Origin of the sequence: Pseudomonas putida (assembly GCA_041879295.1) — a bacterium.
In the GTDB taxonomy this organism is placed as follows: Bacteria; Pseudomonadota; Gammaproteobacteria; order Pseudomonadales; family Pseudomonadaceae; genus Aquipseudomonas; species Aquipseudomonas putida_Y.
Map to the genome: position 1 here is coordinate 1,198,581 of CP047152.1, position 57,671 is coordinate 1,256,251.

45 protein-coding genes (1 of these 45 only partly in view) are annotated in these 57,671 nt (G+C 63.2%); 22 read left to right on the forward strand and 23 right to left on the reverse strand.

The window, feature by feature from the left end; all coding sequences use genetic code 11:
* Positions 1 to 138: 138 nt before the first annotated feature.
* Positions 139 to 1,518, forward strand: coding sequence for a multicopper oxidase domain-containing protein (locus tag GST84_05595; protein ID XGB11861.1), 1,380 nt, complete (start codon positions 139 to 141; stop codon positions 1,516 to 1,518).
* Positions 1,518 to 1,997, forward strand: coding sequence for a tRNA adenosine(34) deaminase TadA (gene tadA / locus GST84_05600; GenBank protein XGB11862.1), 480 nt, complete (start codon positions 1,518 to 1,520; stop codon positions 1,995 to 1,997). The genes GST84_05595 and tadA overlap by 1 nt, the downstream gene beginning before the upstream one ends.
* A gap of 92 nt (positions 1,998 to 2,089) precedes the next feature.
* On the opposite strand, the gene mltF is transcribed toward tadA, so the two are convergent.
* A complete protein-coding gene (mltF, locus tag GST84_05605) occupies positions 2,090 to 3,547 on the reverse strand; it encodes a membrane-bound lytic murein transglycosylase MltF (GenBank protein XGB11863.1) in 1,458 nt (485 codons plus the stop codon).
* Positions 3,548 to 4,041: 494 nt separating this feature from the next.
* Here mltF and purL point away from each other — a divergent pair, with 494 nt between their 5' ends.
* Together purL and GST84_05615 are read left to right on the forward strand one after the other, a co-directional pair.
* Positions 4,042 to 7,941 (forward strand): phosphoribosylformylglycinamidine synthase, encoded by a 3,900-nt coding sequence (purL, locus tag GST84_05610; protein XGB11864.1) that lies wholly within the window; start codon positions 4,042 to 4,044, stop codon positions 7,939 to 7,941.
* Between the two features lie 3 nt (positions 7,942 to 7,944).
* Positions 7,945 to 8,256: an NGG1p interacting factor NIF3 gene (locus GST84_05615; protein ID XGB11865.1), complete on the forward strand. Its 312-nt coding sequence runs from the start codon at positions 7,945 to 7,947 to the stop codon at positions 8,254 to 8,256.
* 103 nt (positions 8,257 to 8,359) lie between these two features.
* On the opposite strand, the gene tatC is transcribed toward GST84_05615, so the two are convergent.
* From tatC to tatA, 3 genes are read right to left on the reverse strand one after another with little or no spacing between them, the layout of a single operon-like run.
* The gene (gene tatC, locus GST84_05620; protein ID XGB11866.1) at positions 8,360 to 9,121 is read right to left on the reverse strand and encodes a twin-arginine translocase subunit TatC; all 762 of its coding nucleotides are present in this window, start codon (positions 9,119 to 9,121) and stop codon (positions 8,360 to 8,362) included.
* Complete coding sequence (gene tatB / locus GST84_05625; GenBank protein XGB11867.1) at positions 9,118 to 9,408, reverse strand: twin-arginine translocase subunit TatB; 291 nt, start codon at positions 9,406 to 9,408, stop codon at positions 9,118 to 9,120. Before tatB ends, tatC begins: the two co-directional genes overlap by 4 nt.
* Positions 9,408 to 9,641, reverse strand: a complete 234-nt coding sequence (tatA, locus tag GST84_05630; protein ID XGB11868.1) for a twin-arginine translocase TatA/TatE family subunit — start codon at positions 9,639 to 9,641, stop codon at positions 9,408 to 9,410. Before tatA ends, tatB begins: the two co-directional genes overlap by 1 nt.
* A 145-nt stretch (positions 9,642 to 9,786) precedes the next feature.
* Between tatA and gspK the strand changes: the two genes are divergently transcribed.
* Positions 9,787 to 10,752: a type II secretion system minor pseudopilin GspK gene (gspK, locus tag GST84_05635; protein ID XGB11869.1), complete on the forward strand. Its 966-nt coding sequence runs from the start codon at positions 9,787 to 9,789 to the stop codon at positions 10,750 to 10,752.
* Positions 10,753 to 10,882: 130 nt separating this feature from the next.
* On the opposite strand, the gene GST84_05640 is transcribed toward gspK, so the two are convergent.
* On the reverse strand, positions 10,883 to 12,943 hold the full coding sequence (locus GST84_05640) for a DUF839 domain-containing protein (protein XGB11870.1): 2,061 nt from the start codon (positions 12,941 to 12,943) through the stop codon (positions 10,883 to 10,885).
* Positions 12,944 to 13,166: 223 nt separating this feature from the next.
* Between GST84_05640 and GST84_05645 the strand changes: the two genes are divergently transcribed.
* From GST84_05645 to GST84_05700, 12 genes are read left to right on the forward strand one after another with little or no spacing between them, the layout of a single operon-like run.
* A complete protein-coding gene (locus GST84_05645; protein XGB15711.1) occupies positions 13,167 to 14,807 on the forward strand; it encodes a lipoprotein UxpA in 1,641 nt (546 codons plus the stop codon).
* The gene (locus GST84_05650; GenBank protein ID XGB11871.1) at positions 14,807 to 15,229 is read left to right on the forward strand and encodes a pilus assembly protein PilZ; all 423 of its coding nucleotides are present in this window, start codon (positions 14,807 to 14,809) and stop codon (positions 15,227 to 15,229) included. The genes GST84_05645 and GST84_05650 overlap by 1 nt, the downstream gene beginning before the upstream one ends.
* Positions 15,230 to 15,250: 21 nt before the next feature.
* Positions 15,251 to 16,987 carry a type II secretion system secretin GspD gene (gene gspD, locus GST84_05655; GenBank protein XGB15712.1) on the forward strand — a complete coding sequence of 579 codons (1,737 nt, stop codon included), beginning with the start codon at positions 15,251 to 15,253 and terminating at the stop codon, positions 16,985 to 16,987.
* Entirely contained in the window at positions 16,987 to 18,435 is a 1,449-nt protein-coding gene (locus tag GST84_05660; protein XGB15713.1) for a type II secretion system protein GspE, read from the forward strand. The genes gspD and GST84_05660 overlap by 1 nt, the downstream gene beginning before the upstream one ends.
* Before the next feature lie 3 nt (positions 18,436 to 18,438).
* Positions 18,439 to 19,641, forward strand: coding sequence for a type II secretion system inner membrane protein GspF (gspF, locus tag GST84_05665; protein XGB11872.1), 1,203 nt, complete (start codon positions 18,439 to 18,441; stop codon positions 19,639 to 19,641).
* Positions 19,642 to 19,658: 17 nt separating this feature from the next.
* Complete coding sequence (gene gspG, locus GST84_05670; GenBank protein ID XGB11873.1) at positions 19,659 to 20,093, forward strand: type II secretion system major pseudopilin GspG; 435 nt, start codon at positions 19,659 to 19,661, stop codon at positions 20,091 to 20,093.
* Between the two features lie 3 nt (positions 20,094 to 20,096).
* On the forward strand, positions 20,097 to 20,528 hold the full coding sequence (gene gspH, locus GST84_05675) for a type II secretion system minor pseudopilin GspH (protein ID XGB11874.1): 432 nt from the start codon (positions 20,097 to 20,099) through the stop codon (positions 20,526 to 20,528).
* Entirely contained in the window at positions 20,525 to 20,893 is a 369-nt protein-coding gene (locus GST84_05680; protein XGB11875.1) for a prepilin-type N-terminal cleavage/methylation domain-containing protein, read from the forward strand. The genes gspH and GST84_05680 overlap by 4 nt, the downstream gene beginning before the upstream one ends.
* Positions 20,890 to 21,480, forward strand: coding sequence for a prepilin-type N-terminal cleavage/methylation domain-containing protein (locus GST84_05685; GenBank protein ID XGB11876.1), 591 nt, complete (start codon positions 20,890 to 20,892; stop codon positions 21,478 to 21,480). Before GST84_05680 ends, GST84_05685 begins: the two co-directional genes overlap by 4 nt.
* Positions 21,465 to 22,553: a type II secretion system protein GspL gene (gene gspL / locus GST84_05690; GenBank protein ID XGB11877.1), complete on the forward strand. Its 1,089-nt coding sequence runs from the start codon at positions 21,465 to 21,467 to the stop codon at positions 22,551 to 22,553. The genes GST84_05685 and gspL overlap by 16 nt, the downstream gene beginning before the upstream one ends.
* A complete protein-coding gene (gene gspM / locus GST84_05695) occupies positions 22,550 to 22,936 on the forward strand; it encodes a type II secretion system protein GspM (protein XGB11878.1) in 387 nt (128 codons plus the stop codon). The genes gspL and gspM overlap by 4 nt, the downstream gene beginning before the upstream one ends.
* The gene (locus tag GST84_05700) at positions 22,933 to 23,595 is read left to right on the forward strand and encodes a general secretion pathway protein GspN (protein XGB11879.1); all 663 of its coding nucleotides are present in this window, start codon (positions 22,933 to 22,935) and stop codon (positions 23,593 to 23,595) included. The genes gspM and GST84_05700 overlap by 4 nt, the downstream gene beginning before the upstream one ends.
* A 274-nt stretch (positions 23,596 to 23,869) precedes the next feature.
* On the opposite strand, the gene GST84_05705 is transcribed toward GST84_05700, so the two are convergent.
* The 3 genes from GST84_05705 to GST84_05715 form a co-directional block, all read right to left on the reverse strand.
* Positions 23,870 to 24,631 carry an SIP domain-containing protein gene (locus GST84_05705; protein ID XGB11880.1) on the reverse strand — a complete coding sequence of 254 codons (762 nt, stop codon included), beginning with the start codon at positions 24,629 to 24,631 and terminating at the stop codon, positions 23,870 to 23,872.
* Positions 24,624 to 25,169: a PadR family transcriptional regulator gene (locus tag GST84_05710; GenBank protein XGB11881.1), complete on the reverse strand. Its 546-nt coding sequence runs from the start codon at positions 25,167 to 25,169 to the stop codon at positions 24,624 to 24,626. The genes GST84_05705 and GST84_05710 overlap by 8 nt, the downstream gene beginning before the upstream one ends.
* An 89-nt stretch (positions 25,170 to 25,258) precedes the next feature.
* Entirely contained in the window at positions 25,259 to 28,408 is a 3,150-nt protein-coding gene (locus GST84_05715) for a glycosyl transferase family 51 (protein ID XGB11882.1), read from the reverse strand.
* Positions 28,409 to 28,800: 392 nt separating this feature from the next.
* On the opposite strand from GST84_05715, the gene GST84_05720 reads away from it, so the two are divergent.
* Positions 28,801 to 30,219, forward strand: a complete 1,419-nt coding sequence (locus GST84_05720; GenBank protein XGB11883.1) for an amino acid permease — start codon at positions 28,801 to 28,803, stop codon at positions 30,217 to 30,219.
* A 36-nt stretch (positions 30,220 to 30,255) separates the two neighbouring features.
* Here the strand turns inward: GST84_05720 and GST84_05725 are convergent, their stop codons facing one another.
* Together GST84_05725 and GST84_05730 are read right to left on the reverse strand one after the other, a co-directional pair.
* Entirely contained in the window at positions 30,256 to 31,875 is a 1,620-nt protein-coding gene (locus tag GST84_05725; protein ID XGB11884.1) for an FMN-binding glutamate synthase family protein, read from the reverse strand.
* A gap of 247 nt (positions 31,876 to 32,122) precedes the next feature.
* Complete coding sequence (locus GST84_05730; GenBank protein ID XGB11885.1) at positions 32,123 to 36,403, reverse strand: DEAD/DEAH box helicase; 4,281 nt, start codon at positions 36,401 to 36,403, stop codon at positions 32,123 to 32,125.
* A gap of 135 nt (positions 36,404 to 36,538) precedes the next feature.
* On the opposite strand from GST84_05730, the gene GST84_05735 reads away from it, so the two are divergent.
* Positions 36,539 to 36,952, forward strand: coding sequence for an NUDIX domain-containing protein (locus GST84_05735; GenBank protein ID XGB11886.1), 414 nt, complete (start codon positions 36,539 to 36,541; stop codon positions 36,950 to 36,952).
* Here GST84_05735 and GST84_05740 read toward each other — a convergent pair.
* The gene (locus GST84_05740; GenBank protein XGB11887.1) at positions 36,936 to 37,853 is read right to left on the reverse strand and encodes a LysR family transcriptional regulator; all 918 of its coding nucleotides are present in this window, start codon (positions 37,851 to 37,853) and stop codon (positions 36,936 to 36,938) included. The genes GST84_05735 and GST84_05740 overlap by 17 nt on opposite strands.
* Before the next feature lie 195 nt (positions 37,854 to 38,048).
* Between GST84_05740 and GST84_05745 the strand changes: the two genes are divergently transcribed.
* A complete protein-coding gene (locus tag GST84_05745; GenBank protein ID XGB11888.1) occupies positions 38,049 to 39,044 on the forward strand; it encodes an alpha/beta fold hydrolase in 996 nt (331 codons plus the stop codon).
* A 79-nt stretch (positions 39,045 to 39,123) separates the two neighbouring features.
* Here GST84_05745 and GST84_05750 read toward each other — a convergent pair whose 3' ends face one another.
* From GST84_05750 to GST84_05775, 6 genes are all read right to left on the reverse strand, one after another.
* Positions 39,124 to 40,452 carry a response regulator gene (locus tag GST84_05750; protein ID XGB11889.1) on the reverse strand — a complete coding sequence of 443 codons (1,329 nt, stop codon included), beginning with the start codon at positions 40,450 to 40,452 and terminating at the stop codon, positions 39,124 to 39,126.
* Complete coding sequence (locus GST84_05755; protein ID XGB11890.1) at positions 40,449 to 42,353, reverse strand: sensor histidine kinase; 1,905 nt, start codon at positions 42,351 to 42,353, stop codon at positions 40,449 to 40,451. Before GST84_05755 ends, GST84_05750 begins: the two co-directional genes overlap by 4 nt.
* A gap of 68 nt (positions 42,354 to 42,421) precedes the next feature.
* Entirely contained in the window at positions 42,422 to 43,156 is a 735-nt protein-coding gene (locus GST84_05760; protein XGB11891.1) for an ATP-binding cassette domain-containing protein, read from the reverse strand.
* Entirely contained in the window at positions 43,153 to 43,824 is a 672-nt protein-coding gene (locus GST84_05765; protein ID XGB11892.1) for an ABC transporter permease subunit, read from the reverse strand. Before GST84_05765 ends, GST84_05760 begins: the two co-directional genes overlap by 4 nt.
* Positions 43,825 to 44,571, reverse strand: coding sequence for an ABC transporter permease subunit (locus GST84_05770; GenBank protein XGB11893.1), 747 nt, complete (start codon positions 44,569 to 44,571; stop codon positions 43,825 to 43,827).
* 145 nt (positions 44,572 to 44,716) lie between these two features.
* Positions 44,717 to 45,634: a glutamate/aspartate ABC transporter substrate-binding protein gene (locus GST84_05775; GenBank protein ID XGB11894.1), complete on the reverse strand. Its 918-nt coding sequence runs from the start codon at positions 45,632 to 45,634 to the stop codon at positions 44,717 to 44,719.
* A 332-nt stretch (positions 45,635 to 45,966) separates the two neighbouring features.
* On the opposite strand from GST84_05775, the gene GST84_05780 reads away from it, so the two are divergent.
* Positions 45,967 to 50,289 (forward strand): hypothetical protein, encoded by a 4,323-nt coding sequence (locus tag GST84_05780; protein XGB11895.1) that lies wholly within the window; start codon positions 45,967 to 45,969, stop codon positions 50,287 to 50,289.
* Positions 50,290 to 50,316: 27 nt separating this feature from the next.
* Here the strand turns inward: GST84_05780 and GST84_05785 are convergent, their stop codons facing one another.
* The 4 genes from GST84_05785 to GST84_05800 form a co-directional block, all read right to left on the reverse strand.
* Positions 50,317 to 51,855: a glycerol-3-phosphate dehydrogenase gene (locus GST84_05785; protein XGB11896.1), complete on the reverse strand. Its 1,539-nt coding sequence runs from the start codon at positions 51,853 to 51,855 to the stop codon at positions 50,317 to 50,319.
* A 297-nt stretch (positions 51,856 to 52,152) separates the two neighbouring features.
* Positions 52,153 to 52,908, reverse strand: coding sequence for a DeoR/GlpR family transcriptional regulator (locus GST84_05790; GenBank protein ID XGB11897.1), 756 nt, complete (start codon positions 52,906 to 52,908; stop codon positions 52,153 to 52,155).
* Positions 52,909 to 53,009: 101 nt separating this feature from the next.
* Positions 53,010 to 54,509 carry a glycerol kinase GlpK gene (gene glpK, locus GST84_05795; protein ID XGB11898.1) on the reverse strand — a complete coding sequence of 500 codons (1,500 nt, stop codon included), beginning with the start codon at positions 54,507 to 54,509 and terminating at the stop codon, positions 53,010 to 53,012.
* 51 nt (positions 54,510 to 54,560) lie between these two features.
* Positions 54,561 to 55,412 carry an MIP family channel protein gene (locus GST84_05800; protein XGB11899.1) on the reverse strand — a complete coding sequence of 284 codons (852 nt, stop codon included), beginning with the start codon at positions 55,410 to 55,412 and terminating at the stop codon, positions 54,561 to 54,563.
* 301 nt (positions 55,413 to 55,713) lie between these two features.
* On the opposite strand from GST84_05800, the gene ybaK reads away from it, so the two are divergent.
* Complete coding sequence (gene ybaK / locus GST84_05805) at positions 55,714 to 56,184, forward strand: Cys-tRNA(Pro) deacylase (protein ID XGB11900.1); 471 nt, start codon at positions 55,714 to 55,716, stop codon at positions 56,182 to 56,184.
* 37 nt (positions 56,185 to 56,221) lie between these two features.
* Here ybaK and GST84_05810 read toward each other — a convergent pair whose 3' ends face one another.
* Together GST84_05810 and argF are read right to left on the reverse strand one after the other, a co-directional pair.
* The gene (locus GST84_05810; protein ID XGB11901.1) at positions 56,222 to 57,331 is read right to left on the reverse strand and encodes an ATP-binding cassette domain-containing protein; all 1,110 of its coding nucleotides are present in this window, start codon (positions 57,329 to 57,331) and stop codon (positions 56,222 to 56,224) included.
* Positions 57,328 to 57,671, reverse strand: partial view of an ornithine carbamoyltransferase gene (gene argF / locus GST84_05815; GenBank protein ID XGB11902.1) — the end only. Its footprint extends 577 nt past the window's final position; 344 of the gene's 921 nt are visible here — the last part of the coding sequence; its start codon lies off the right edge, out of view; its stop codon occupies positions 57,328 to 57,330. The genes GST84_05810 and argF overlap by 4 nt, the downstream gene beginning before the upstream one ends.

Sequence of the window (57,671 nt, forward strand, 5' to 3'; positions counted from 1 at the left end):
CAGCCAATCCGTAGCTAAAGCGGAAGATGGTTGGATACTTCACTTAATATTTCCCATTTGCAGGTGTATCGTATTCGCCCTTCATCGTCAGCGCCTTGCTGACAGACTGATTGCGCAGAATACGAGGTACCCGCACCGATGTCCTTCACCCGTCGACAAATGCTCAAGGGCCTGACCGGCCTGGTTGTAGTAGGCCTGGGCGCCGGGGGCGCGGCGCGATACTGGTTGGGCAAGGTCGAGGACGAAAACGCCGGGCATGACTACGAGCTGATTGCCGCCCCGCTGGAAGTGGAGCTGGTGCCGGGGTTCAAGACCGAGGCCTGGGCCTTCGGCCCATCGGCCCCGGGCACCGAGCTGCGCGTGCGCCAGGGCACTTGGCTGCGGGTTAGGTTTATCAACCATCTGCCGGTCGAGACCACTATCCACTGGCACGGCATTCGCCTACCGCTGGAAATGGACGGCGTACCTTATGTGTCGCAATTGCCGGTCAAGCCAGGTGAATACTTCGATTACAAGTTCCGCGTGCCGGACGCCGGCAGCTATTGGTATCACCCCCATGTCAGCAGCTCCGAAGAGCTAGGCCGCGGTCTGGTCGGGCCGCTGATCGTCGAGGAGCGTGAACCCACCGGGTTCCAGCATGAGCGTACGCTGAGCCTGAAGAACTGGCATGTGGACGAGCAGGGCGCATGGCTGCCTTTCAGCATCCCGCGCGAGGCCGCGCGCAACGGCACTGCCGGGCGGTTGATCACCATCAACGGCCAGGCCGACTCGATCACCGAGCTGCCGGCCGGCCAGGTGGTGCGGGTGCGCCTGCTGAACCTGGACAACACCTGGACCTATCGCCTCAACCTCAAAGGCAACTGCGAGGCGCGAATCTATGCCCTCGACGGCAACCCGGTCACCCCGCGTGCGTTGGATGAGTACTGGTTAGGCCCGGGCATGCGTATCTGTCTGGCCATTCGCATTCCCGAGGCGGGTGAGGAAATCTCCCTGCGCGATGGTTTCGTGCGCCTGGGCACCCTGCGTTCGGTGGCCAGCAACGACGCGCCGAGTGACTGGCCGCCAGCGCTGCCGCCTAATCCGATCGCCGAGCCGGACCTGGAGAATGCCGAAAAGCTGAACTTCAATTTCGAGTGGGCCGCCAGCGTCTCTGTCACAACTGACGCGGGCAAACCGCCGAGCTTGTGGCAGATCAACGGTCAGGCCTGGGATATCACCGACAAGACCTGCGCCGACCGCCCCATCGCCACGTTGCAAAAGGGCAAGAGCTACATCTTCGAGCTTAAGAACATGACCCAGTACCAGCACCCGATCCACTTGCATGGCATGAGTTTCAAGGTGATCGGCTCCAACCGTCACGACATCAAGGAGCCGTGGTTCACCGACACCTACCTGCTGGGCAAGAACGAGCGTGCCCAGGTAGCGCTGGTGGCGGATAACCCTGGGACCTGGATGTTCCACTGCCACGTCATCGACCATATGGAAACCGGCCTGATGGCCGCGATCGCGGTGGTCTGATGCGTCCGCAGATCATCGATCGCAGTCGCGATCAGGAATTCATGCGGCTGGCACTGGGTTTGGCCGCCGAAGGCGCGGCGCTGGGCGAGGTACCGGTGGGCGCGGTACTGGTGCAGCACGGACAGGTGATCGGCCAGGGGTTCAACCGGCCGATCATCGACAGTGACCCCAGCGCGCATGCCGAGATGGTGGCGATCAGGGCGGCAGCCAGGTCGGCCAGCAACTATCGGCTACCCGGCAGCACCCTGTATGTGACCCTGGAACCGTGCAGCATGTGTGCGGGGCTGATCGTGCATTCGCGGGTGATGCGCGTGGTGTTTGGCGCGCTGGAACCCAAGGCGGGGGTCGTGCAGAGCCAGGGACAGTTCTTTGGCCAAGGCTTTCTCAATCACCGGGTGATGGTGGAGGGCGGGGTGCTGGCCGAGGCGTGCGGGCAGATTCTCAGCGATTTCTTCAGGGCTCGTCGGGCCAAGGCCTGAATTGCATCCGGCTCTTGGCGGGCAGCCCGCTCCTGTAAGTTCTGTGCGAATTATGCAGGGGCGGGTTTACCCGCGAAGAGGCCCTGAAAGGCTTACATCGGTGGCGACTGATCCGCCGGCTTGTTCTTGTTGACCCCGGGCACATGCAGGTTGCCCTCGGCCACCTGGCCTTCGAGTTGCGGCTGGGTCACCCAGGTGAGGATGTCGTAGTAGCGGCGGATGTTGGCCACGAAATGCACCGGTTCGCCACCACGGGCGTAGCCGTACTTGGTCTGCCGGTACCACTGCTTCTGAGCCAGCCGCGGCAGCATCTTCTTCACGTCCAGCCACTTGTTCGGGTTTAGCTTTTCGCGCTTGGCCAGGGTGCGGGCGTCTTCAAGGTGGCCGCCACCAACGTTGTAGGCGGCAAGGGCAAACCAGGTTCGATCCGGCTCCTTGATGCTGTCATCAAGCTCTTCCTTGATCTTCATGAAGTACTTGGCGCCGCCCTGGATGCTCTGCCTCGGGTCCAGCCGGTTGGACACGCCCATGGCCCGGGCGGTGCGTTGGGTCAGCATCATCAGGCCGCGCACGCCGGTCTTGGAGGTGACTTCCGGCTGCCACATCGATTCCTGGTAGCCGATGGCTGCCAGCAGGCGCCAGTCGACCTGCTCGACCTTGGCGTAGCTCTTGAAGTGCTTCTCGTACTTGGGCAGGCGCTGTTGCAGGTGCTGGGCGAAGGTGTAGGCGCCGACGTAGCCGAGTACGTCAACATGGCCGTAGTAGCGGTCCTTCAAACGCTGAAGGGTGCCGTTCTTCTGTGCCTTGTCGAGAAATTCGTTGATTTCGTTGAGCAGGCTGTTGTCTTCGCCTGCTGCCACTGCCCAGCGCTGGTCGCGGGTGTCGCCCAAATCGAAGGCGACCCTCACGTTGGGGAAATACACCTGGTTCATCGCCAGTTCGTTGGAGTCCACCAGGGTCAAGTCGATCTGACCTTCGTCCACCATGCGCAGCAGGTCGACCACTTCGACGGCGTCGGATTCCTCATATTGCAAGGCCGGGTACTGCTTTTTCAGCTCGGCCAACTGGTCAGCATGGCTGCTGCCCTTGAGCACCATGATCTTCTTGCCGACCAAACCCTTGGCGCTGGTGGGGCGTGGGCGGCCGTTGCGGTAGATGACCTGCGGGGTCACCTCCAGATAGGGATGGGAGTATTTCACCTGCGCTTTGCGCCGCTCACTGCTGACCAGGCCGGCAGCAGCCAGTACCGGGCCGGAGGGCTTGCCGAGGGAGTCGTACAGCTCGTCCAGGTTGTCGGCGGTCTCGATCTGCAGCTTTACGCCGAGATCGTCGGCGAAATGCTGGACCAGTTCGTACTCGAAGCCGGTTTCGCCGTTACGGTCCTGGAAGTAGGTTGCCGGGCTGTTGCGTGTGATTACGCGCAGCACGCCATCCTCCTTCACGCGCTCGAGGGTGCTGGGTTTTTCAACGCAGGCACCTAGCAGCAGAAAGAGTCCGGTTGCGAGAAGCCATTTGGCGCAACGCTGGCGCAAAGCAGTGTGGGCGAACATAGGTTGCAGTATACGCAAAGGACTGGCCCAACCATATCTCGACAACTGTTAGCTTGTCTGGTAGCGGGTTCCGTGCTGTGTGGCTTGCCGTTAGAGGTTCGTCGCCTGGTAGATCGAGCGCCGTCCGCACGGCGCATCGCGAGCTGCGCTCGCTCCTACGTTTGTTTGCGGCCAGTTATTTCTGCAGGAGTTACGCGCGAGCGCCTTGGCGCATGACGGAATATCGCGTCGTACGGAGCACACGGTCGCGCGCGCCTGTCACTGACGTTACTGGCCTGAAACAAACGTAGGAGCGAGCGCAGCTCGCGATGCGCCGTGCGGACGGCGCTCGATCTGCCAGGCGACGAACATCTTCAGGCGAACATCCAAAATTCTGACCCAAAAGTCCGGTTCCGCCGCCCGGCAGGCATGGCTTAGAGCAGGTGCCGAAAGCCATCGAATTAGGCTAGAATGCACGGCCTCTAAGCACACCCCTTCCTGAGGCTGTCCCGACGATGTTGATCCTGCGCGGCGCTCCTGCCCTTTCTGCCTTTCGCCACGGTAAATTACTCGAGCAACTGAGCCAGAAAGTCCCCGCTGTTACTGGTTTGTATGCCGAATTTGCCCACTTCGCCGATGTTGACGGCGAGTTGACCGCCGACCAGCAGCAGGTGCTGGGCCGTCTGCTCAAGTACGGCCCGAGCGTGCCGGTACAGGAGCCGACGGGTCGTCTGTTCCTGGTAGTGCCGCGCCTGGGCACCATTTCGCCATGGGCCAGCAAGGCCAGCGACATCGCCCACAACTGCGGCCTGCAGTCGATCCAGCGCTTGGAGCGCGGCATCGCCTACTACGTGGCCGGCACCCTGAGCGACGCTGACGCCGAACTGATCGCCGCCGAATTGCACGACCGCATGACCCAGCGTGTGCTCGGCCAGCTGGAGCAGGCCGCAGACCTGTTCAGCCACGCCCAGCCCAAGCCGATGACCTCCGTGGACATCCTTTCCGGCGGTCGCGACGCCCTGGCCAAGGCCAATATCGACCTGGGCCTGGCCCTGGCCGAAGACGAAATCGACTATCTGGTCAATGCCTTCCAGGGCCTCAAGCGCAACCCGAACGACATCGAACTGATGATGTTCGCCCAGGCCAACTCCGAGCACTGCCGTCACAAGATCTTCAACGCCAGTTGGGATATCGACGGCCAGGCTCAGGATAAGAGCCTGTTCGGCATGATCAAGAACACCTACCAGATGCACAACGAAGGTGTTTTGTCGGCCTACAAGGATAACGCCTCGGTAATCGTCGGCAACGTTGCCGGCCGCTTCTTCCCGAACCCTGAAACCCGCCAGTACGGCGCGGTGCAGGAGCCGGTGCACATCCTGATGAAGGTGGAAACGCACAACCACCCGACCGCCATCGCCCCGTTCTCCGGCGCCTCCACCGGCTCCGGTGGCGAAATCCGCGACGAAGGTGCAACCGGCCGTGGTGCCAAGCCCAAGGCCGGCCTGACCGGCTTCACCGTGTCCAACCTGCGCATTCCGGGCTTCGAACAGCCTTGGGAGCAGGCTTATGGCAAGCCCGAGCGTATCGTCGACGCCCTCGACATCATGATCGAAGGCCCTCTGGGTGGCGCTGCGTTCAACAACGAATTCGGTCGCCCGGCCCTGACCGGCTACTTCCGTACCTTCGAGCAAGCCATCGACACCCCCCACGGTGAAGAAGTGCGCGGCTACCACAAGCCGATCATGCTCGCCGGTGGTATGGGCAACATCCGTGAAGACCATGTGCAGAAGGGCGAAATCACCGTCGGCGCCAAGCTGATCGTGCTTGGCGGCCCGGCCATGCTGATCGGCCTGGGCGGCGGCGCTGCTTCGTCGGTGGCTACCGGTGCCAGCTCGGCTGACCTGGACTTCGCTTCGGTACAGCGCGAAAACCCGGAAATGGAGCGCCGTTGCCAGGAGGTCATCGACCGTTGCTGGCAGTTGGGCGACAGCAACCCGATCGCCTTCATCCACGACGTGGGCGCTGGCGGTATTTCCAACGCCTTCCCTGAATTGGTCAACGATGGCGGCCGCGGTGGTCGCTTCGAACTGCGCAACGTGCCAAATGACGAGCCGGGCATGGCCCCGCACGAAATCTGGAGCAACGAATCGCAAGAGCGTTACGTGCTGGCCGTCAGCGCAGTCGACTTCGAGCGCTTCAAGGCCATCTGCGAGCGCGAGCGTTGCCCGTTTGCCGTGGTTGGTGAAGCGACTGAAGAGCCGCACCTGACCGTAAGCGACAGCCACTTCGGCAATACCCCGGTGGACATGCCGCTGGACGTGCTGCTGGGCAAGCCGCCGCGCATGCACCGTTCGGTTACCCGCGAAGCCGAGCTGGGCGATGACTTCGACCCGAGCGAGCTGGACCTGGACAGCGCCGTCCAGCGCGTGCTGAACCACCCGGCTGTGGCCAGCAAGAGCTTCCTCATCACCATTGGCGACCGCACCATCACCGGCCTGGTTGCCCGCGACCAGATGGTCGGCCCGTGGCAGGTTCCGGTGGCGGACTGCGCCGTTACCGCCACCAGCTTCGACGTCTACACCGGTGAGGCCATGGCCATGGGCGAGCGTACGCCGCTGGCGCTGCTGGATGCCCCGGCGTCCGGCCGCATGGCCATCGGCGAAACCCTGACCAACCTGGCGGCTTCGCGCATCGAAAAGCTGTCCGACATCAAACTGTCGGCCAACTGGATGTCCGCTGCTGGTCACCCGGGTGAAGACGCACGCCTGTACGACACCGTGAAGGCTGTCGGCATGGAGCTGTGCCCGGAGCTGGGCATCACCATTCCGGTCGGCAAAGACTCGATGTCGATGAAGACCAAGTGGAGCGACGAGGGCGTCGAGAAGAGCGTCACCTCGCCGATGTCGCTGATCATCACCGGCTTCGCCCCGGTCACCGACATCCGCAAGACCCTGACCCCGCAACTGCGCATGGACAAGGGCGAGACCGACCTGATCCTGATCGACCTGGGCCGCGGCAAGAACCGCATGGGTGCCTCGATCCTGGCCCAGACCTACGGCAAGATCGCTGCCCAGGCACCGGACGTCGACGACGCCGAAGACCTCAAAGCCTTCTTCGCCGTGATCCAGGGCCTGAACGACGACGGCCACCTGCTGGCCTACCACGACCGTTCCGACGGCGGCCTGGTCACCACCGTGCTGGAAATGGCTTTCGCCGGCCACTGCGGCCTCGACCTGCAACTCGACCCGCTGACCGACAGCAAGGGCGAAGTGCCGGCCATCCTCTTCAACGAAGAGCTGGGCGCGGTGATCCAGGTTCGCCAGGATGCTACCCCGGACGTGCTGGCTCAGTTCAGCGCTGCCGGCCTGGGTGAAGAATGCGTCGCGGTGATCGGCAAGCCGGTCAACAACGCTGAAGTGACCATCAGCCTGAATGGCGAAGTGCTGTTCGACGATGACCGTCGCATGCTGCAGCGCCAGTGGGCTGAAACCAGCTACCAGATCCAGCGCCTGCGCGACAACGCCGACTGCGCTGACCAGGAATTCGACCTGCTGCTCGAGGAAGACAACCCGGGCCTGTCGGTCAAGCTGGGCTTCGACGTCAACGACGACATCGCCGCGCCTTACATCAAGAAAGGCGTGCGCCCGCAAGTGGCCATCCTGCGTGAGCAGGGCGTCAACGGCCAGGTCGAGATGGCAGCCGCCTTCGACCGTGCCGGCTTCGCCGCCATCGACGTGCACATGAGCGATATCCTCGCTGGCCGTGTCGACTTCGAAGCCTTCAAGGGCCTGGTCGCCTGTGGCGGCTTCTCGTACGGTGACGTGCTGGGCGCTGGTGAAGGCTGGGCCAAGTCGGCGCTGTTCAACGCCCGTGCACGTGACGCCTTCCAGGCCTTCTTCGAGCGTACCGACAGCTTCGCCCTGGGCGTGTGCAACGGTTGCCAGATGATGTCCAACCTGCACGAGCTGATCCCGGGCACCGAGTACTGGCCGCACTTCGTGCGCAACCGCTCGGAGCAGTTCGAAGCCCGCGTGGCCATGGTCGAGGTGCAGAAGTCCAACTCGATCTTCCTGCAGGGCATGGCCGGTTCGCGCATGCCGATCGCCATCGCCCACGGTGAAGGCCATGCCGAGTTCGCCAGCGAAGAAGCCTTGCTGGAAGCCGATGTGTCCGGTTGCGTGGCCCTGCGCTACGTCGACAACCATGGCAAGGTCACCGAAGCCTACCCGGCCAACCCGAACGGCTCGCCGCGTGGTATCACCGGCCTGACCAGCCGCGACGGCCGCGTGACCATCATGATGCCGCACCCGGAGCGTGTGTTCCGCGCTGTGCAGAACTCCTGGCGCCCGGACGAGTGGCAGGAAGACGCCGCGCTGATGCGTATGTTCCGCAACGCGCGGGTGTGGGTGAACTAAGGCGTGTACAAGCTCGCCTTCTTCGTCCCCGCCAGCCACGTCGCAGCGGTCAAGGGCGCTGTGTTCGCCGCTGGCGGCGGGCGCATTGGTGATTATGACCACTGCGCCTGGCAAACCTTGGGCCAGGGCCAGTTCCGCCCGTTGGACGGCAGCCAGCCGTTCCTCGGGCAAACCGGCCAGGTCGAGGTGGTGGAGGAGTGGAAGGTGGAGCTGGTGGTGGCTGACGAACTGGTGGCTCAGGTCGTCGCTGCGCTCAAGCAGAGCCACCCGTACGAGACGCCAGCCTATGAAGTCTGGCGCCTCGCCGAGTTCTAGAACCCATCACGGCCATTCGCGGGCTCGCCCGCTCCCACAGGGATATCACAGGTTCTGAGGATTGTGATATCCCTGTGGGAGCGGGCGTGCCCGCGAAAGGGCCCTACAATCCAGCCACAATCTCCTTGCCTGGCTCCGGCCGCTTCAACATTCCACAAGCCAGCAACCCCACCTCGAACAGCACCCACATCGGCACTGCCAGCATCGTCTGCGAAAACACATCCGGCGGTGTCAGAATCATCCCCACCGCAAAGCACCCGACGACCACGTAGGGCCTGCTGCGTCGCAATGCGGCCACATCGGCCAACCCCGCCCAGACCACGATGAACGTCGCCACCGGGATCTCGAACGCCAGCCCGAATGCCAGAAACAGCGCCAGGATAAAGTCCAGGTACTGGCTGATGTCGGTCATCATCGCCACGCCGTCCGGCGTCACGCTGGCAAAGAAACCGAACATCATCGGGAACACCAGGAAGAACGCGAACGCCATGCCGGCATAGAACAGCACGATGCTCGAAACCAGCAGCGGCAGGGCAATGCGCCGTTCACGGCGGTACAACCCCGGCGCCAGAAAGCCCCAGGCCTGATGCAGCAGCAACGGCATGGCCAGGAACAGTGCGCACATCGCGGTCAGCTTGAACGGTGCTAGAAAGGGCGAGGTGACACTGGTGGCGATCATGCTCGCGCCTTCCGGCAAAAAGCGCCGTAGCGGTTCGGATATGAGCGTGTACAGCGTCTGGGCGAAGGGGAACAGGCCGGCAAACACCAATGCCACCAGCGCCAGGCAACGCACCAGGCGTTTGCGCAGGTCGCGCAGGTGTTCGGTCAGCGGCATGCTCGCCGCAGGGTCCATGGCAATACTCATGAAGCTTTTTCCTTGGGCAGCGCGGCCGTGGCCGCATCATTGGCCGGCACCGCGTTCAGGCTGATGCCCTGGCGGATCTCCTGTTCCAGGCGCTGCAAAGGTGCCTTGTCGAGGTTGGGCATTTCGATTTCGCGCTCCACCTGCGTGCGCAAGGCGTGCATGGCCCGGCGCGCCTGGCCCAGGCCGCGCCCGAGGGTACGGGCTGCCACCGGCAGGCGCTCGGGGCCTAGTACCAACAGTGCGACGACGCCGATCAGCAGCAACTCGCTGAAGCCTACCTCGAACATCAGGCCTGGCGGTCCGCTTGAGGTTGCTGAGCAGCCTGGCCGTTCAGCGGGCACTGTTGCTGCACTTGCGCCTGGCCAGCGGCGCTGGCGTCATTGTCGCCGCCCATGGATTTGCGAAAACCCTGGATCGCCTCGCCCACATCGCTACCCAGACCCTTCAGGCGTTTGGTACCAAACAGCAAGAACACGATCAGCAGTACGATCACCAGTTGCCAGATTCCAATGCCACCCATAGCGACCACTCCTGTAAGGTCATGAAAAGGAAGGGCAATCCTGCCTTGCCTAGATGACGTGCGCATGACGAACGGGCATTGCCATCTACCTGAAACACCCCGCGTGTTGACTGGCGTTTTTATTCCGCGAGCGAGGCACACACGGATGGGTGGAAGGCAACAGCAGGGTGCGGCCCTGTTGATGGTGATGGTGGTGCTGGCAATGCTGGCGGCGGGCATGGCCTGGTTGGTGGAGGATGGCCGACGCCAGGTTGACGATGTGCGCCTGCTACACCAGCGGGTGCAGGTGCGGGCCATGGAGCAGGCCGGCCTGGCTTATGCCGGGCAGGCCCTGCGTGACCCCGCCTGGCGGCTCAGCCCGGTGTTCTGGCAAGCCTTGCGCGGGCAGCCGCTGAACTACGATTTTGGCGCTGGCCAGGCGCAGTTGCGGGTACGCGACCAGCACACCTGCTTCAACGTCAATGCGTTGCTGGGTGCCGATGGCGAACGCGCCGAGCGCCAGTTGCGTTACTTGCTGGGCAATGACATGGCGGCCGAACGCCTGGTCGATGCCTTGGCCGACTGGCTCGATGCCGACAGTGATGCCCGCCTGCAGGGCGCCGAGAGCGCCCAGTACCTGCGCCAGCAACCGCCACGGCTGGCGGCTGACCAGCCGATGCTCGACACCAGCGAGCTGAACCTGTTGCTGGAGCCGGACGCCAGCCGCCAGGCGCGTTACCCGATGCTGTGCGCCTTGTCGCAGACTACTGGCTGGCGGCTCAACGCCAATGCGTTGGGGTTGGAGCATCTGCCCCTGCTGGAGGCGCTGTATGAAGGGCGTTACTCGCGTTCGTTGCTCAGCCGCATCATCAGCGGTCGGCCGGCGTCAGGGTACGTGGATGCCGCCGCGCTGCGCCAGGCGCTGGGGGCGGTGGATGATGAAACGTTCGAACGGTTGAGCGAAGGGCTGCTGCTCAATAGCGGGCATTTTCTGTTGCAGCTGTCGTTCGAAGAAGAGGGGCGGGTGATGCGCAGCGAATTCCAGGTGGAGGCGCTGGGGGTGGTGCAGTGGCATGCCCGGGTGCCAGCGCAGCAAGTGCGGGTGCGTAGCCGGGAGCCGATAGCCTGGTAACGTTTACGGGCGCCTTCGCGGCCAAGCCCGCCCCTACGCCGGTTTTGAAACCCGTGGGATCCCTGTAGGAGCGGGCTTGCCCGCGAAGAGGCCGGTACAGCCAGCAAAAGGTTGGCTGACCGGCACTGGATCAAACGGTGCCGATCTCCCCGCCATCAATACGCTGGATCACCACCGTCGAAGCCCGCGGCCGTACGGTAGCCCCAGCCGGCGTCGCATCGGTCGCCTTGTCGGTATACGGCCAGTTCCCCGGGTGCTGAATGTTGACGAACAGCGTCTTGTTGTCCGGGGTAAAGGTAATCCCGGTCACCTCGCAACCGTTTGGCCCGACAAAGAAGCGCCGCAGGTCCACCTGGTTCTGTGCGTTCACCGGCACCTGCTTGCCGCTGGCATCCACCAGGTCGGTAGGGATCACCGCCAGCAACTGGTCGTTGGTGTAGTCGGTCAAGGTGCTTTCGCCGTTGTCGGTCTCGAACCACAGCACGCCGCGGCTATCGAAGCTCATGCCGTCGGGGCTGGCGAACTGGTTCAGTTCGGTCAGGCCGGAGCGGTTGATGTCGGCAGTACCGGCAGCGTTGGCGCCGAACACGAAGATGTCCCAGTTAAAGCTCAGCTGATCGTCGCTGTCGTGCCAGCGAATGATGTGGCCGTGGCGGTTCGGGCCGCGCGGGTTCGCTGCATCGACCTTGTCCGGGGTGCGTGCACTGTTGTTGGTCAGGGTCAGGTACACATCGCCGTTCAGCGGGTTGACCGTTGTCCATTCCGGGCGGTCCATCGGCGTTGCGCCCACGGCATCGCCAGCACCGCGGGTGTTGAGGATGATGCCCGGCAAGTCGCCGTACAGCGCGCCCAAGGTGCTGCCGCCCGTGGTGGCGGTGGCCACATCCAGCAGCAGCCATACACCGGTGCCGTCGGCATTGAAGCGGGCCACGTAGAGCTTGCCTTGGTCGAGGTACTTGGCGCCGGTGGCCAAGCGGTCGGCCGGGGTGGCGTCGGCGGGGTCCCACACGGCGGTGGACACCCACTTGTACAGGTACTCGTTGTTCGAGTCGTCACCCATGTACCACACCAGCGGCTTGCCGGCGACGGGCAGGCCGGGGGCGCAGCCCTCGTGGCGGAAGCGGCCCAGCGCGGTGCGTTTGGTGGCCAGGGTGCTGCTGTTGTACGGGTCGATTTCGACAATGTAGCCGTAGGTGCTGGCTTCGTTGCGATAGTCGTCGGTGGCGCTGGCGCCTTTGACGGTAACATCGAAACGGGCGAATTCGTCATCCACTTCGCTGGCGTCACCGGCAGCGCTTTCCCACTTGTACTGGCCGCTGGAGGTGCCCACGCCAATGCGGCGCTGGTCCTCGGGGCGGGTGCCCTTGTTGACGAAGATGCCCGGCCAGTTCTCTTCGCAGGTCAGGTAGGTGCCCCACGGGGTATAGCCATTGCCGCAGTTGTTGTTGGTGCCACGGCAGTGGGTGCCAGCAGTGGAGTACTTGGTCTTGACGTGGTCGGTGCCACGCAGCGGGCCGGTGATTTCCATGCGTGAAGCAGTGGTGAAGCGACGGTTCAGCGGGTCGTTGTCGACCACCTGCCAACGGCCGTTGATTTTCTGCAGGCGTACCACGCCAGCACCGTGTGCGTTGATTTCCTTGCGCACTTCTTCAACTGGGCGCTTGCCGTTGACATCGGTAGTGGGGCCGGCCGGGTGCAGGGCGGCGGTATCGATGTACTCGAAATTGATTGCCAGCAGGCCGTCTTCCGAGCTGCCGTTGATGGGGAAGAAGTGCATGCCGTCGTGGTGCATGCCCATGGCGTTGGCCTGGTCGGTCGAGGTGTTGCTGCCGTCGGACTTCCACGGGTTGCCGTTGCTGTTCAGTGGCGTGCCCCAAGGTGCCAGCACATAGGCGCTATAGCCGGCGGCGACCACACAGGCGTCGGTGCGCGAGCCTGGGATGGACTGGAAGCCCAGCGCCAGTTTTGGCACTTCCGGCTCGGTGACTGGCGGTTCGGTGACCGGATCATCGTGATCGGAACCACCACCGTCGAAGCAGCCTGTCAGGCCGGTACCGGCGATCATGGCGATGGCGGCGCCCAGGCTGCCGCGCATCACGCTGCGGCGGCTCAGGTAGGCATCCATGACGTTGGCCATCGGCAGATTGCCGCTTTGGTTCCGGTCCAGGTTGTCGCCGGTATCTCGACTCATCAGGTTGTCCTTATGTTGGCTGAGTTGGAAGAAACCGCGACTGTAAGGCGCAAGTGTGATGATTCCTTGGCAGAAATGTTAACGAGCTTTTAAAACTTTCGGTTCTTGGATGGGGAATCTAAAGATCGAATTGGAATTTCTGTCGGATTTCTGCCATCAAACTGTAATGCCAACGCCGCAACATCCGGGACCCTGAATGGACGTGGATAAGGATGGCGATGCGATGGCGAGCAGTGTGCGCAGGCGCGAAGTGATCGGCTGGATGGGTATCGGTGCCTTGGCACCGCTGCTCGGCGCCTGCACAGCCTTCCCAGGGCAGCAGGGCGGCAACGCCCGGCTCGACTTGCTGTACGTCGCCGATACCCTCGATGCCCGCCAGCCTGGCCAGGCGGTGGTACCGGCTACCCGGCTGGGGCCGGTCAGCCACTTGGGCCGTGCGCCCTGGATGACCGGCAGCAGCGCCAGCATCGCCTACCCGCAACTGGCGCCGCTGCTCGATGCCCGCCAGGCAACGACGGCCCCGCTGGGCGGTTATGCGGTGCTCGCGGCGTTGCTGGAACAACTGCGTGGCGAGGCCGGTGCGGGCAACAGCCTGACCCTGGAAAACGGCCAAGGCTGGAATGGCAGTGGCCTGGCCTACCTGACCCAGGGCGAAAGTGGTGTGCAAGGCAGCCAGCTGTTGGGCATCGAAGCGCGGGTCAGCAGCGACGAGCGTGTGCTGTGGCCGCAACGCTGCATGGGCCTGTATCGCCAGGCCAGCGCCATTACCCTCGGCGCCGGGCTGGCTGACGCACAACGCCAGGCACTGGGCGTGCAAGGCCTGCACATTTTCGAGCGCGGCGGTGCCCGTATTGCAGTGGTTGGCGTGACCGACCCGTACGCACAGGACCAGAAAGCCTCTCTTAAACAGTGGTATCAGTCACTGCTGCCGGTATTCGAGCAAGCCCGGCGCGAGGCTGACCTGGTGGTGGCCATGGCCGATGCAGGCACGGGCCCCGGCTTGTGGCTGGCTGAACGGGTGCCGCAAATCGACGTGCTGTTGTGTGCCCGTGGTCAGGACCTGTGGCCGGCACCGGTCGAGGTCACCCAGGCCAGCGGTCGGCGCGTGCCGGTGCTGTTTGCCGGCTGCCGGGGCAGCGGTGCCTTCCGCCTGCGCTGCCAGCGAGTGGCCGGCCAGTGGCAGTTCGACGGGCGTTTTTTCCCGGCCTTTGAACAGCAACTGGCGCCTGCCGCGCAGCTGCGTGTCGCGCAATTGCAGGCACAACTGCGCCAGCAACGGGCCGGCCACGCGGCCTGGCTCGACCAGCCGCTGGCCCGCGCGCCCCAGGCCTTGTGGCGCCGCGATACCCGTGGCGGCAGTTGGGACTGCCTGCTGCATCAAGCCTTGGCCGACGATAGCAGCATGCCCGTGTTGCTGCCGGGCCTGCGTTACGACTACCCGCTGTCCGCCGGGGCGCCCATTACCCGCGAACACCTGATCAGCCTTACCGGTGGTTACCCGGCGCCAGTGGTCGAGGCACCGGCCAGGCAGGTCGAACAAGTGCTGGAAAACGCCGCTGAACAATTGTTCGGTGACCCGCTGCTGCTGGACAACAGCCAGGACCTGCCGCGCTGGCAGGGCCAGGCCTGGAGCGTCAGCTACAGCCCACAAGGCAAGCGCATCACGGGGTTGGAGCCGGTGCAGGGCCTGTGCCGCACCTTTGGCTTGCAATTCGAAAGCCAGGCCGGCGAGCCACTTTGGCAGCGGGTCGAGGCCTGGCTCGCCCGCCAGCCTGACGGTTGGCAACTGGCGCCGCTGCAACTGCCCGAAGTGCGTTACGTGCAGGGGCACCCAGGCTGGCACCCACGGCAATTGGCCTCGTGATGCTCACCTCGCGTCTGCTCACCGGTGCTGGCCTGACCTTGGCCGGCTGGCTGTCTGCGCAGTGTGTGCTGCAGCTGAGCCGGCAGCCACACCCGGCCACGGCACCTGCGGTGGCCGATAGCCCGCTGCCCGGGCTGATGGTCGGTCACTGGCAGGCGCCGCCCGACAACGGCGCCATCACCATCACCCGTCTGCCGCTGCAGTACCTCGGCGGCCTCAAGGCCCAGCCATTGGCCGCCAGTGTGGTGGTGCTGCGCTACGGCCAGCAAGTGCGCACCCTGGCCCGCGGTCAGCGCCTGGCGCCAGGGATCGTGCTGCAGGACATCGACAGCGATGGCCTGATTTTCAACAACCAGGGGCGGCGTGAGCGCCTGCCCTGGCCGCCACGCCCCGCCGTGACCGGCTTCAAGCGGCAAGGATGAACGATGCCTGTTAGATACTGCATGGCGGCTGCGCTGAGCCTGGCCTTGTCCATGGCCTATGCCCAAGAGCCGGTGTTCGATGACAACGGTACGCCGATGTACGAAGTGAATTTCGTCGATACCGAACTCGGCGAGTTCATCGACAGCGTGTCGCGCATCACCGGCACTACCTTCATCGTCGACCCCCGGGTCAAGGGCAAGGTCACCGTGCGCACTGTCGACCTGCACGACGCCGACGCCATCTACGACATCTTCCTGGCCCAACTGCGCGCCCAGGGGTATGCCACCGTCGACCTGCCCAATGGCAGCGTGAAGATCGTGCCCGACCAGGCCGCGCGCCTGGAGCCGGTGCCAGTGGAGGCGGGCGGGCGGCAGGGTGAGGGTAGCGACAGCGTGGCCACCCGCGTATTCAACGTGCGCAACGCCGCCAGCGAACAGGTACTGGGTATCCTCAAACCGCTGATCGACCCGCGGGTTGGGGTTATTACACCGTACCCGGCGGCGCACCAGTTGGTGGTGACTGACTGGCGCAGCAACCTCGAACGCATCGCCAGCCTGCTGCGCCAGCTTGACCGCCCTCAAGAGGCACCGGGCAATGGCAGCACCCAGGTGATCTACCTGCGCCATGCCAATGCCGGTGAAGTGGTCAAGGTGCTGCGAGGGCTCAGCCAGGAAGGTGCGGTGCCGGCTGAGGGCGCGGGTGAGGCAGAGGGCAAGGACCGGCCGGTGATGCCAGCCTCCGGTGGCCCGGGCATCCGCCTGGAATACGAAGAAGGTACCAATGCCGTGGTCATGGTCGGCCCCGACAGCGAGCTGGCAGCGTACCGGGCCATTGTCGAGCAACTGGACATTCGCCGTGCCCAGGTGGTGGTCGAAGCGATCATCGCCGAGGTGTCCGACAGCAGCGCCCAGGAGCTGGGTGTGCAGTGGCTGTTCGCCGACGAGAAGTTCGGCGCCGGTATCGTCAACTTCGGCAGTAACGGGGTGAATATCGCCAGCATTGCCGGGGCCGCCGCCAGTGGCGACAACGAGGCCCTGGGTGACCTGTTGTCCACCACTACCGGTGCCACGGCGGGCATCGGCCATTTCGGCGGGGGCTTCAACTTCGCCATGCTGATCAACGCGCTGAAGGGCAAGAGCGGCTTCAACCTGCTGTCCACGCCCACCTTGCTGACCCTGGACAACGCCGAAGCATCAATCCTGGTCGGTCAGGAGGTGCCCTTCGTCACCGGCTCCGTGACGCAGAACAACGCCAACCCGTACCAGACCATCGAGCGCAAGGAAGTCGGGGTGAAGCTGCGCATCAAGCCGCAGATCAATATCGATAACAGCGTGCGCCTGGACATCGTCCAGGAGGTGTCGTCGATTGCCGACACCAGCTCGGCCAGCGACGTGATCACCAACAAGCGCGAGATCAAGACCAAGGTCATGGTCGAGGACAACGGCCTGGTGATACTTGGCGGCCTGATCAGTGACGAGTTGAGTACCAGCAACCAGCGTGTGCCGCTGCTTGGCGACATTCCTTATCTTGGCCGGTTGTTCCGCTCCGATGCCACCCGCAATACCAAGCAGAACCTGATGGTGTTCATCCGCCCGCGTATCCTGCGCGACGGCCCGAGCCTTGCGGGCCTCAGTGAAGACAAGTACCGCACCCTGCAGCAGACCACACCGCTGCAATTGCCGGACCTTGCAGAGGGCACGCGGCTGTTGCAGGTATTCCCCGCCAGCCGCGCACGCCTGGAAGGCGGTGACTGGTGATGCTGCCCTATCGCCAGGCACGGCAGAGCGGAGTGGCCATGGCCCCGGCAGAGCAGGGCTGGCAGCTATGGCTGCGGCCCGACGCCGACAATGCCCAGTTGCAGGAGTTGTTGCGTGTGCATGGCCAGCCAAGCCTGCTCGAATATCTGGAACCTGCGCTGTTCGACGAGCGCCTTGGCCAGCTGTACCAGGCCGGCGATGCCGCCACCGAGGCGCTGATCGAAGGCATCGGCGACCAGGTCGACCTGGATAGCCTGATGAGCGAGATGCCGCGCATCGAAGACCTGCTTGAAAGCGACGACGAAGCGCCGGTGATCCGCCTGATCAACGGCCTGTTCGGCCAGGCGCTGCGGCTGCGCGCCTCGGACATCCATATCGAGACCTTCGAGCAGAGCCTGGTGGTGCGTCTGCGGGTCGATGGCCACCTGCGTGAGGTGCTGCGTCCACCGCGTGCGCTGTCGGCCATGCTGGTATCACGGATCAAGGTCATGGCCCGCCTGGACATCGCTGAAAAGCGTCAGCCCCAGGACGGCCGCATCACCTTGCGCGCGGCGGGGCGCGAAGTGGATGTACGAGTCTCGACCTTGCCCGGCATCCACGGCGAGCGGGTGGTGATGCGCGTGCTCGACAAGCAGGCCAGACTGCTGGCGCTGGATAACCTGGGCATGCCGGCAGCGGTATTGCAGGGCCTGCGCAGTTGCCTGGCGCGGCCCAACGGCATTGTGCTGTCCACCGGGCCGACCGGTTCGGGCAAGACCACGACCCTGTACGCCAGCCTGAACAGCCTCAACGATGGCAGCCGCAACATCCTTACCGTCGAGGACCCGGTGGAGTACGCCATCGCCGGCATTGGCCAAACCGCCATCAACCCGCGTGCCGGGCTGACATTTGCCAGTGGCCTGCGCGCCATCCTGCGTCAGGACCCTGACGTGATCATGCTCGGCGAAATCCGCGATCAGGAGACTGCGCAGATCGCCGTGCAGGCCAGCCTCACCGGCCACCTGGTGCTGTCGACCTTGCACACCAACAGCGCGGTAGGCGCAGTGACCCGCCTGCGCGACATGGGCATCGAGCCCTTCCTGATCGCCTCGTGCCTGCGCGGCGTCCTGGCCCAGCGCCTGGTGCGGCGTTTGTGCAGCTGTGCCGTGGCGCACCCGCTACAGGCCGCCGAGCGCGAGCTGTGGCCCGAGCTGGCGGCACTGGACAGCACTTATCACGCCGTGGGCTGCGAGCAGTGCCAGGGCAGCGGTTATATCGGGCGACTGGGGCTGTACGAGTTTATCGAACTGGACGCTGGGCTCATCGGCTTGTTGTACGACGGCGCCAGTGAGCTGGCCATGCAGGATTACCTGGCTGATCGGCGCCAAAGCCTGGTGGCGATGGCCAGCGATTGCCTTGCTCGCGGCGAGACCAGCCTGGCCGAAGTACTGCGCGTGGTACAGGGCTAAGGCATGCCAACCTATCGCTACCAGGCCGTTGACCTCGCCGGCAAATCGCACAAGGCCAGCTTGCAGGCTGACAGTGAACGCCACGCTCGCCAGCTGTTGCGCGAGCAGGGCCTGTTCGCCCGCCAGTTGCAGCGTCATGAAGCCGGCAGCCGACAACCCCGTCGCCAGCGCCTGAGCCGCGCCCAGCTGTGTGAGCTGACCCGTCAGCTGGCCACCTTGACCGGGGCCGGCATTCCCTTGGTCGATGCCCTTGCCACCCTTGAACGGCAACTGCGTCAGCCCGCCCTGCACAGTGTGCTGGTGGCCTTGCGCGGCTCGCTGGCCGAAGGCCTAGGCCTGGCCCGCAGCCTGGCCCGGCAGGGCGCACCGTTCACTGGCCTGTACTGCGCGCTGGTCGAGGCCGGCGAACGTTCCGGGCACCTGGCCCAGGTGCTGACCCGCTTGGCCGACCACCTGGAGCAGGTACAACGCCAGCAACACAAGGCCCGTACCGCGTTGATCTACCCCACGGTACTGATGGGGGTGTCGCTGGCCGTGGTCATTGGCCTGATGACCTTCGTCGTGCCCAAGCTCACCGAACAGTTTGCCCACGCCGGGCAGAGTCTGCCGCTGATTACCTCGTTGCTGATCGGCTTGAGCCAGGCGGTGGTGCAGGCCGGACCGTGGTTGCTGGGGCTGGCGTTGATGCTTGCCGTGCTGGCTGGATGGTTGCTGCGCAAACCGCACTGGTGTCTGCGTCGCGACCAACTGCTGCTGCGCCTGCCACGTATTGGCAGCCTGCTGCAGGTGCTGGAAAGCGCACGTCTGGCGCGCAGCCTGGCGATTCTCACTGGCAGTGGCGTGGCCCTGCTCGAAGCCTTGCAAGTGGCCACTGAAACCATCGGTAACCGGCGTATCCGCCTGGCCATGGAGCAGGTGCGCCAACACGTGCAGGGCGGCACAAGCCTGCACCGTGCGCTAGATGCCAGCCAGCAATTCCCGCCGCTGCTGGTGAATATGGTCGGCAGCGGCGAGGCCAGCGGCACCCTGGCGGACATGCTCGAGCGCGTGGCCGACGACCAGGAGCGCGGCTTTGCCCGCCAGGTCGATACCGCCATGGCGCTGTTCGAACCCCTGATGATCCTGGTGATGGGCGCTGTGGTGCTGTTCATCGTGCTGGCGGTGCTGCTGCCGATCATGCAACTCAACCAGGGCCTGCAATTGTGACGACAAGGAGTATTGCCATGCAGCATCGAAGTAACCGCCAACGCGGCTTCACCCTCATGGAAATCATGGTGGTGATCTTCATCATCGGCCTGCTGATCGCCGTGGTTGCGCCCAGCGTGCTGGGCAACCAGGACAAGGCCATGAAGCAGAAGGTGATGGCCGACCTGGCCACCCTGGAGCAGGCACTGGACATGTACCGTCTGGACAACCTGCGCTTCCCCAGTAACGAACAGGGCCTGGCCGCGCTGGTGAAAAAGCCGGCTCAGGAGCCGCTGCCTCGGGCTTGGCGCAGTGATGGCTACGTGCGTCGCCTGCCGGAAGACCCGTGGGGCACCCCTTACCAGTACCGCATGCCCGGCGAACACGGCCGGGTCGATGTGTACTCGTTGGGCGCCGATGGCATGCCGGGTGGCGAAGGCCAGGATGCCGACCTGGGTAACTGGGCGCTGTAACCGGTGCGCGGTCAGCGTGGCTTCAGCCTGATCGAGCTGCTGGTGGTACTGGCCATCGCCGGGCTGATGACCGGGCTGGCGGTAGTCGGGCTCGGCAGTGGCCAGGCCCGTGTCGACCAGGCCTTGCAACGATTGGCGGCCGAGACTCGCGGCCAGGCCGCGCTGGCCCGGCATGCCGGGCAACTGCGCGGGCTGCGCTGGAATGGCCAGCGCCCGGAGTTCGTGCGCCGCGAGGCCAATGCCTGGGTGGTCGAAGCGGTGCCGCTCGGCGACTGGCCCAAGGGCCTGCACCCGGACTGGCCGGCCAGCCCGCAACCGCGCGTGCTGTTCACGCCGCATGGCTGGGCGCAGTCGGGTAGCGTGCGCTGGCGCTGGGCCGATGGCAGTCAGCAATGGGCCTGGAGCCGCACCGATGGCATGTGGGTAGTGCCATGAAGCAAACACAGCGTGGTTTCACTCTGCTGGAGGTGACCGTAGCCCTGGCGATCGCTGCCGTGCTGGCGGTGATCACCAGCCAGGTACTCCGCCAGCGGCTGGCTGTGCAGGACAACCTGCAACAGCACCGCCTTGGCTTGTTGTGCGCGCGTGAGCTGCAAGCACGCTTTGTCGTCGAGCAGTACTGGCCTGCCGAAAACCAGGTAGCCGGCGAGCTTGGGCAAGGTGGCCAACTGTGTCACTGGCAACTGCAACTGCGCCGCACCGGCGTGCGCGACCTGCGCCGTGGCGAGCTACAGCTGTTCGCCGACCGCGAGCAGCGCCTGCCACTGGGCCAGTACACCGTGTTTCTGGAGCGCCCATGAAACGCCACCAGGCAGGCCTGACCCTGATCGAACTGATGGTCGCTCTGGCCCTGACTGCCGTGCTTGGCATCATGCTGGCTGCCTTGGTCAACGGCTGGCTGAAGGTGCGCGAGCGCCTGCAGCACACCAATCAGCAAACCTCGGTGCTGGACTTTTGCCTGGCGCTGGAGCGGCGCTTCGACAGCCCGGTGCTGCGCCGTGTCTACGACCAGCGTCTGCCGTTGGCCAGTCGTTGGCTGGACTGGCAGCCCGCTAGCAACCAGTTGCTGTGGGTTGCCAGCACCGGCCTGCCGGCAGCCGAAGGTGGCTCGCGCCTGCAACGCCAGCGCCTGCGCTTCGAGGCCCGTGAGCAGCGCCTGCTGCTGGAAAGCTCGGCGGATTTGTACGCCGCCGTCGCCCCACGCTGGGTACAGCGCGAACGACTCGACCAGGTCAGCGCCATGAACGTTCTGTACTACCAGGGCGGCCGCTGGCTGGCCTGGCCTTCTGACCAACCGGTGCACCCAGGCCGTGGCGTGCGTCTGGAACTGCTGCGTGATGGAGCCCCCTATGTCTGCACCTTCGCCCTTCCATGGGGGCGCTCATGAAATTTGAATGGCGGCGGCGTACGCCGGCCCAGGCGTGGCTATTGCTGCGCCCGGGTGCTGTCTGGCACTGGGCGCTGGTCCAGGAGGGTATTTTGCAAAGCCAGGGGCAGGGTGAGCCACCGGCCAACCCGCAGGCCCATGTTGCGCTGGTTCTGCCTGCCGAAGCCTGCAGCCATTTTCGCGTGCCGGCCCCGCCCGGGCTCAAGCGCGAAGAATGGCCTTTGTTGCTTGAGGATCGCTTGCTGCAGGCCCCGCATGAGGTGGCTTGTGCCTGCCTGGCCCGTGAACCCGGGCACCTTCGCCTGCTGGTAGTGGCGCGTCAGCAGCTGGATGACTGGCGTGGCCAATGTGCCGCCTGGGGCTTGCAGGTGGTGCGCTGCTGGGCGGAGCTGCAGTTGCTGCCGCTGCCCGAGCCAGGATGCGCCTGGCAATGGCAGCGTATGCCCGGCATGTCCTGTTACAAAGGGCTGGCCGAAGACGGACAGGAACACTGGCTGGCCTGGCCTGATGCCTTGGGTGGGGTGCCGCAGCCACCGTGGGCAGGGCTGCACAAGACGTCGCTGAGCGGCAACTGGCCCACCGTATTTGCGCCGCTCGACACATTACCCGGTCTGTTCGAACGCACCCGCAAAGTCCGCTCGTTGCCGGTGGCGTCCCGCCAGCAGCAGCGGCTGTTGGCGGCTTGCCTGATGCTGGCCACCGTTTGGGGTGGTTTGTGGTTGAGCCAGCAATGGCGCCAGGCGCAACTCTGGCGCAGCCAGGTCATTGCCGTGACCGGCGAGCAGGCCAGCCCTCGGCACGCGGCGCAGGCCCTCAAGCGCCTGCGCGAGAGCGTACTGCAGCAGCAACTGCGTACACGTCAGCTAGACGACCTGCAGGCTCGCTTGCAGGCCTGGCTGCGTGCCAACCCTGATTGGCGCCTGCAAGCGGTGCGCTTCGATGGTCAGCGTTGGCACCTGCGCCTGGAGGGCGAGGGCAATGCGCCGCCATGGCGTGATATGGCAGCTGCCGCTGGCGCCACAGTGCAGGTTCAAGAAGGCCGGGTGATCTTCGACTTGGGAGCCGCCTCATGAACCGGGACTGGTTACAGCGTCATCGCTTCAAGTTCGCCTGGGGACTGATCGCTCTGCTGCTGGCCGTCCTGGCCCTGCGTGAAGGCGTTGCGCAATGGCGCGAGCTTGGCCAGTGGCGCGCGCTGGCCGAACAGGCGGCCAGCCTGCAAGGCGGGCCCGGTGTGAACCTGGAGCGGCTACGTCAGTCGGCCCAGGCCCGTGGGATCGAACTGACCGAAGTCGATACACAAGACAAGGCCTGGCAGCTGCGCGGGCAAGTGGCCGATGAGCGCATGCTGCAAGGCTGGCTGCAGAGCCTGCGTGCAGAAGGCGCACTGCCGTTGCAATGGGGGCTGGAGCAGCAGGGCAAGGCTTTGCGATTCGACCTGGTGGTGCAGCCATGAGCCGCAGAGCAGCAATGGCCTGGGTGCTATTGGTATTCGTGCTCACGCTGTTTATCGAGCTTCCGGCCAAGTGGTTGGTGCGTGCGTCCGGCCTGCCGATACGTGATGTCAGTGGAAGCCTTTGGCAAGGGCAGGCACAACAATGGGGGCCGGTCGGGCCTTTGCGCTGGACGCTGCAGCCCTGGCGCTTGCAGGCGAATGCGCAGGTGGGGTTCCAGGGCCAGGCCTGGCAGTTGCTTGCAGAAGGCTGGCCTTGGCGTTGGCGGCTGGAGGTATCAGCCAAGGGGACTTTGGCGACGGTATCGACGGATTACCGCCTGGCCGGCCAGTGGCAGGGTGTGTTGAAGATGCAAGGGGCAGGGCGCCAATGCCAAGCCAGTGAAGGCCGCGTGATCGTAACCGACCTTGCGCTGAGCGACCCTTGGTCACTAGGCCTTGGGCACGGCTGGCTGGAAATGGACTGCCGCAGTGGCTGGCACCTGCGCGGGCAGTTAGCGCAGCAAGGGCAACATCAACTGGGCGTGGATGCCGACCTGCCAGGGCGCCGGGCGCAGGTGGTGTTCCAGCTGCAGCCTGAAGCGCCGTTGACGCCATTGTTGCGTGGGGCCCAATGGCTCGGGCCGCAGGCCCTGGCGGGGCAGCGAGACCTTCGTTGGTAAGCAACAACGTGGCGTGGCGCCCTGTAGATACGCTGTGGGCGGTCGAGCTTTTCTGAGGTGGTCGGGGCTGAACCGCTTGGTCTTATCAAATGGTTCAAACCGCGACGCAGGCGGCGCTTTGCGTGGCACCGGCTGCGCCGGTGTTCGCGGGTGAACCCGCTCCTACAACGGCCTGTGCCAACAACCGATTTGTGTCCAACCGCCGATTTGCGTCCATCCCCGATCAGTGTAGGAGCGGGCTTGCCCGCGAAGACGGCAGATCAGGCAATCACGATCACTCGTCGTCGGCGGTCCCGTTGGCCCGCCAGTAGGCTGCAGCCTTTAGCGCGTCTTCCTTTACCCCTTTCTCCAGCAACAACGCCTTGGCCTGGCGAGTCAGGGCTTTCTCCAGCGCCACCCAGGCATACAGCTGGCCTTGCGGCAAGCTCAGGTTTCGCACCAGTGCCAACAAGTCTTCCTCTTGGCGACGTACCCAGATCACTTCCACCTGGGCCTTGCTTGGCAGCGGCTGGCGCTCCTGCTCGTCTTCTATCTGGATCACTGCCAGCACCTGGCGGCCGGCTGGCAACTCCTCCAGCCGACGGCCAATTGCCGGGATGGCAGTCTCATCGCCGATCAGCAGGTAGTTGTCGAAAATATCCGGTACCACCAGCGAGGCCCTTGGCCCGGCGATGTCCAGGGTTTGCCCGGGCGTGGCCTGTGCGGCCCAGGTAGAGGCAGGGCCGTCGCCGTGCAGCACGAAGTCGATGTCCAGCTCATTTGCCACCAGGTCGATGCGCCGTGGCGTGTACTCGCGCATGGTAGGCCGCGCGCCACCGTCCTTACCCAGATTACGGGCCTCGATGGCCTGTTGTTGCTCCGGCGTTTCGGCGAACAGCAGCTTGATATGGTCGTCGCTGCCCATGCTGGTAAAGCCTTGCAGCTCGGCACCCCCCAAGGTGATGCGGCGCATGCGCGGGGTCAGCTCGGTGACCCGAAGTACCTGCAGACGGCGCTGGCGGATCTCATGGTTTACGCGGTGAACGGTGTCACTCATTGGGCGTCTCCCTGAAAGGTTCGGTTGGCCCGGAGGCAATAGCCTTGGCGGCATGGTTGAGCAGGTCACGGACCCGTTCGATTTCTTCCGCGGTCCAGCGGCCGCTGTGCATGTGCAGTGCATGGCGCAGGTTGCCGACTGCTTCATGAATCTCTGGTGGGCGGTCGTGGCCGCGCAGGGCGCGTTTGCTGACCTCGATGCGCATGCGCACGCCATCCAGGGCTACCGCCTGATCCGCCAAGGCGCTGCGGCCGGCATCGGTGATGGCATACAGGCGTTTGCTGCCCTGCACCTGGCCGCTGATCAGCTCGGCTTCTTCAAGAAAGTTCAGCGTGGGGTAGATCACCCCGGGGCTTGGGCTGTAGCTGCCTTCGAACAGGTTTTCGATCTGGCGGATCAGGTCGTAACCGTGGCCGGGTTGCTCGGCCAGCAAGTCCAGCATCAGCAGCTTGAGGTCACCAGGGGCGAAGACCCGCGGGCCGCGTTCGCCACGGCCGGGGCGCCGCTCGAAGGGGTCATGAGGGTGATGTTCGCGCATAAGGATAGGGCTCTGTCGTTTGCGATATATCGTAAGATATTACTCAAGATATATCTAATGACAAGCCTTTAAATGCTGATGATTATCATCTACTCAGTCGATGTGTTACCTGTCGGCGGCGGTGTGTGCAGGGCAACCTGTGGCGGTTTGCACTCATTCGGGTTGCCTGGCTGCAGGTATGGCATGAGGATCGGTGCCATGCCCTTGAGCACCTGCACCGGCAGCGCCGAGGTAAATTTGAACGCTTCTGCCGTGCGACCCGGCACGAAGGCGGTCAGCGTGCCGAAGTGGTTGTCGCCGAGGAAGAACACGAAGGTGGCGGTGCGGTTCAGCGAGCGCGAACCGATCAGCCGGCCGCCGGCGCCGAAGCTTTCGATTCGGTTGTCACCGGTACCGGTCTTGCCGCCCATCACCAGTGGCGTGCCGTCCTGTAGCTTGAAGCTGCCGGAAATACGCCGCGCGGTACCTGCGTCGACCACTTGCGACATGGCGCCTTTGAGCGCACGTGCCACTTCGACCGGCAGAATTCGCACGCCCCGGTCCGGGTCTGTGATCAACTTGGTCTCGTAGGGTGTATTGGCTGCAAAGTGCAGGGTATCGATGCGCAGGGTTGGTAGGCGAATGCCGTCGTTCTGGATGATCCCGACCAGTTCCGAGAGGGCAGCGGGGCGATCGCCGGAGCTGCCGATGGCGGTGGCCAATGAGGGCACCAGGTGGTCGAATGGATAGCCCACGCGTTTCCAGCGCTGGTGGATATCGAGGAAGGCTTCGATTTCGACCATGGTGCGGATACGGCTGTCTCGGGCGCTCTGGTGGCGGCTCTTGAACAGCCAGCCATATACCTCCTGGCGCTCGAAACGGCTGGCATTGACCATCTCGGTCAGTGTCGAGCTTGGGTGCTTCAGCAGGTAGCCAAGCAGCCAAAGGTCCAGCGGGTGAACCTTGGCGATGTAACCTTGGTCGGGCAGGTCGTACTTGCCTGGGCCGTAAGCAGCGTACATCTCTGACAGACGGCCATCGGTCAGTTTGCCCAACACTTTCTTGTTACCGTTGAGGTGGGCACGCACGAATGCGTTGAACGTTTCCTGGCCTGCCTCGGGGAACAGGTAGCGGTGTACTGCCGCTAACCGCTGTGGGGTCACGCGCATGCTGTCGAGGAACGTGTCCAGGCGTTGTTGCGAGGTTTTACGCTGGTACTTCTTCCAGAAGCGCATCAGGTACTTGGTGCCCTCCTTGTCGGCGAAGCGCGCAAGGTACTCCTGACGGCGCGGGTCGGTGTCGTCCTTGAGCAGCGCCACGCGGTTGTACGGCTGCTGGTAAGTCACGTAGCGCACAAGGTCGCGCATCAGGCGGATGAACGGCAGGTTGATCGATTCGCGCAGTGCGTCTTTGAGTGTCGGGTTGCGGTTGTTGTCTTCCTTGCGGAAGTTGTTGAACACATGCATCCCGCCGCCAGTGAAGAACGCTTCGCCGGTGTTGGCCGAGTACTTGCGTTCCAGCGCGGCGTCGAGCATGGCGTCCAGGCTCTGGTTTTTGCTGTTCTGTGCCAGCCATTCCAGCGACCATTGCGTGATGCGGTCGAGTTCGGCCACTTCGACCTTCTTCAGATCGGCGGCAGGTTTGCCCGCGTACTTGTCGTGCAGCTCGGCGATAATTTCCAGATAGGTGGTCAGTACCCGCAGCTTGGCGGTTGAGCCCAGTTCCAGCTTGCTGCCTTCATTGATGTCGAAGGGCTGGTTGGTGCTGTCGGTCTGCACCCGTACCCGCGAGCCATCGGCGGTGCGCTCGAACAAGGTGAAGCTGTAGCTCACCTGGTCGGTGGTCTTGGCAGTGAGTAGCCGCTCGCCGATCAGGCCGATCTGTGCGGCAAACTCTGGGTCGGCAAGGTTTTTCAGGTACTGGCTGACCTGCAGTTGCAGGTCGGCCTGCAAGGTACTGGTGGCTGACAGGTCAAGGCGGTCAAGGTCGTACAGCGGGCGGTTGAGCATGGCCGACAGGCGGTTGCGTGCCAGGCTGATGCCCTTGTTGGTGATGATCGGTACGATGGTTGGCTGCGCTACCCAGTCGCGGTACACCGCCTTGCTGGCCAGCGCGGCATCGGCCAGCGGCTGATTGATGACCTTGTTGGCGGCAAGCACGCGAATGTGCGAGTCGGTGAGTTCGGCCAACTCGACCCGGCCCTTGGACAAGTAATACGAGGGGCGGCGCTGGGCAATCATCAGCGACAGTACCTGGCGCAGGGCCAGGCCGCGCGCGGCCATGCTCTCGGGGTCGGTGGCGGTGGCGTTCAGGGCCTGGTTGACCTGGTCGAAGTCGGCGCCGTACCACACCCGCAGGCCCTCGGCCATGCCATGTACCTCACCATGCCCAGGCACGGCCGACAGCGGTACGCTGTTGAGGTAGTCGCGCACGATGCGCTGGCGTGCCTCTGTGGTGTCGGGGCCGCCCTGATAGGCACGTACGCTGGCAGAAATCATCTGCCGGATCTTCTCCGCGCCCGACACCGTCAGGCCATCGGGTGAGTGGCGATATTTCTCCAGCTGTGTGGCCAGGGTGCTGCCGCCGGCAGACTGGCCGGGCAGGGCCAGGTACTTGGCGACCTGGCTGTAGGCGGCCTTGGCAAAGCGTGGCCAGTCCACGGCCGGGTTGTTACGTGGTTCGTTGGTATCCAACAGGTCGCGGTTCTCGATGAACAGCAAGCTGTTGACCATCACGGGAGGAATCGCCGCAAAGTCCGGGTACAGGTGCTGGGGGTAGTTGTACTGGTACAGCGTGTCGCCGCGGCAGTCGGTGATCGACAGGCCGGCCTGGATCTTCTCGATATAGGGAGCGAACAGCCCATGTTCGACGTAGTTCATCAGTGCGGGAGAGAACTTCACCTGTTCGCTGATGAGGTAGTCGCGCTTGAGCAGGCGTGGCAGGAATTCACCCAGGGCGCTATAGCCCAGGCGTTTGTCGAACGGCCCATCGCCGGGGTAGATGATGGCGTCGCTGGGACCAGGTTGCAGCGAGTAGGTCAGTGTACCGGCCAGTTTGCTGAACTCGCGCGATTGCAGTTCGGAGGTGCGGAACTCGTCGTACGCGGCAACGGCGATAGCTACCAGTGCCACCAGCAGGGTGAGGAGGATCAGCCACCACCATAGCCGACGCTGACGGGGGGATTCAGGTTGTGGCGTCTCGGCCGGAGGTATCTCGGGTGCTTCCGTTCTGCTGGGTTCCGATTGCCACAGTGCGCCCATAGTCTTCTATCCGGCCAGGTGTTTTCGTCTTGCTTGTCTGAAGCTTAGACGTTGAGTGGATAGGGTGAAAAATTTGTAAGAAGAAGGGAAAAGTGGCGTAGGGCTATGCGGCTTTGGTGTGGGTTTCCTCAACGGACGATGTTGCTATGGTGCCTTGGCGATTTTTGGGGGGGCGCAGCGGCCCCAGAGTTCTAGCCAAATTTCTGCATATATACAGTGAAAACTCCTACAACGGTCTTCCTATACTGCTGGCCCCCTTCGCCCTGCCGGGCGCTCTAGTCCGGCACATGGGCCGGCTCACAAGGCCGGCCTGGCAAGCCAACGCCACGCCTATCGGCATGGTCGCGGCTGCACGGAGGTCAAATCCAATAACAAAATGAGGTTGTATTGCTATGCCAGTCGGCAACCACTCTGCCCACGGCCAGGCCACTGAAGGCGGCCCGCTCAAGCGTGAACTGGGCGAACGGCACATCCGCCTGATGGCGCTGGGCGCCTGTATCGGTGTCGGTCTTTTCCTCGGTTCGGCCAAGGCGATCGAAATGGCCGGCCCGGCCATCATGTTGTCCTACATCATCGGTGGCCTGGCCATCCTGGTGATCATGCGCGCGCTTGGTGAAATGGCCGTGCACAACCCTGTCGCCGGCTCTTTCAGCCGTTATGCCCAGGATTACCTCGGCCCATTGGCGGGCTTCCTGACCGGCTGGAACTACTGGTTCCTGTGGCTGGTGACCTGTGTTGCCGAAATTACTGCAGTGGCCATCTACATGGGCATCTGGTTCCCCGACGTACCGCGCTGGATCTGGGCCCTGGCGGCGCTGGGCAGCATGGGCGCGGTCAACCTGGTGGCGGTGAAGGCTTTTGGTGAGTTCGAGTTCTGGTTCGCGCTGATCAAGATCGTCACCATCATCGCCATGGTTCTTGGCGGCATCGGCATCATTGCCTTCGGCTTTGGCAATGACAGTGTCGCAGTCGGTATCTCCAACCTGTGGAGCAACGGCGGGTTCATGCCCAATGGTGTGACTGGCGTGCTGATGTCGCTGCAGATGGTGATGTTCGCCTACCTGGGCGTGGAAATGATCGGCCTCACCGCAGGTGAAGCACGCAACCCGCAAAAGACCATTCCGCAGGCCATCGGCTCGGTGTTCTGGCGCATCCTGCTGTTCTACGTCGGCGCGTTGTTCGTGATCCTGTCGATTTATCCGTGGAGCGAAATCGGCAGTCAGGGCAGCCCGTTCGTCATGACCTTCGAGCGTCTCGGCATCAAGACCGCCGCCGGCATCATCAACTTCGTGGTCATCACAGCGGCGCTTTCGTCGTGCAACGGCGGCATCTTCAGCACCGGGCGCATGCTCTATAGCCTGGCGCAGAACGGCCAGGCCCCGGCGGCCTTCGCCCGTACCTCGAAGAACGGCGTGCCACGCAATGCGCTGCTGCTGTCGATCGGCGCGTTGCTGTTGGGCGTGCTGGCCAACTACCTGGTGCCTGAAAAGGTCTTCGTCTGGGTAACCTCGATCGCCACCTTCGGTGCGATCTGGACCTGGGTGATGATCTTGCTGGCACAGCTGAAGTTCCGCGCCGGCCTTACCACTGCCGAGCGCAAGGCACTGAAGTACCGCATGTGGCTGTGGCCGCTGAGCTCGTATCTGGCGCTGGCCTTCCTGGTGCTGGTGGTCGGGCTGATGGCGTACTTCGAGGATACGCGTGTGGCCCTGTACATCGGCCCGGCGTTCCTGGTGCTGCTGACGGTGCTGTATTACACGCTCCGCCTGGCGCCGAAAGACGCACAAGGTGCGACGAGTACCGCCTCCTGATCTGACGTGGGGCCGCTTTGCGGCCCCAGCGTTCCGTCAGGCCGCCACTTCGCTGTGCGGCTCGAAACTGTCCGCCCGGGCCAGTTGCCACATCCGCGAATAGAACTGCCCGTCCACCTCGCCGGTCAGCAACTCACCTGGCTTCAAGAACACATGCATCTGCGAGAACAGCTTGATCTCGGTGGCCGAAATGCGCCGCACCAGGTGCTTGGCCTCCAGTTGAGCCGGGTGCTCCAGGCCTGCCGCCGCGAGCATTTCCGCCAAGGCACGCAACGTGTTGTGATGGAAGTTCAGCACCCGCTGGGCTTTGTCGGGCACCACCAGCGCACGCTGGCGCAGCGGATCTTGCGTGGCCACGCCGGTCGGGCACTTGTTGGTGTGGCAGCTTTGCGACTGGATGCAGCCGATGGCGAACATGAAGCCGCGTGCCGAGTTGGCCCAGTCGGCGCCAATGGCCAGCACGCTGGCGATGTCGAAGGCGCTGACAATCTTGCCGCTGGCGCCCAGCTTGATTTTGTCGCGCAGGTTCAGGCCGACCAGGGTGTTGTGCACGAACAGCAGGCCTTCACGTAGTGGCACCCCGATATGGTCGGTGAACTCCACAGGCGCTGCGCCGGTGCCGCCTTCCTTGCCATCGACGACGATGAAGTCGGGCAGGATGCCGGTTTCCAGCATGGCCTTGGCGATGCCCATGAATTCCCACGGGTGACCCAGGCAGAACTTGAAACCCACCGGCTTGCCGCCGGACAGTTCACGCAACTGGGCGATGAACTGCATCATTTCGATCGGTGTCGAGAAGGCGCTGTGGCGCGACGGGGAGATGCAATCCTCGCCCATCAGCACGCCACGGGTTTCGGCAATTTCCTGGGTAACCTTGTGTTTGGGCAATATGCCGCCGTGGCCGGGCTTGGCGCCCTGGCTCATCTTGATCTCGATCATGCGCACCTGAGGGCTGCGCGCCTGGGCGGCGAAGCGTTCGGGATCGAAGCGCCCATCCGGCGTGCGGCACCCGAAGTAGCCGCTGCCCAGTTCCCACACCAGGTCACCGCCGTGCTCGCGATGGTAAGGGCTGATGCTGCCCTCGCCGGTGTCGTGGTGGAAGTTGCCCAGCTTGGCGCCCTGGTTGAGCGCACGGATGGCATTGGCACTTAGCGAGCCGAAACTCATGGCCGAAATGTTGAAGATCGAGGCCGAATACGGCTGGCTGCACTGCGGCCCACCAACGATAACGCGGAAGCTGGCCGGATCGGCCAGCGGTGCCGGGCGCATCGAGTGGCCGATAAACTCGAAACCGGATTCATATACGTCGATCAGGGTGCCGAAAGGTTTGTCCGAGGCTTCGTTCTTCGCCCGGGCATACACCAGCGAGCGTTGGGCGCGGGAGAATGGCAGGGCATCGCTGTCGGACTCCAGCAGGTACTGGCGGATTTCCGGGCGAATGGCCTCGACCAGATAGCGGATGTTGCCAAGAACCGGGTAGTTGCGGCGTACGGCGTGGCGCTGCTGCAGCAGGTCGAACAGGCCGACCAGGCTGAGGATGCCAGTGGTCAGGGTGAACGGCCACAACCATTCGTGGTGGCTGAAGGGGAGGCTCGCCAGGGTGAACAGCACACAGGCGGCGAAGAAGGCATAACGACTGAGAAGTGACAGGCTCATACAGGGTCCTTGCGATGGCTCGGTCAGGCTCAGGGCCTGGGGGCAAACCCCGACCATAGCCAAGTTGCCGGGCCCTGCAAAATAAAATCGGGGTAGCGCAAATCATTCTCGACCCGAGCCAAATTGCCTGGGCGCAACGCCAACCGCTGTAGGAGCGGGTTTACCGGCGAAGGGTCGGGCCTGCCGGGCAATCTCCACCCGCCGTTCACCGTTGCCGCCGCTACCATATTTGCGGGTAAACCCGCTCCTACAGGGTGTCGCGCAGCAGTTTTTGCCGCCAGCTTTCCTGCTCCTGTGCGGACGCCTCGATCAGATACGCGTAACGCCCTGCCATCCGCACCGCCACCGGTATTCCGTCGCGATACAGAAGCCGGTTGCCAATCACTGCCGGCACTTTCGCCCCCGGCAGCAACGAGCCGATCAGGTTCAGCGGGTCACTGGCGCTCACCACCTGCAGCGTTCCGTCCGGTTCACGTCGTCTCACTTGCCGCAGCAATACTACCGCCTCCGGCAAGGCGAACTGTTCACCGGCCAGCCCGGCAATGAAGCGCCCGCCCCTGATTTCGCCACGTGCTTCCAATCGGTGGTAGCAGCGCAGCAGCTCACGCCAGGGCGGCAGTACATCACTCTCGCGCGCCAACAGGCGCCAACAGATCACGCCATAGCGGCGCAGCAGCGTGCGGGCAATGTGCTCCAGGCGCTGGTCGTGCTCCGGTGGCGCAACGCTGCGGCGCAGCAGTGACCAGCGCCCGGCATGTGCCATGCTGCTGGAAAGTGGCGGGTGGCCACGGCGGCTGTTACGTGAGCTGCGCTTGGTTGCAGGCGTGATAAGGCTGCGCAAGCCAGTGAAGCTGTCCGCCCCGACCAGGCCTGAGCCCACTAGCTCCTGCAGTGCAGTTTCCAGTTCACTGGGCAGCAGATGTGCTTCATGTGCCAGTTCATCGAAGAACAGCGCCCCCAGGGTTTTCAGCGCTTCGTGCACACGTTGCGCACGTAGGCCAAGGGCGTCGACAGCAGGTGCGGGCGCCAGACTGCGCCACGTGTTCAACTGCTCCCGCGGCAGCAGCACCAGTGGGGTACTGGTCAACGTGCTGCTCGCCACTGTTGCCGCCAGCCGGCTCCAGGCAAACTGCCCGCTTCGGCAGGCTTCATCGAGCCAGTGCGGACTGTAGTCTTTGATACGCGCCGGCAGCAGTTCCGCCTCCCAGGCTGCTGCGGCGCTGGGGAACCCTTGTAACTGGACCAGCACTTCGGCCACCGCCTGCGGACCACGCAGGCGCTCGTCAGGCGCCAGGTGCTGCCAATCGAACAGAAAGCGCATGAAGTCTTGCAGGCTGACCGGTTCGATCTCGCGGCGCAGGCGTTTGACCGTGTAGCGGTGGATGCGTGCCAGCAAGTGGCGTTCGCACCATTGCAAGTCAGTTGTACCTGGGCTGAAATGCCCGCGCAGCACATAGCCTTCGGCTTCCAGGCGGGCCAGAGCCTGCTCGATATCGGTTACCGGTTTGCCCAATGGCGCAGCGATTTGCGCCAGGGTCTGCGGGCCATGGCCGCTCAGGCGGGCGCGCAGCAGTTCGCTCAGTGCGTTGTCGGGTTCGATGGGCTGGTCGAAGCCAGCGAGCCGTTCGAACGCTGGCTCCATGTGCGCTGTGGGGTACAGTGCCAGCAGCAGGCTCAGGCGTTCGCGGGCCAACCAGAGCTTGTCATCGGGCAGACGCAAGGCACGCCCGGCCTTGGCCAGCTGCCTTAGCAGCAAATCCCAGCAGGGATTGGCATCTACCTCGACCTGACCGATGGCACCCAGGCTCATCAATGCTTCGTGCATTTCGTCGGGATTGGCCGGCTGTGGCCAGGCCTCGGCCGCGACGGCAGCAATGGCATCAGCGTCCAGTGCGCCCAGGTCGTCGCTACTGTGCACGTCGTTCCAGCGCCGGTTGAGTACCGCCTGGGTACGTCGTTCTTCCAGTGGTGCATCGTCCAGAAAGGCATAAGGCCGGGCGTTGAGAATCGCTGATGCCAGTGGCGAGGGGGCGGGCAAGTCCCTGCACAGCAAGCGCACTGCGCCGCTTTCCATGCGCCGCAGCAGGGCCAGCCAGCCTTCGCTGTCCATTGCTTCGTGCAGGCAGTCGTCGAGGGTTTGCTCGACCAGCGGGTGGTCGGGAATCTGCCGCTCGCCGACGATGTTCTCCAGGCAGGCGATCTGGTCGGGAAACACAGCGGCAATCAGGTCTTCGCTTTTCATGCGCTGGATTTGTGGTGCCACCTTGCGTCCGCCCACAAAGCGCGGCAGTGCCATGGCCACGCCTGCGTTCCAGCGCCAGCGCACGCCGAACAGCGGTGCATCGAGCAGGGCCTGGATGAGGATCGGCTCGGCGCTGCGGCTGTTCAGGTAACGCCACACTTCGTCCAGCTCGAAACTGTGGCTGGTCGACAGTGACAACACGATGGCGTCCTCGCTGGCGGCAGCCTGCAGCTCGAAGTTGAAGGTGCGGCAGAAGCGTTTGCGCAGGGCCAGGCCCCAGGCGCGGTTGATACGGCTGCCGTAGGGCGAATGAATGATCAGTTGGGTCCCGCCGGACTCATCGAAAAAGCGTTCCATCACCAGCGTATCCTGCGAGGGCAGGGCGCCAAGCACTTCACGGGTGCGGGCCAGGTAGTCGAGTAACTGGCCTGCACTGGCTTCGTCCAGTTCGAAGGTCGCCTGCAACCAGGCCAGTACCTCGACCGTGTCGCCGCCTGCCTGCGCCAGTTGCTGGTCTATTCGCGCCTGCAATCGGGCTACGGCGGCAGACAGCTCGTCACTGCGCCCCGGCGCTTCACCCAGCCAGAACGGAATGGTCGGCGGCAGGCCGTGAGCATCCTCTACCCGCACCCGGCCCGGCTCTACGCGCAGAATGCGATACGAGGCGTTGCCCAGCTGGAAAATATCGCCGGCAATGCTTTCCACGGCAAAGTCTTCATTGACGCTGCCAATGTTCAGCGCCTGCGGTTCCAGTAACACGGCGTAGTCAGCGTTGTCGGGGATGGTGCCGCCGCTGGTCAGCGCAGTCAGTTGGCTGCCACGTCGGCCACGCAGCGTGCCGGTCACTGCGTCACGGTGCAAGTAGGCACTGCGCACACCCTGGCGGCCGTTGTAGCCCTCGGCGAGCATGCGCAGCAGGGCCTGGTAATGGTGCTGATCGAGCTCGGCGTAAGGTGTAGCCTGGCGTAGGCAATCCAGCAGAGCCTGTTCGTGCCAGGCCTGGTTGCTGGCTTCTGCGACGATCTGCTGGGCCAGTACATCCAGTGGCGCCCGGGGGATGTGCAGTTCGTCCAGTTCGCCCTGGCGAACGCAGTCAAGCAGGGCAACGCATTCGATCAGGTCATCGCGTGAGGTGGGGAACAGGCGCCCCTTTGGCACACCATCGACCTGGTGCCCAGCGCGGCCTACCCGTTGCAGGAAGGCGGCAATCGAGCCCGGCGAGGCGATCTGGCAAACCAGGTCGACATCGCCGATATCAATGCCAAGCTCCAGCGATGCGGTTGCTACCAGCACCTGGAGCTTGCCGCTCTTGAGCCGCTGCTCCGCATCCAGGCGCAGCTCCTTGGACAGGCTGCCGTGGTGCGCGGCAACCGCCTCTTTACCCAGCCGGTCGCTGAGGTGGCGGGTGATACGCTCGGCCAGGCGCCGGGTGTTGACGAATACCAGCGTGGTGCGGTGTTCACGGGCCAGGGTGGCCAAACGATCGTACACGAGGCCCCAGACGTCGGTAGCCATCACTGCCCCCAGCGGTACTGGCGGCACTTCGATAGCCAGATCGCGCTGGCGCGCATGGCCGACATCGACGATGGCGCAGGCACGCCCGCTCCCGACCAGAAACTGTGCCACACGCTCTACCGGCCGTTGCGTGGCGGACAGGCCTATACGCCGCAGTGGCCTTTTGCACAAGGCTTGCAGTCGTTCCAAGGTCAGTGCCAGGTGGGCGCCGCGCTTGTTGCCGGCCAGGGCGTGGATTTCATCGACGATCACGGTGTGCACGTTGGCCAGGCCTTCACGGCCAGAAGCGGAGCCCATCAGCACGTAAAGCGATTCGGGGGTCGTCACCAGAATGTGCGGGGCCAGCTTGCGCATGGCGGCACGTTCCTTTTGCGGCGTGTCGCCCGTGCGCACGGCCGTAGTGATACGTGGGGCGTTCAGGCCTTGGTCGGCGATGGCTTGGCTGATGCCTTCGAGCGGGGCCTGCAGGTTAAGACGGATGTCATTGGACAGGGCCTTCAGAGGTGAAATATAGATCACTAGAGTCTGTGCGGGCAGCTCGCCCTGGTGCTTCATGCCTTCGCGCAGCAGTTCATCGAGCACGGCCAGAAAAGCGCTCAGGGTCTTGCCTGATCCGGTCGGCGCGGCCAGCAGCATGGATTGCCCGGCGTGGATCAATGGCCAGGCCTGGGCCTGGGCATCGGTTACCGTGGCGAAGTAGCGGCGGAACCAGGTGCTGACGGCAGGATGGAACAGCTCGAGCACCGGGTGGTGTTTGGCGGGCAGGTTCATGTGTTGTTTATGGAGGGTGTGCAACGGGTTGGCAAGGGGCCACTCGTCTGTCAGGCCGGCACAGGAATGACCGGCCTTGTCAGGCCAATGACCCCATGGGATCCTCCCGAGTCAATTTTTTCAGCGAGCTCACCCATGCCCAACATCATCCGCATCGCCGCCGCCCTGCTGATCGACCCTCAGGGCCGCACCCTGCTGGTGCGCAAGCGTGGCACCGAGGCGTTCATGCAGCCAGGCGGCAAGATCGATGCCGGTGAAACGCCGGTACAGGCGCTGGTGCGCGAGTTGCACGAGGAACTGGGCCTGCGCATCGACCCGGCTCAGGCCATGCACCTGGGCCAGTTCAGTGCCCCCGCCGCCAACGAGCCCGGCTTCGAAGTGCAAGCCGAACTGTTCCGTGTCGACAGCGCCGCTGCCGTGGTGCCGGCCGCAGAGATCGAGGAGGTGGTCTGGCTGGCTGCAGATCAGGCGCCCGTCATGCAACTGGCCCCCCTGACCCGCGACTTGATCCTGCCGCTGTATCGCCAGGCGCTCAACGCACCGCGCTGACACCGTCGAGGGTGGCGAACGAGGTGTCCTTGGCCGTCAGCAAAAAGTCGCGCATATATGGGGCATCGAGCATGTCGGTGCGTACGGCGGCATAAAGCGTGGCAAACAGGCCTTTCTCGCCCAGGCGTTTGCCCTTCACATAGCCGCGCGAGCTGTACTCGTGCAGCGCCCAATGCGGCATGCCGCATACGCCACGGCCGCTGGCCACCAGTTGCATCATCATCACCGTCAGCTCCGAGGTGCGCACGGCAGCTGGCTCTATATCGGCCGGCTCCAGGAAGCGGGTGAAGATGTCCAGGCGATCGCGCTCCACCGGGTAGGTGATCAGCGTCTGGTCGAGCAAGTCTTGCGGCACGATGTAAGGCTTGCTGGCCAGCGGGTGCTGGTTGGCCACTGCCAGCATCGCCTCGTAGGTGAACAGCGGCACATAAGTGATGCCTGCCAGGTCCACCGGGTCGGAGGTAACCACCAGGTCAAGGTCGCCGCGGGCCAGGGCCGGCAGCGGGGCGAAGGCAAAGCCGGAGGCCAGGTCCAGTTCCACTTCCGGCCAGGCATCGCGGAACTGGTCGATGGTCGGCATCAGCCACTGGAAGCAGCTGTGGCATTCGATAGCCATGTGCAGGCGCCCGGCAGTGCCGCCGGCCAGGCGTGCGATGTCACGTTCGGCACCGCGCAGCAACGGCAGGGTGGCATCCGCCAGTTGCAGCAGACGCAGCCCGGCGCTGGTGAAGCGGATCGGCTTGGTCTTGCGCACGAAAATCGGGAGGCCCAGGCGCTCTTCCAGCTCCTTGAACTGGTGCGACAATGCCGACTGGGTCAGGTGCAGGCGTTCGGCGGCCTCCACCAGGCTGTCGGCTTCGCGCAGGGCATGAAGGGTTTTCAGGTGACGGATCTCCAGCACAGATGACTCCGGGGTGTGGAATTGAAGAAACAGGGAATGAGTTGAGTTTCCCTCATGATGCGGCATCTGTCGACTGGGCGATCGTCGCACCGTCTGGCGGAAGTCATGAAACTGTCACCGAACTGTGGCAGCGCGCCCGAACAGAATTCATCAGACTCGCGCTCTACTGGGGATCTGCATTCTGGTGTTTCTTTCATGCGGGCTTTTTGGCTTTTTCTTTTCTTCCTGCTGAGCGTACCGGCGAGTTCCGCCGAACAGCGCTGTGACGCCCATGTGCCGGTGCAGCGTGCCGAACTGGGTGCCGTCAGCCTGGTGTACCAGAGCGTCGGTGCGCCACGCGACCCGGCCTTGCTGCTGGTCATGGGCCTGGGCGGGCAGCTGATTCATTGGCCGGACGACGTGGTCGAGGCATTGTGCCGACAAGGTTTTCGGGTGATCCGCTATGACAACCGCGATGTCGGCCTGTCACGCTGGAACCAGGTGCCACCGCACGCCAACCTGACGCTCGAACTGTTGCGTTACAAGCTGGGCCTGCCTGTGTCGGCGCCCTATACGCTGACTGATATGGCCGATGACGGCTTGCGCCTGATGGACGCGTTGGGCGTGCGTCAGTTTCATGTATTGGGGGTGAGCATGGGCGGCATGATTGCCCAGCATCTGGCGGCGATGGCGCCCGAGCGTGTGCGCAGCCTGACGCTGATCATGTCCAGTTCAGGGGCTGCGGGTTTGCCGGCACCGGATCCGGCGTTGGTGCAGTTGCTGGCCCGGCGCAGCGCGCCGAACCGCGCAGTGGCTATCGAGCAGCAGGCCGACCTGCTGGCGGCTTTGGGCAGCCCGGAAGTACACGACGACCGTGACGTGTTGCTGCATCAGGCGGCGGAGGCCTACGACCGGGCGTTCAACCCGGACGGAGCCAAGCGCCAGATCATGGCGATACTGGCCGAGCCGAGTCGCGTGGAGTTGCTCAACCAGTTGCGAGTGCCGACCCTGGTGGTGCACGGTACGGCTGATCCGTTATTGCCGGTGATGCATGGCGTGCACCTGGCGGCGCATATTCAGGGTAGCCAATTGCGCTTGATCCCGGGGCTGGCGCACCGTTTTCAAGAGCCGTTCAAGGCGCCGCTGCTGGGGGCGGTGTTGCCTTATTTGCAGGCGCATAGGCAAGCGGTCACGCACATCGCTGGGCTCTGAATTTGCGCTGGCTGCTTCGCGGGCTTGCCCGCTCTCACAGGTGCTGCACCGATCTCAGGCTTTCCAGTTTGGGTTCAAGTCAGCCGAGGCCGTATTTTTTCACTTTGTCGAACAGCGTGGTCTTGGCCATTCCCAGCTCCTGGCTGGCCTGGCTCAGGTTGCCGCCAGTGCGTTGCAGGGCATCAGTGAGCAGGTTGCGTTCGAATGCTTCCACCGCCTCGGCAAAAAGCAGGCCTTGGTTGGCACCACCGCTGGGGCCTTTCTTGAACGCTGGCAGGCCGAGGGCATAGCGTTCGGCCACGTTACGCAACTCGCGCACGTTGCCCGGCCAGTCATGGGCCATCAGGCGCGACAGGGTCTGGCTGTCCAGTGTCGGTGTTTCGCGGTCGAAGCGCAGGGCCGACTGCTGCAGGAAATGTTCGAACAACTGCAGAATGTCTTCACGGCGCTCACGCAGCGGCGGCAGCTCCAGGGTTACCACGTTCAGCCGGTAATACAGGTCACTGCGGAACTGGCCGCTCTGGCCCAAGGCATCGAGGTCGGCCTTTGTCGCGGCGATCACCCGGCAATCCACCGGGATGCTCTGGTTCGAGCCCAGTCGCTCCAGAGTGCGCTCCTGCAGTACGCGCAGCAGCTTGATCTGCAGGTTGATCGGCATGCTCTCCACTTCATCGAGGAACAGCGTGCCGCCATTGGCGTGTTCGATCTTGCCGATGCGGCGTTTGCCGGCACCGGTGAAGGCGTTGGCCTCGTGGCCGAATATCTCGCTTTCAAACAGGTTTTCCGGCAGGCCGCCACAGTTCAGCGCCACGAACGGGTGGCTCTGGCGGCGGCTGAAGTCGTGCAGGCAGCGTGCGACCAGCTCTTTGCCGGTGCCGGTCTCGCCTTCGATCAGCACGTTGGCTGAGGTGTCGGCGACGTTGGCGATCAGTTCGCGCAAGTGCTCCATGGCCGGTGAGCGACCAATGATGCGTCCCTCCAGGCTGCTCTGTTCGGCCAGCTGGCGGCGCAGGGCCACCACTTCGCGTGACAGCCCGCGCTGTTCCAGCGCGCGGCGTACCACGTCGACCAGGCGCTCGGGGGAGAACGGTTTTTCCATGAAGTCATAGGCGCCGTTACGCATGGCGCCTACGGCCATGTCGATATCGCCATGACCAGTGATCAGCACCACTGGCAGGCTGCGGTCACGGGCCTTGAGGCGATTGAGCAGCTCCAGGCCATCAATACCCGGCAGGCGGATATCGCTGACGACAATGCCGGCGAAATCGTCGCCGATGCGTTCCAGCGCCTGTTCGGCGCTGCCTACGCCCTCGCAGGCGATATCCTCCAGGGCCAGCGCCTGCTGGCAGCCGAGCAGCACATGCGGGTCGTCTTCGACGATCAGGACGGTAAGAGGCGCTTGGTTCATGGATGCTCTGCCGATTCGCTAGGGGGTGAAACCAGAGGCAGGGCCAGGACAAAGGCCGTGCCGCCGGTGGCGGGATGCTCGACGTTGAGGCTTCCCTTGGCGGCGGCGGCAAGGCTCGCCGACAGGGTCAGGCCCAGGCCCAGGCCATGCTCGCCCGGTTTGGTGGTAAAGAAGGGTTCGAACAGGTGCTTGCGCGCCTCGGCGTCGATGCCATGGCCATTGTCGCGCACCTGCAAACGGTACTTGTCGCCCTGCAACTCGCCTTCCAGCCACAGCTCAGGCTGCGGTTGCGCGGCCATGGCGTCAAGGGCATTCCCGATCAGGTTGACCAGAATCTGCTCCAGGCGGGTCTGGTCGATGGCCAGTTGCTGGTCCTCGAACTGGTGGTGCAATTTCAGGTGACAGGCACTGATGCGGTTGGCCAACACTTGCAGGGTGGCCTCCACCGCCTTGGCCAGTGAAGCCTGGCCGCTGTCATCGCCGCGCCGGGCAAATGAGCGCAGGCTGGCGGTGATGCGGCCCATGCGGTCGATCAGGTCATTCATGGTGCGCAGGTTGGTACTGGCGGTCTCCAGCGCCCCGCGCTCGAGGAAGCGCACAGTATTGCCAGACAAGGTGCGCAACGCGGCCAGTGGCTGGTTCAGCTCGTGGGCAATGCTGGTGGACATTTGCCCGATGGCGGCCAGCTTGCCCGCCTGCACCAGCTCATCCTGGGCGTGGCGCAAGGTTTGCTCGGCATGCCGGCGCTCGCGAATCTGGCCCTTCAGGCGTTCGTTGCTGGCGCGCAGGTCGGCGGTGCGTTCGGCAATCCGCCGCTCCAGCTGGCTGTTGGCTTCTTCAAGGGCTTCGCGGGCCGCCAGGCGGGTGGCGATCACCTTGCGCCGCTCGTTCCAGGCAATGCCGAGGATCGCCAGCAAGGCAAAGGCCACGCCCACCAGGATGCCCTGCACCATGGATTCGCGACGCAGGTCTTGCAGTGGGGTCAGCAGGGTGAAATGCCAGGGCGTGTCCACCAGGCGCCTGGTTTGCGCCAGGTAGGCCACTTCGTGCGGTTTGCCATGAGCGGTTTCGGTGTTGGCGGGGAAGGTCAGTTTTTCCACACCGTCGGCCAGGGTCTCCCGGGCCAGAGGCTGCAGTTCGTTCAGCGGCCACCAGTAGTACTGCAGGCTTCGCGCCAGGCGCTCCTTGATTTGCGGGGTCAGCGGGCGCACCGACTTAAGGCGCCGGGCCGGGTCACTGGAGAGGATGATGATGCCATTTTCGTCGCTGACGAACGCTTCCAGGCGGGCGCGCTGCCAGCGCTCCTCGAGGGTGTCCAGGCGCACTTTGATCACTGCAACGCCTATGATCTTGCCGTGCTCCTCAAGCCCGTGGGCCAGGTAATAGCCGGCCTCGCCAGTGGTACTGCCGATGCCGTAGAACCGCCCGGGTTCGCCGCGCACGGCTGTCTGGAAGTAGGCGCGGAACGACAGGTCTTCACCCAGGAACGAGTCGGCATCGCGCCAGTTGCTGGTGGCCTGCACCCGGCCATTGGTGTCGAGGACGAAGATGGCCCGACTGCGGCTGCGACGGTTCAGGCCTTCAAGGTATTCGTTGACCGTCTGGCGTGAGCCGCCGTCCGGGTCGGTGAGCAGGTGCGAGACGCTGTCTTCCAGTTCCAGCAGGCTCGGCAAGTAGGTGTACTTGCTGATTTCGCTTTCGACCGTACGTGCGTGCAGCTCCAGCTGGCGTTCGCCGTTTTCGCTGAGGGTGCGGATACCATTGCTCTCGCTGATCAGGTAGCCAGCCATTCCCAGGCCGACCATCAGCAGGATGATCAGTGGCGGTAACAGCAATTGACGGATCAGGCGGGAATTCACGGCAGGCTTGGCAGGGCGAAGTAGCGAGGGGTCGCATTTCATCACAGTGGCCTTGTAACGACCAGCTTCCGCTGCCTGGTGGGTGCCTGGCAGCGGAAGCTGTGGCCGGGTCAGTGCTGCAGGATCTTGCTGAGGAAGTGCTGGGTGCGCTGGTCGCGGGCGCTCTGGTCACCGAAGAACTCTTCCTTGGTGCAGTCTTCGATGATGCTGCCCTTGTCCATGAAGATAACCCGGTTGGCGACTTTGCGGGCAAAGCCCATCTCGTGGGTTACGCACATCATGGTCATGCCTTCCTGGGCCAGTTGCACCATCACGTCCAGCACCTCGCTGACCATTTCAGGGTCCAGTGCCGAGGTGGGCTCGTCGAACAGCATGACGATCGGGTCCATCGCCAGGGCGCGGGCGATTGCCACGCGCTGCTGCTGGCCACCGGAGAGCTGGCCAGGGTGCTTCTTGGCATGGGCACTGAGGCCTACACGGTCGAGCAGGGCCAGGCCCTTCTTGGTGGCTTCCGCCTCGCTGCGGCCCAGCACCTTGCGCTGGGCAATGGTCAGGTTTTCGGTGATGGTCAGGTGCGGGAACAGCTCGAAGTGCTGGAACACCATGCCCACCCGCGAGCGCAGTTTGGGCAGGTTGGTCTTCGGGTCGGCAATCGAGGTGCCGTCAACCACGATGTCGCCCTTCTGGAACGGCTCCAGCGCGTTGACGCACTTGATCAGGGTGGACTTGCCCGAGCCCGACGGGCCACAGACCACCACTACTTCACCTTTCTTGACCTCGGTGCTGCAGTCGGTCAGTACCTGGAAGTCGCCGTACCACTTGTTGACGTTCTTGATGGAAATCATACGGTGATCCTTTTTTGCAGGCGCTTGACCAGCCACGAAGCGGAGAAGCTGATGATGAAGTAGACGACGCCGGCGAAGATCAGGAACTCATGGGAGCGCCCGATGATGTCGCCGTTGGAGCGAGCCGAGTTGAGGAAGTCGACCAGGCCCACGGTATACACCAGCGAGGTGTCCTGGAACAAAATGATGCTCTGCTGCAGCAGCAGCGGGGTCATCTTGCGGAAGGCCTGAGGCAGGATGATCAGGCGCATGGTCTGCGCGTAGTTCATGCCCAGCGCTTGTGCGGCGCCCATCTGACCCTTGGAGATCGACTGCACGCCGGCGCGGACGATTTCGCAGAAGTACGCGGCCTCGAACATCATGAAGGCGACCACGCAGGAGGTGAAGGCACCCACCGGGGTATCTTCGCCGGTGATCCAGCGCAGCACGAACGGTACCGCCAGGTAGAACCAGGTGATCACCAGCAGCAGCGGGATCGAGCGGAAGTAGTTGACGTAGGCACCGGCCAGGTTCGACAGCAGCTTGCTCGACGACAGGCGCATCAGGGCCAGTATGGTGCCCAGCACGATACCGCCGATGACTCCCATGACCATCAGCTTGAGGGTCATGACCATGCCGTCCCAGAGGGCTGGCAGGGCGGGGATGATTTCGCTGAAATCCATTTCCATTTACTTGCCCCCCACGGAGATCAGGCCAGGCACGGCGACTTTCTTCTCGATCATGCGCATGAGCAACATCAGGCCCATGTTCAGGGTGAAGTAGATCAGCGTGGCCAGGGTGAACGCCTCGAACAGGTTGGCGGAAAACTCAGCGGTCTGTTTGGTCTGCGCCAGCAGCTCCATCAGGCCGATGAGCGACGCCACCGAGGAGTTCTTGAACACGTTGAGGAACTCGGAGGTGAGCGGCGGAATGATGATCCGGTAGGCCTGCGGCAGCAGCACATTGTTGTAGATTTGCGGGAGGCTGAAGCCCATGGCGCGGGCGGCAGCTTCCTGGCCTTTGGGCAGTGCCTGAATACCGGTACGCACTTGCTCACAGACGCGTGCGGCGGTGAACAGGCCCAGGCAGATGACCACGCTGATCAGTGCCGAAGTGGTCGGGTTGAGATCCTGCTTGAACCATTCCTGCAAGCCTTCTGGCAGCAGGTCGGGTACCAGGAAGTACCAGATGAACAATTGCACCAGCAGCGGTACGTTGCGGAACAGTTCCACGTAGGCGGTGGCGATACCCGATACCAGGCGGTTCGGCACGGTACGCATGACGCCGAGGAGTGACCCCAGCAGCAGCGCGATGATCCAGGCGGTGATGGCGATGGCGATGGTCCAGCCCAGGCCGGTGATGTACCAGTCCAGATAGGTTTCGCTGCCCACGCCGGTGGACTTGAAGAACACGCCCCAGTCCCAGTTGTAATTCATCGGGATTTCCCCTCAGACGGTTGTTTCACGGGCACCTTCGAGCATCCGGGGGCGCAGGGCGCCCACGGATGAAAGGTTAGACACTAATGAGTGGCCTGCAGAATTGATTCGTGCTTGTGAGCACCAGGCCACTATTTGCTGAGGATCAGGACTTCTTCTCGTCCGCAGCCTTGTCGGTTGGCTCGGCGATCAGTTTTTTCAGCTCTTCGCTCATCTGGAAGTTGAGGTTCAGACCTTTAGGCGGGATCGGCTGCATGAACCACTTGTCGTAGCTCTTGTTGACTTCGCCCGACTTGAAGTAGGCAATGATCGCGTCGTCGACCGCTTTCTTGAACGCAGCGTCTTCCTTGCGCACCATGCAGCCGTAGATTTCATACGACTGTGGCGTACCGGTGATGACCCAGTCGGATGGCTTGCGCGCCTTGGCCATTTCACCGGCGAGCAGGGCGTCGTCCATCATGAAGGCCACGGCGCGGCCGCTTTCGAGCATGTTGAAGGCTTCACCGTGGTCCTTGGCGGAAATCACGTTCATCTTCATCTGCTTGTCGGCGTTCATCGCCTTGAGGATGCGCTCGGAGGTGGTACCGGCGGTGGTCACCACGTTCTTGCCGGCCAGGTCCGGGAAGTCTTTGTATGCAGGCTGACCGTCCTTGACCTTGGTCAACAGGCGGGTACCGACTTCGAAGATGCCGACCGAGAAGCCGACCTGTTGTTGGCGCTCGACGTTGTTGGTGGTGGAGCCGCACTCCAGGTCGACGGTGCCGTTCTGCACCAGCGGAATACGGGTTTGCGAGGTGACCAGGTTGTAACGGACCTTGATGTCCGTGCCCAGTTGCTTCTTCAGCGCGTCGACGACGGCCAGCTGGATGTCATGCGAGTAACCGACGGGCTCAGGTTTGCCGGCCAGGTAGGAAAATGGAATGGAGGAGTCGCGGTGCCCCAGGGTGATGGTGCCCGATTCCTTGATCTTCTTCAGGGTGCCGGTGAGCTCCTCGGCCATGGCCGGCGAAGCGATGACTGCAGCCGCGATGGCTGCGCCCAGCAATTGACGAACGATACGCATCAAATTTTCCTCGACGTGTTTGTTTTTTTTATGGAGCCGTTGGCGGACTCTTCGTTCAACGAATACAGCAAGAAGCGGGTGCATTCGGCTACCAAGTGTAGAGCATGACTCGTGCCAAGCCCTGCTGTCGACCTTAAACCGCTTGTATTGCTCGCGCTTGACAGTCTCTACATCTCTCCGGGGTTCGCCAGGCCGAATAAATAGCGTTTGCTCGTTCGGTTATCCGAACGCGTGGGCTGCCGCACATTCAGGTATCGCGTGTGGTAACTATGCAGTGCGCGGCAAGGGCGCAGACGTAGTGTGCTCTGCTCTTTGCCTGGAGAGTTCCACAGATGTCACCGCACCGGCCCCCGAACGATTCCATCGATAGCCTGATTGCCCAAAACTTGCCTGGATGGCTAGTCGACCACGCGCAACCGGAAAGGCTCGATGCGTTACGTAATGCCCTGCGTCGGCAGGCGCACTGCAATGCTCGGCTTGGCCCGATCCTCCAGGCCATCCCTTCCTTGCAGGCCTACGCGGCAGAGTTGCTCAAAACGAAGCTGCGCAAGAGCGGCATCAGCAACCCGGACGTGACGGGCTGGAAGGTACGGGTCTCGCAGCGGCTGGTGCTGCCCAGCGCTTCGCCTGCGCTGCTGCGGCCCACCTATGTTCGCCGCTCCAGGCGGTCATTGCTGGAGGCGGCGCTGCATAACTATCATCGCAGGGAGACGCGCCCCGGGCTGATGCGCAAAGGTGAACTGGTCGATGGCAACGGTAACCGGCTGCCGATGAGCTTCCACGCGTTTGCCTCCGCATGTCGCGAGGTCGACGCAGGTGGCAAGTACCAGGCGTTGCTCACGCACCACCTACAGCCAGAAGATCGCCCGGAGGATGAGCCGGGCCAGGCCGTTTCCCGCTTGCACGGGCTTTTCGAAGCGAGTTTCAAGGCACATTTCGAGGTGGCGATGCGGGTCGCCGCGTTGAAGCAGGACATTGACGAGCGCACATATTTTTTTCTGTTGCCGCTTGTTGCCGAAAAGCCGGTAGTGCCTGCGCTGGTTGGCACTGTGGTTCCCCGACAGTTGTACCTATTGGGCCGCCCGGTTCAAGGCGTGCTGACGCTGGAAGTGCGTCCGTCAGCTGATGGCGCAGTGGAGTCGGTGGTGCTCTGGATACCCGATGACCCTCATCAGCCCGTCTCCCGTCATGCCAGCTGGGACGCACTCGACAACTACCTCGGTAAGCGCTTTTGTGCGCCGGACTATCGGCGCTTTTTCGCGCGCTTCATTACCGAGCGTGAGCGCATCAATTTCTATCGGGTATTGAACGAACGGGTCGCGCAGGCATCGGCAGCCGGGGTGGAACTCGACGCCCGTTCTGCACCGGTCACGGACGCACCGTTCGTACACCTGCGCCGGCAACACCTTGCCAAGATCAGGGATGACGCCAAGGTGCTCGCCGTACCCACCGATGTCGAAGATGACGAAGACCGCGAAGCGCGCATGCAGGGCTACAAAGAGCTGGGCATGAATTTGCTGAACGTGGCGGGCGCCTTCGTGCCTGTGCTTGGCGAAGTGCTGCTGGTGGCAAACGCGGTTCAGATTGCTGACGAAGTGTATGAAGGGTATGAAGATTGGCGCATGGGTGATCGCGAAGGGGCGTTGAACCACCTGTTCAATGTTGCCGAGAACGTCGTGCTCGGCGGGATGATCGCAGCCGGCAGCAAAGTGGCCGTGCGTGCCCTTGAGCGGCTGGCCTTCGTGGATGACTTGGTACCGGTGTGCGACTCCGCAGGCAAGGTCAAGCTCATGGCCACGGATCTACCCGGTTACGATGCCGAACCTTTGCGTGGTGCTGGCGCACAGGAATGGTTATGGCACCTCGATGAGGGCTGTTATCGAGTGTTGGAGGATCCGCAGGATGGTCGCTCCAGGATCCTGCACCCTGGTCGTGCCAGTGCCTATCGGCCTGTGATCGAGCAGAATGGCGCCGGCGGCTGGCGCCATGAACTGGAAGCTCCCCAATACTGGGAAGGGCGGGCCAATCTGGTGCGCCGCCTGAGTACGCCCCTGGCAGAACTACCGGAAGCGACATGCGACTACCTACTCCAGGTGACAGGGCTGAGTGAGGCGCAGGTTCGCCGTTTGCACGTCGAGCACATGGGCGCACCTGCACGGTTGCTCGATGCCCTGGAGCTTTATCAGGCACATGAATTGCACCCGGACTTCAGCGCGCCGCGACTGGCGCAGTACGTTGCTGATCGGCAAGTGCAGCCCAATGGCATCGAGCGGATATTGCGGCGCACTTTCCCGGGCCTGTCGGCTCGTTGTACCCGTGAGCTGCTTCAGCAATGCAGCGGTGCGCAGCTCGATACGCTCAGCACCGCGCAGCGGATCCCTTTGGCAGTGGCCGAGCGCGCACGATGGTCACTGCGCGAAAGCCGTCTGGACAGGGCCTGTGCCGGCTTGCGCCTGCCGCGTTGCGTCAATCCCGATACCGAACGCCTGGCTTTGGGCTTGCTCGAGCGTCAGCTGAAATGGCCGGACACCCTGCGCATCGAACTGCGCGAAGGTAGCCCGAGTGGCCGGTATCTGGCCGGTATCGGCGCTGAGTCTGCGCAGGATGTACGGTGTATCGTGCGCCGCGGTGATGGCTACCGCTATGCCGGTCAAGGCACATCCGGCCCCTACCTGGCGGCGCTGCTGTCTGCGCTGGACGAGACGCAGACAGCCGATCTCGGCGATGCCGCTGTCAGTCCAGGTGCCCTGGGCTCGTTGTTGATCGAGGCCGCTGCCGGTGATCGTACCCAAGCGGCTGAGCTCTGTGGCATGCCCCGTCTGGGCGTTGGCCTGCGGCCCCCGACCCGTTTTGGGGACGGGCGTATCGGGTATGCCTTGAGTGGGCGAGGGGAGAGCAGTCGGCGTGCCATAGGGCGTGGTATCCACCAAGTGTTTCCGACAATGACAGACGGGGAGCTACAAGCCTATCTGCTTGACCTAATGGAGCGGCGAGTAGGGTTGTGGGAGCACTACAGCCAGCTCACGGGACAGTTGGCACGCCTGCGTCAGAGCCTGCGCCAATGGCGCAGGGATGCCAGTAACCCACTGGACGCGCTGCGCCGCCGTCGGGTCGCTACTGCCGTTCGGCGAAGCTGGCGGCGCAAGATAACCGACGAGGCCGGGGACTACGCGCTTATCATCAGCGGAGAGCGTATCGGTAGTCTGCCCGAATTACCGGAGGGGGTGAGCTTTGATCATGTGCGACGGCTGATCCTCAGTGACCTGCGCCTTGGTGAAATCAATGGGGACTTCCTTCGACGTTTTCCCAACCTGATTGAGCTCGACCTGTCCGGCAATCGCCTGACTGCGATCCCTCACGGCATTGAACATATGCCCCGCCTGCGGCAGCTAAACCTGCGCCGCAACAGCGTGATCATGGATGAGGCCGGTGAGTTGCGTCTTGCCGGGATGAGCGCGCTGCGGTACCTCGACCTCAGCCACAACCCGCTGGGAAGGGCGCCGGTACTGACGCGCCTGGGCAATTTGCGTGAAGTCAACTTGCGCTCTGCTGGCCTTGAGGCGTTGCCTGAGCGGATTTCATTTCGTGCCCACATAGACTTGCGTAACAACAACATCCGCACACTGCGCCGAGAGGTGCAGCAACTGCGCCTGCAGGTGCACCAGTTGTCCTTGCACGATAATCCACTTGGCGAAGCTGACGCATTGCTGCTCGATGAGGCTCGAAGTGTGACCCCGGGGCAGTGGGGGTCAGCGTCCGCACGCCATCGCGCCATTGACAGTGACCTTTTCAATACCTGGGCCAACAGTACAGCCGACGCTGAACGTGATCGCCAGCAGGCCATATGGACAGCCCTGCTTGAGGAACCGCAATCAGATGGAATGTTCCGCTTTCTGGCAGACTTCGTCCATGGTGAGGACTTTGAACAGCACCCTGGGCATTACCGCAGCCGAATCTGGCGAATTCTTGAAACGTGTGAGCAGCACGAGCAGTTGCGTCATCAGTTGTTTCTAGAGGCATCTGGCCGGCGCAGTTGTGAAGACCGCCTGCTGCTGTTGCTGGAGCAGATGGAGCTTGGGGTTCTGGTGCTGCGCGCCGTCGAAGACGCGCATGGCAGTCGGATGGAAGCCCGTTTGCTAAGCCTGGCGCGTGGTTTGTTTCGCCTGGACGAGGTCGACCGTCACGCGACTTTACATGTTCAACGCATGCATGCCGAGCACGCCCCTCATATCGATGAAATCGAGACACGGCTTTTTTACCGACAGCGGCTTGCGCGTCCCTTGGGCTTGCCGATCGAGCTCGACGAAATGCATTACCCAGGTTTTGCAAACGTAACCACCAGCGATGTGCTGCGGGTCCAGGACGCGGTTTTGCAAACTGAGACGACGGATGCCCTGATAGCCTCGTTGGCACAGCGGCCTTTCTGGGAGCAATACGCGCGAGAGTTTCATGCGCAGCGATTTGAAGAACTGGTACAGCCACTGCACCAGCGCATGGAAGCCCTGCAGGCTCAGGTAGATGAGCAAGTGATCAACGAAAGCGAGTTTCTGCAACGCTGTGAAGCACTGAAAACTGATTACGATCGCAGCGAGCGGGCATTGCTGGCGCGGTTGGCGCGTGAAGCCTATGAGCGCTGGGCGAATACGCCCCCTTGACGAATCAAGAGGGCTTCACCGTCGATATCAGGCTGCGCGGCTATTTGTGCGCACCTTGCGGGCATGCTGCAGATACGCCCCCAGGGCCATCTGCTCCTGCGCGGTCAGCGACAGGCCCAGCTTGGTGCGACGCCAGATAATGTCAGCGGTTTGCTCTGCCCATTCCTCCTCCAGCAGGTAGTCCACCTCGCGGGTGAACAGCCCGGCGCCGATAGCCTGCCCGAGGTCTTCGGGGCCGTGAACGCCATCAAGCAGCCGCCACACGCGGCTGCCGTAGGTGAGCACCCAGCGTTTGGCCAGGTCAACAGGCAACCAGCCGCAACGTGCCAGTACGGCATCGATCAGCGCCTGTACCGTTGTCATGCCCTCTGCGCCCGGCAGTGGCGCACTGGCAGTCCAGGCGCCGCGCATCTGGGTGAAGAAGGGCTTGAGTTCGGCCATGGCCGATTCGGCCAGCTTGCGGTAGGTGGTGAGCTTGCCGCCGAACACAGACAGTAACGGTGCCTGGCCTTCGTCCGCCGAAAGGGCGAGTGTGTAGTCCCGGGTCACTGCCGAAGGGTTGTCCGATTCATCGTTGCACAGCGGTCGAACGCCGGAGTAGGTATGCAGGATGTCGGCTGGGCTCAGTTGATGGTTGAAGTGCTCGTTGACCACCTTCAACAAGTAGTGTGTTTCCTGCTCGGTAATGGCGACCGCGGCCGGGTCGCCGCTGTATTCCCGATCAGTGGTGCCGATCAGGGTAAAGCGGTCCAGATACGGGATGCAGAAGACGATGCGCTGGTCTTCGTTCTGCAGAATGTAGGCATGTTCACCTTCATACAGGCGCGGCACGATAAGGTGGCTGCCCTGGATCAGGCGGATGCCGTAAGGCGCCTCGAGCTTGAGGTCGTCCTTGATGAAGCTGGCCACCCACGGGCCGGCGGCGTTGACCAGTGCGCGGGCATGGATCGTCTGGAGGGTGCCATCGGCGTGCTGCAGTTCTACCTGCCACAAGCCCTTTACACGTTCGGCGCGCAAGCAGCGGGTGCGGGTGTGGATATGTGCGCCTAGCTCACGTGCCGCCATGGCGTTGAGTACCACCAGGCGGGCGTCATCGACAGCGCAGTCGGCGTATTCGAAGCCGCGGGTGATTGCTGGCTTAAGCGGGTATCCCGGGCCGAAGCGCAGGCTACGCGAGGCGCCCAGACGCTTGCGCTTGCCCAGGTGGTCGTAGAGGAACAGGCCGGCGCGGATCATCCAGGCAGGGCGCAGGTGCGGGCGGTGCGGAAGCACGAAGCGCATAGGTTTGACGATGTGCGGCGCCTTGGCCAGCAGCACTTCGCGTTCAGCCAATGCCTCGCGTACGAGGCGAAATTCGTAGTGCTCCAGGTAGCGCAAGCCACCGTGAATCAGTTTGCTGCTGGCTGACGACGTGTGTTGGGCCAGGTCGTCCTTTTCGCAAAGGAAGACCTTCAAGCCGCGACCAGCGGCGTCGGCAGCGATGCCCACGCCATTGATGCCACCGCCGATCACGGCAAGGTCATAACAGTCGGCTGTTGGGGGCTGTGACGAAACTGGCTGGGACACGGGCAAGGCCTCCTGGGGCTGTTCACATCGAATATGAACATTGATGTTCGTTTGCGAAAATATTAGCGCAACAGAAAGCCGGTCGCCAGTCAGTCTCTATAGAAAAAACTGATCAAATGACAATGAAGTGAACATTTACGAAAATTTAGGGGACGGCCAGGGTTCTGGGCGCGCGCGCTGTCTCAGGCATAACTGGCCCGAAAACGATGCAGGCGCGAGCCTCGCTCGCGATGCGCCGCGCGGGCCGCATTTGATCTCACGGCCGTCACATATCTGGCTGTATGCACCCGCCAGCCCTCAAACCACCTCAAGCCTGATCTTGTTCTGGTTCAACAATTGGGTAAGGGTTGGGGTCGGTGTCTGGTCGGTGACCAGGCAGTCGACCAGGTCGATCGAGCCCAGACGCACCATGGCATTGCGCCCGAATTTGCTGGAATCGGCCGCGAGGATCACTTGTCGGGCATTGGCAATGATGGCTTGCGACACCCGCACTTCCTGATAGTCGAAATCGAGCAGGCTGCCATCCTCGTCGATACCGCTGATGCCCACCAGGGCGAAGTCGACCTTGAACTGGTTGATGAAATCGACACTGGCCTGGCCGACTACACCACCATCTCGGCGCACCGTGCCACCCGCCACCAGCACTTCGAAATCGTCCTTGGCGGCCAGGATCGCAGCCACGTGCAAGTTGTTGGTGATGACTTTCAGGTGGCTGTGGTTGAGCAGTGCCCGGGCAATCGATTCGGTGGTGGTGCCGATGTTGATGAACAGCGAGGCATGGTCGGGAATCTGTCGGGCCACGGCGTCGGCAATGCGCTGTTTTTCGTCGCGCATCTGGTCGGCACGCATGGCGTAGGCGGTATTTTCGATACTTGAATCGTAAGCCGCACCGCCGTGGTAGCGGCGTAGCAGGTTGAGCTCGGCAAGCTGGTTGATGTCGCGCCGGATAGTCTGGGGAGTGACAACGAATAGCTGCGCCATTTCCTCGATACTGACATAGCCGCGTTCGCGCACCAGTTCGAGGATTTGTTGTTGGCGGGGGGGCAGATTCATGGGCGGTCCTTTGGGGCTGCCGGACAAATTCTGCAATGATGCCGTAGGAAAGGGATGACGGCCAGTGGACGATGGGGGCCGTATGGCGGCCCCCACAGGTATCATGCCTCGTGATCTTCCCAGTCACGGGTACGCTTGACTGCTTTCTTCCAGCCGGCATACAGCTTTTCTTTCTGCGTTTCGTCCAACTGCGGGCTGAACTCGCGCTCGATGATCGCCTTGTCGCGCAGCTCGTCCAGGCCACTCCAGAAGCCACAGGCCAGGCCAGCCAGATAGGCGGCGCCCAGTGCCGTGGTTTCGCGCATTTGCGGCCGCTCCACGCAGGTGCCGAGGATGTCGGCCTGGAACTGCATGAGGAAGTTGTTGGCCACGGCACCACCGTCCACACGCAGTTCGGACAAGCGCTGGCCACAGTCCTGCTGCATGGCGTCGAGGACATCGCGGGTCTGGTAGGCGATGGACTCCAGTGCGGCGCGGATGATGTGGTCTACCTTCACGCCACGTGTCAGGCCGAACAACGCACCGCGGGCATACGGGTCCCAGTATGGGGCGCCCAGGCCGGTAAAGGCTGGTACCAGGTACACGCCGTTGCTGTCCTTGACCTTGCTGGCGAAGTACTCGGTATCCAGGGCGTCGTTGACGATCTTCAGTTCGTCACGCAGCCATTGCACGGTAGAGCCACCATTGAATACCGCGCCTTCCAGTGCATAGGCCACCTCACCACGCGGGCCGCAGGCAATGGTAGTGAGCAGGCCGTGGGACGACTTCACCGCCTGGTCACCCGTGTTCATCAGCAGGAAGCAGCCAGTGCCGTAGGTATTCTTGGCCTGGCCCGGCTCCACGCACATCTGGCCGAACAGTGCCGATTGCTGGTCGCCGGCGATACCGGCGATGGCTATGCCGCTCTTGGTGTGGCCATACACTTCAGAAGAGGGGCGCACCTCAGGCAACATTTGCCGCGGGATGCCCAGGATTTCCAGCAGCTTGTCGTCCCACTGCAGGCTGTGGATGTTGAACATCAGCGTGCGCGAGGCGTTGGTGTAGTCGGTGACGTGAACCTTGCCACCGGTAAATTTCCAGATCAGCCAGGTGTCGATGGTGCCGAACAGCAGTTCGCCACGCTCGGCGCGCTCACGGGCGCCGTCGACATTGTCGAGGATCCACTTCAGCTTGGTGCCGGAGAAATACGGGTCGGTGACCAGGCCGGTGGTTTCACGAATGTAGCCTTCATGGCCGTCACGCTTGAGCTGGGCACAGATCTCGGTGCTGCGGCGGCATTGCCAGACAATGGCGTTGTACACCGGGCGCCCGGTTTCCTTGTCCCACACCACAGTGGTTTCGCGCTGGTTGGTAATGCCCAGTGCGGCGACCTGAGCGTGGCTGATGCCTGCCTGGGCCAGGGCCTCGACCATGGTCGCGCTTTGTGTGGCGAAAATCTCCATCGGGTCATGTTCGACCCAACCCGCCTGTGGGTAGTGCTGTGCGAACTCGCGCTGGGAGGTACCCACAACATTGGCGTCACGGTCGAAAATGATCGCCCGCGAACTGGTGGTGCCCTGGTCCAGGGCGATGATGTAGTTCTTATCCTGGGTGTCTGTCATGGTCGTAGGCCTTGCAAGAATAGAGGGTCAGGGCTGCGCGTGGTGGCGGCATCAATTGGCTTGAGTATCGCCCTGGCGAATGTCATTTGTCTCTGGGGTCGCGGCGGGCGCTACTGGCAGGTTGCGTGCAATAAGGCCGCGATAGCTCGCTGCACCCAGGCAGGCGCCAACGATCGGTGCAAATACCGGAACCAGGAAATAAGGAATATCCCGCCCGCCAGTGAAGGCGATTTCGCCCCAACCGGCGAGGAATGTCATGAGTTTTGGCCCGAAATCGCGGGCCGGGTTCATCGCAAAGCCAGTCAAAGGGCCCATGGCGCTCCCAATCACCGCAATCAGCAGGCCGATCAGCAGCGGTGCCATGGCACCGCGCGGAAGGCCGTTGTTGTCGTCGGTCAGGGCCATGATCACGCTCATCAGAATGGCAGTGATCACCACTTCGACCAGAAATGCCTGGCTGGTGGACAGGGACGGGTGCGGGTAGGTGGAGAACACAGAGGCCAGCTCCAGGCTGCCTTCGCTACCGCGCAGCATGGCGTGGGCCTGTTCGAAATCGAAGAACAGACTGCTGTACAGCGTGTAGACCAGTGCCGCGCCACAGAATGCGCCGCATACCTGGGCCAGCATGTAGAAGGGCAGCTTGCGCTTGTCGAACCCTGCGAACAGTGCAAGGGCGATACTTACGGCTGGGTTCAGGTGCGCACCGGAAATACCGGCGGTGAGGTAGATTGCCATGCTGACGCCCACGCCCCAGATGATACTGATCTCCCAAAGCCCGAAGCTGGCGCCGGCAACCTTGAGCGCGGCGACGCAGCCGGTACCGAAGAAGATGAGCAGGGCGGTGCCGAGAAACTCGGCCAGGCACTGGCTGGACAGCGTGGGTTGGTGCAGAGCAGTCGTCATGTATGACCTCGTTTTTTTTGTTGTGAGGCGCGTAGCGCTCGACAGCAAAACCCGGTGTCTATCCCCATTGACCCCGGATGATGTAGGAAATGCACCTTAAAAGTGCACCGCTTATTCAGAAACGAAAAAATATAGACAAGAAACGCTGATGTCAAAGGTCGAAAGTGAACGGTCAGTCACGATATGGCCGCTAGAATAAGATGCGGATCCCGTACTAGAGGCGCGCGATCGCGGTGCGCTAGCTGGGATGTAGGAATTGTCCTAAAGTAGCCGCCGAGTCGTCCCTGACTGGAGCCCTTGCATGACCCCCGCCCTAGACCTGTTGAAAAAGCACCGTGCCGAGCATCGTGTGCACAGTTATGAACATGACCCGAAGTCGGCGTCGTATGGCCTGGAGGCGGCAGAAAAGCTCGGGCTCGACCCGCAACAGGTGTTCAAGACGTTGCTGGCAAGCAGCGAGAAAGGGGAATTGCTGGTAGCGGTTGTGCCTGTGGTGGGGACCTTGGACCTCAAGGCCCTGGCCCATGCTGCCGGGGTAAAGAAGTGCGAGATGGCCGACCCGGCGGCGGCGCAGCGGGCGACCGGTTACCTGGTGGGCGGGATCAGCCCACTAGGGCAGAAGAAGCGTCTGCGGACCTTTATCGATGACTCGGCGCAGAATTTTGCAACTATCCATGTCAGCGCCGGTAGGCGTGGCCTGGAAGTGGAGTTGGCAGCGGCGGTGCTGGCGGAGTATACGCAGGGCTCGTTCGCCGGGATTGGTCGAGGCTGAGAACAGGGGGCCGCCAAGCGGCCCCCTGGCGGTGAAGTCAAGTCGCCGAACTGTAACGACGCACGCCATTCTCCTGGCGTGGCAACTGTGCCGCAACGCTACCCGGTACAGGGAATAGCACGAGGTGATCGGCCTTCACTGCAATCTCCACATTCTCACCGACCTCGTGGTCGTTATGGCTAGGGAAGATCGCTTCCAGCTGGCTACCGGTGGGCAACTGCAAGCGATAGAGCGTCGATGCCCCGAGGAAGCTCTTGCCCACGATGTTTGCCAGTAGCGCGCTGCCTGGTGCATGCACGATATCATCCGGGCGCAGCAGTACATCCACCGAGCTGCCCGGCGCCATGATGTAGGCGCGGTTACCGCGCAGCTCACCCACTTCGGTATTGACCGCTTCGTGGCTGCTCATTTGCCCACGGATGAAGTATCCCTGGCCGATGAAACTCGCCACGAATGGCGTCTGCGGTTCGTGGTAAAGGTTGTAGGGCGTGTCCCACTGTTCCAGGCGGCCTTCCTTGAAGACACCGACCTGGTCACTGACCGCAAAGGCTTCTTCCTGGTCGTGAGTGACCAGAATGGCGCTGGTACCGCGGCTTTTGAGAATGTCGCGAACCTCATGGCTCAGGCGACGGCGCAGCTCTACGTCGAGGTTCGAGAACGGCTCGTCAAGCAGCAACAGTTGCGGCTCGGGCGCCAGCGCCCGGGCCAGGGCGACACGTTGCTGCTGACCGCCAGACAACTCATGCGGGTAACGACCGCCCAGCCCGCCGAGTTTGACCAGTTCCAGCATCTCTTCGATGACGGCGGCCTGGCGTGGGTGTTTGGCGATACCAAAGGCAATGTTCTGCGCCACGGTAAGATGCGGGAACAGCGCGTAGTCCTGAAACACCATGCCGATGCGGCGCTTTTCCGGGGCCAGGGTGAAGCCAGCCCGGGAAATGACCTCACCGCCCAGGTGGATTTCACCTTCGTGCACCGGCTCGAAACCGGCGATGGCGCGCAGGGTGGTGGTCTTGCCGCAACCGGATGAACCCAGCAGGCAACCGATGTCGCCTGCGTTCAGGTGCAGGTTGAGGTTCTGGACGATGCGCTGGTCGCCATAGCCGCAGGCGAGGTTGCGCAGGTTGAGCAGTAGGGGTTGACTCATGCGTGGTGGTAAGCCGGTTCTACAAGGAATTCGAGAAGCGCCTTCTGTGCATGCAGGCGGTTTTCAGCCTCGTCCCAGGCGACCGAACGTGGGTCGTCGAGCAGGTCCTGGCTGATTTCCTCGCCACGGTGGGCGGGCAGGCAGTGCATGAAGAGGACATCGGGTGCAGCCAGGTCGAGCAGTTCGCGGGTGACCTGGTAAGGTGCGAAATGCGCCAGGCGCCGTGCAGTTTCCTCCTCCTGACCCATGGAAGTCCAGACATCGGTGACCACCAGGTGAGCATCACGCACAGCTTCCTTGGCATCCCGGATGATCTGCACGCGGTCGCCGCCCAGTGCCA

Bases quoted from the DNA above. Each gene is read 5' to 3' on its own strand.
- GST84_05595 (XGB11861.1), top strand. From the start codon at position 139: ATGTCCTTCACCCGTCGACAAATGCTCAAGGGCCTGACCGGCCTGGTT.
- tadA (XGB11862.1), top strand. From the start codon at position 1,518: ATGCGTCCGCAGATCATCGATCGCAGTCGCGATCAGGAATTCATGCGG.
- mltF (XGB11863.1), bottom strand. From the start codon at position 3,547: ATGTTCGCCCACACTGCTTTGCGCCAGCGTTGCGCCAAATGGCTTCTC.
- purL (XGB11864.1), top strand. From the start codon at position 4,042: ATGTTGATCCTGCGCGGCGCTCCTGCCCTTTCTGCCTTTCGCCACGGT.
- tatC (XGB11866.1), bottom strand. From the start codon at position 9,121: ATGAGTATTGCCATGGACCCTGCGGCGAGCATGCCGCTGACCGAACAC.
- tatB (XGB11867.1), bottom strand. From the start codon at position 9,408: ATGTTCGAGGTAGGCTTCAGCGAGTTGCTGCTGATCGGCGTCGTCGCA.
- tatA (XGB11868.1), bottom strand. From the start codon at position 9,641: ATGGGTGGCATTGGAATCTGGCAACTGGTGATCGTACTGCTGATCGTG.
- gspK (XGB11869.1), top strand. From the start codon at position 9,787: ATGGGTGGAAGGCAACAGCAGGGTGCGGCCCTGTTGATGGTGATGGTG.
- GST84_05640 (XGB11870.1), bottom strand. From the start codon at position 12,943: ATGAGTCGAGATACCGGCGACAACCTGGACCGGAACCAAAGCGGCAAT.
- GST84_05645 (XGB15711.1), top strand. From the start codon at position 13,167: ATGGCGAGCAGTGTGCGCAGGCGCGAAGTGATCGGCTGGATGGGTATC.
- GST84_05650 (XGB11871.1), top strand. From the start codon at position 14,807: ATGCTCACCTCGCGTCTGCTCACCGGTGCTGGCCTGACCTTGGCCGGC.
- gspD (XGB15712.1), top strand. From the start codon at position 15,251: ATGGCGGCTGCGCTGAGCCTGGCCTTGTCCATGGCCTATGCCCAAGAG.
- GST84_05660 (XGB15713.1), top strand. From the start codon at position 16,987: ATGCTGCCCTATCGCCAGGCACGGCAGAGCGGAGTGGCCATGGCCCCG.
- gspF (XGB11872.1), top strand. From the start codon at position 18,439: ATGCCAACCTATCGCTACCAGGCCGTTGACCTCGCCGGCAAATCGCAC.
- gspG (XGB11873.1), top strand. From the start codon at position 19,659: ATGCAGCATCGAAGTAACCGCCAACGCGGCTTCACCCTCATGGAAATC.
- GST84_05680 (XGB11875.1), top strand. From the start codon at position 20,525: ATGAAGCAAACACAGCGTGGTTTCACTCTGCTGGAGGTGACCGTAGCC.
- GST84_05685 (XGB11876.1), top strand. From the start codon at position 20,890: ATGAAACGCCACCAGGCAGGCCTGACCCTGATCGAACTGATGGTCGCT.
- gspL (XGB11877.1), top strand. From the start codon at position 21,465: ATGGGGGCGCTCATGAAATTTGAATGGCGGCGGCGTACGCCGGCCCAG.
- gspM (XGB11878.1), top strand. From the start codon at position 22,550: ATGAACCGGGACTGGTTACAGCGTCATCGCTTCAAGTTCGCCTGGGGA.
- GST84_05700 (XGB11879.1), top strand. From the start codon at position 22,933: ATGAGCCGCAGAGCAGCAATGGCCTGGGTGCTATTGGTATTCGTGCTC.
- GST84_05705 (XGB11880.1), bottom strand. From the start codon at position 24,631: ATGAGTGACACCGTTCACCGCGTAAACCATGAGATCCGCCAGCGCCGT.
- GST84_05710 (XGB11881.1), bottom strand. From the start codon at position 25,169: ATGCGCGAACATCACCCTCATGACCCCTTCGAGCGGCGCCCCGGCCGT.
- GST84_05715 (XGB11882.1), bottom strand. From the start codon at position 28,408: ATGGGCGCACTGTGGCAATCGGAACCCAGCAGAACGGAAGCACCCGAG.
- GST84_05720 (XGB11883.1), top strand. From the start codon at position 28,801: ATGCCAGTCGGCAACCACTCTGCCCACGGCCAGGCCACTGAAGGCGGC.
- GST84_05725 (XGB11884.1), bottom strand. From the start codon at position 31,875: ATGAGCCTGTCACTTCTCAGTCGTTATGCCTTCTTCGCCGCCTGTGTG.
- GST84_05730 (XGB11885.1), bottom strand. From the start codon at position 36,403: ATGAACCTGCCCGCCAAACACCACCCGGTGCTCGAGCTGTTCCATCCT.
- GST84_05735 (XGB11886.1), top strand. From the start codon at position 36,539: ATGCCCAACATCATCCGCATCGCCGCCGCCCTGCTGATCGACCCTCAG.
- GST84_05745 (XGB11888.1), top strand. From the start codon at position 38,049: ATGCGGGCTTTTTGGCTTTTTCTTTTCTTCCTGCTGAGCGTACCGGCG.
- GST84_05750 (XGB11889.1), bottom strand. From the start codon at position 40,452: ATGAACCAAGCGCCTCTTACCGTCCTGATCGTCGAAGACGACCCGCAT.
- GST84_05755 (XGB11890.1), bottom strand. From the start codon at position 42,353: ATGAAATGCGACCCCTCGCTACTTCGCCCTGCCAAGCCTGCCGTGAAT.
- GST84_05760 (XGB11891.1), bottom strand. From the start codon at position 43,156: ATGATTTCCATCAAGAACGTCAACAAGTGGTACGGCGACTTCCAGGTA.
- GST84_05765 (XGB11892.1), bottom strand. From the start codon at position 43,824: ATGGAAATGGATTTCAGCGAAATCATCCCCGCCCTGCCAGCCCTCTGG.
- GST84_05770 (XGB11893.1), bottom strand. From the start codon at position 44,571: ATGAATTACAACTGGGACTGGGGCGTGTTCTTCAAGTCCACCGGCGTG.
- GST84_05775 (XGB11894.1), bottom strand. From the start codon at position 45,634: ATGCGTATCGTTCGTCAATTGCTGGGCGCAGCCATCGCGGCTGCAGTC.
- GST84_05780 (XGB11895.1), top strand. From the start codon at position 45,967: ATGTCACCGCACCGGCCCCCGAACGATTCCATCGATAGCCTGATTGCC.
- GST84_05790 (XGB11897.1), bottom strand. From the start codon at position 52,908: ATGAATCTGCCCCCCCGCCAACAACAAATCCTCGAACTGGTGCGCGAA.
- glpK (XGB11898.1), bottom strand. From the start codon at position 54,509: ATGACAGACACCCAGGATAAGAACTACATCATCGCCCTGGACCAGGGC.
- GST84_05800 (XGB11899.1), bottom strand. From the start codon at position 55,412: ATGACGACTGCTCTGCACCAACCCACGCTGTCCAGCCAGTGCCTGGCC.
- ybaK (XGB11900.1), top strand. From the start codon at position 55,714: ATGACCCCCGCCCTAGACCTGTTGAAAAAGCACCGTGCCGAGCATCGT.
- GST84_05810 (XGB11901.1), bottom strand. From the start codon at position 57,331: ATGAGTCAACCCCTACTGCTCAACCTGCGCAACCTCGCCTGCGGCTAT.